This window comes from Clostridia bacterium (genome assembly GCA_024653205.1).
In the GTDB taxonomy this organism is placed as follows: domain Bacteria; phylum Bacillota; class DSM-521; order Neomoorellales; family SLTJ01; genus JANLFO01.
In genome coordinates this window covers 55,799-112,023 of sequence record JANLFO010000007.1, presented here as the reverse complement: position 1 = coordinate 112,023, position 56,225 = coordinate 55,799, and the positions used below count along the sequence as shown (strand labels likewise).

The following is a 56,225-nucleotide window of genomic DNA, read 5'->3' as shown; positions in this document are numbered from 1 at the left end:
CGCCCCCGCGACCGGTACGAGGGGGAACCAGGACTGTCGGCAAGGCAAATTGGGGATCCCTCAGAGTTAGGTTTCTAAGATCCGGGTCCGGGCGCTGCCGAATCTCCTGCGCCGGGAACCAAGACTAGCCGGCTACCTGACGCACCACCTCCTCCAACCGGGCCACCACCGCTTCCAGTTCTTCCCGGACCGGCCCTTCCACCATGATGCGCACCAGGGGCTCGGTACCGGACGGACGCACCAGAATCCGTCCCCGGCCGTCCAACTGCCGGGAAAGCCGCCCTACCGCCTCGCGCAGGCGGGGGTCGGCCACGGCCCGATCCTTATCTTTAACCGGCACGTTTAGCAATACCTGCGGCAGGCGGGGCAGGCGTGCCGCCAGGGCGGACAGGGGTTGGTCCTGCTCCGCCATTACCTCCAGGAGCTGGAGGGCGGTAATCAGGCCGTCTCCGGTAGTGTTGTGCCGGAGAAAAATGACGTGGCCGGACTGTTCTCCGCCCAGGACCGCGCCGCAGCGCAGCATTTCTTCCAGCACGTAGCGGTCGCCCACCGGGGTTTCCCGCACCTCAATGCCCGCCTCCCGCAGGGCCAGGTGCAGGCCGCCGTTGCTCATCACCGTGACCACCACCGTGTTGGCCGCCAGCTCTCCCCGCTCCTTGAGGTGGAGGGCGCAGGAGAGGATGATCCCGTCGCCGTCCACCAGCCGGCCCTTTTCGTCCACGGCTATTACCCGGTCGGCGTCGCCGTCGTGGGCCAGGCCGAGGTGGGCTCCCCACTCCACCACCGCCCTCTGCAGACCCTCGGGGTGGAGGGAACCGCAGCCGGCATTGATGTTGATCCCGTTGGGCTCGTGATTGAGGCACACCACTTCCGCACCCAGCTCGCGCAGCACCCTCGGCGTGGTCTGACTGGCCGCGCCGTTGGCGCAGTCCACCACGATCCGCAGGCCCTCCAGCCGCACCTTCACCGTACGGAGCACGTGTTCCAGGTAGCGGTCGACCTGCGCCTCAAGGTTAAGGCTCCGGCCCACCCCCTCGCCCACCGGGTAGGGTATGCCGTTCATATTCCCCCGTACCAGGGCCTCGATCTCCTCTTCGGCCGCGTCGGGGAGTTTGTAGCCGTCGCCGCCGAAGATCTTGATGCCGTTATCGGCCACGGGATTGTGGGAGGCAGATATAACCACGCCTGCTGCCGCCCCCGAGACCCGGGTAAGATAGGCTACCGCCGGCGTGGGCACCACTCCCACGCGCCACACGTCCGCGCCGGTGGACATTATTCCCGCACAGAGGGCGGCCTCCAGGAGGTCGCCGGACACCCTGGGATCACGCCCTACCAGTATGGGGGGGCGGGATCGGGCGCGGGCAACCACGTGGGCCGCCGCCCGACCCAGCCGGTAAACCAGCTCCGGGCCCAGGTCCCGGTTGGCCACGCCTCTGACGCCGTCGGTGCCGAACAGTGAGCCCATGATCCAGCCGTCACCCCTATTCCTAGGCTATGTGGCTTCCGGCTCCCGGTTACGGTCCGGCAGCACTTCGATTACCGCCGCGACCGCCACCGGATATAAGTATAGTCCTTCCGGGGGGCTGAAGTCGAGCAACACCTGCAGGCTCTCTCGGGCGCCGGAGATATTTACCGGGCGGCTCACCAGTTCTTTTATTCCGGCCAGCACTTCCGGAGCACCGTAAACCCGCACCGTGGAAGGGCTGACCGCTATCCGGCCCAGCTTGTAACCTTCGGCCGGATCGCCTTCAAGCGCCACCTTTACCGGCACTTCCTTGGAAACGCCGGCGACCGCCACGGGTACGAATACTTCCACCGCCGAAGGATCGACTTCCGGTCCCGGCAGGGCCTCTTCCCCGTCGCGCTCGATCAGCCGGACGGGAAGGTACAGGTGAAGGCTCTCAGTCCTCCCCCTTATATTGACCTCTACTACCCCCTTGGCGAGTTCCTCGAGCCAGCTGCGCGGGCCGGAAACCACTACTTCCTGCGGCCGCACCAGGGGCGCCAACACTTCGTATCCCGGGGCCGGTTCACCTGTAAGCTTCACCTCTACCGGCAACTGCGTCTTGGTTACCTGCTCCAGTACTACCGAAGCCTGGGGAGGCAAAACCTCCACCAGTTCCACCCTGGAGGGCAGAACCACCTCGACCGGACGCTGGTTCGCCCCGGCGTGAGCCCCCGACAGGTTCACAAAAGCCTGGAGATCACGGGGCGTCAGGCGCTCTACCGCTTGCCTGGCTCCCTGGACCCGCACCTGAACCGTGGTGGGCTTCTCCGCCACGACCAGATCGCTCGGGACGGCCCGGGTCTCCAAGGGCACGTTCAGGACGTTGTCCGCCACGGGATTGCGCTCCTCGGTGACGTAGAGCCAAAGGGCAAAGGCCAGGGCCAGGGCGATGAGCTTGTAACCCCAATCAGAACGTCTCAGAGCCTCCACGGCCACCAACTCTGTCCCCGCTCGTTTTTGGGCAGGACCAGTTCCTCCAGCATCTGGCGCAGGTTCTTTTCGTCCAGATAACGGGTGAGCCTGCCGCCCTCCGCCACGGAAACGGTCCCCGTTTCCTCCGAGACCACCACCGCCACGGCGTCCGAAAGCTCGGAGATGCCCAACGCCGCCCGGTGGCGGGTTCCCAATTGCCGGCTTAGGTAGGGGCTGTCGCTGAGGGGTAGAAAGCATCCGGCGGCCGCCACCCGGTCGCCGCGAATGATGGCCGCGCCGTCGTGCAGGGGAGTCCGGGGCATGAACAGGTTGATCAAGAACTCGGCCGAAACCACGGCATCCAGCTTGATGCCGGTTTCAGCGTACTCGTTCAGCCGCACTTCCCGCTCCACCACGATCAGGGCTCCGATGCGGCTGCGGGCCAGGACCTGCACGCAGCGCACTATTTCTTCTATCAGCCGGGACACTTCCTCCTCGCCCAGAAAGACGAAGGGACGGGGAAATATGCGCCCCCGTCCCAACTGGGCCAGGGCCCGACGGAGTTCCGGTTGAAAGACCACCGGCAGGCCCACCAGCACTACCAGCCCCAATTTCTCCAGGATCCATTCAATGGTACGCAGCCCCAGACGGTCGCTCAGAAAGGCCACCAGGGCCAGAACGGCCAGGCCCTGCACCAACTGCGCCGCCCGCGTGCCGCGAATGAGTAGTAACAGGCGATAGATCACGTAGGCAACAATGGCTATGTCTACTGCTGCCCGCAGCAGGTCTACCAGGCTGAAATATCGCCACACGCTGAGCCAGGAACCCAATTCTACCTGCTCCTAAGGCCTTGCGGTTGCCCTGCGCCCCAAATAGAGCTAGAATAGTGGCGGAGGGATCTCCGTGCGCCGTTGGTATATTTATCTTACCATAATAGCCGTGGTCTGTGGTACTCTCTTCGCCTGGACCTTCGTCAGCCAGGCCAGGTACCGTGCCCAGACCGCCGAGGCCCGCAACCGCAACCTGGTACAGGTAATCAGGGTCTTGGAGGTGGAAACCCAAAACCTGGAGAACGAGATTGCCGCCCTCCGCCAGCGCCTGGAGGTCGTTACCGCCCAGCAGGCGGAGGGAGAAGACGATGTGAAGGCCCTGAGCCAGGCCTTACAGGCGGCCAAGCTCCAGGGCGGGCTGACGGAAGTGGAGGGACCGGGGGTGGTAATTACCCTGGACGACAACCGCGAGGGCGCCCTGCGGGCGCAGGCTTCCGGCACCGGGCTTTACCGACCGGAGGATTACATCATCCACGACAAGAACCTGCTCTACCTGGTGAACGAACTCAGGCGGGCCGGGGCAGAGGCCATAGCCGTGAACCGGCAGCGTCTGGTGACCGGATCGGACATACGCTGCGTGGGCTCGGCCATCTTGGTGAACACCACGCGCCTGGTGCCGCCCTACGAGATCAGGGCGGTGGGCAATCCGGAAACCCTGGCTTCGGCCATGGAGTTCGGGCAGGAATTCCCGTTCTTGAAGGGCAAGGGTTTTCCGGTTACCCTGGTCAAGGAGGAGAAGATTACCATTCCGGCCTACCGGGGCAGTTGGTCTGCCTCTCACCTGCAAACGGCCGAAGAAACCTCAGCGGAACCGGCCCCCAACCGACCCTAGGCCGGGATGAGGAGGTGTTGTGGTGGCAGTCAAGGTTTGGCGCTGGCAGGCTCTGACGGCAGTCATCCTGTTCTTCCTGGGAATAGTGCTTTCGGTCCAGTTCAAGGCCCAGCAGGCCTTAAGCGGTGCCTTGGAATACCAAAGCACCGAGAGCCTGGTGGCCATGTGGAGGGACCTCAATACCAAGAAGGAACTGCTGCAAAAGGAACTGGGCGAGCTCCGGGCCAAGGAGGCCACCCTGGCCGAGCAAGCCTCCCAGGGCAAGAGCGCCAAGGAGAACCTGCGCCAGGAACTGACCCGGCTGCGGGCGCTTGCCGGATTGGCACCCGTGCGCGGGCCGGGTATTACCATTACGCTGGGCGGAAACAGTCCGCTGCTGGCCCTCGACCTGGTGGACCTGGTCAACGAGCTGTGGGTTAGCGGCGCCGAGGCGGTGGCAGTTAACGGCCAGCGCATCACCGCCCTTTCCGCCCTGGGCGAGGCCAAGGCCGGCGAGGAATACTATCTCACCCTGAACGGGAAAAGGCTTTTCTACCCCATCGTCATCCAGGCCATCGGCGATCCGGACACCCTGGAGAAAGGCCTCACCTTTCCCGGCGGTCTGATAGACAACTTCAACACCCTCTACGCCATCTACCCGGAAATACGAAAGGAGAAGGAATTGGCTCTTCCCGCCGCCGCGCCGATCAACTGGCGTTACGCGCGGCCGGTTGCAGAAGCGGCAAACCGGGATTGACGTTGATAATATCGCTGACCCGCCCGTGGGTTGCCTGCACCGCCTGACTACCGCACGGCCGGAGCGCGTTCTTCAGGTCCGGTTGCCTTCGGTAAGGCCCAGACCGCGCACGCCGACCCCGTTCTTCTGCCGCTTCAGAAGGGCATAGTCCATGCTGTCCACCAGCGCCTGCCAGCTGGCCTCGATGATGTTCTCCGAGACCCCCACCGTGCTCCAGAACCCCTGCGGATCCTGAGATTCGATCAGCACCCGCACCTTGGCGCCGGTGCCGCTCTTCTCGTCCAGGACCCGCACCTTGTAGTCGGTCAGCCGCATTTCTTTCAGCGCCGGGTAGAACGCTTCCAGGGCCTTGCGCAGGGCGTTGTCCAGGGCGTTGACCGGGCCGTTGCCCTCGGCGGCGGTATGCACCACCTGGTTGCCCACCCGCACCTTGACCACGGCCACGGAGGCCGACCAGTCGGGAAGGCGCTTCTCCACCATGACCTGGAGCGATTCCAGCTCGAACGCGGGCTCGTAAAGCCCCAGGGCCCGGCGCATCAAGAGTTCTAGAGAAGCCTCGGCTCCCTCGTACTGGTAGCCGCGGTGCTCCAGCTCCTTGATCAGCTCGATCAGGCGCCGCCCCTCCACCGTGGGCTCTACCTCCAGGCCCAGCTCCCGCGCCTTGTACACCAGGTTGCTGGTCCCGGCCAACTCCGACACCAGCACCCGCCGGCGGTTGCCCACCTTCTCCGGGGGTATGTGCTCGTAGGTCTGGTTATGCTTGAGGAGGGCGTTCACGTGGAATCCGCCCTTGTGGGCAAAGGCGCTCTGGCCCACAAAGGGCTGGTTGGCCTGGGGTACCAGGTTGGCGATCTCGCTCACGTACCGGGACACTTCCGTGAGCCGGGCCAATTGCTCTTCCGTGAGGCAGCCATAGCCCATCTTGAGCTGCAGATTGGGGATGACCGAGCAGAGATTGGCGTTGCCGCAACGCTCTCCCAGGCCGTTGACGGTGCCCTGTACCTGCTCGGCCCCTGCCTGCACCGCCGCCAGGCTGTTGGCCACCGCCACCTCGCTGTCGTTGTGGGCATGCACCCCGATCCGCACCGCCAGGGCCCGCCTTACCTCCCGCACGATCTCCTCTACCTGGTGGGGGAGCGAGCCGCCGTTGGTGTCGCAGAGCACCACCCAGTCCGCCCCGGCCTCAGCCGCCGCCCGCACCGTGGCCAGGGCGTAGTCCGGGCTGGCGCGGTAGCCGTCGAAGAAGTGCTCGGCGTCGTATATGACCTCCAGGCCGTGGCTCTTAAGGTAGGCCACGCTCTCCCGGATCATGCTCAGATTTTCCGCCAGGGAGGTCTCCAGGGCGGTGAGCACGTGAAAGTCCCAGCTCTTGCCCACGATGGTGACCACCGGGGTTTCCGCCTCCACCAGGGCGCGGAGGTTGCGGTCGTTCTCCGGGCGCAGGTCGGCCCGCCGGGTGCTGCCGAAGGCCGCCAGCTTGGCCCGCCAGCTCTGGCGCCGCGCCCGGCGGAAGAACTCCTGATCCTTGGGGTTGGACCCGGGCCAGCCGCCTTCGATGTAGTCAAGGCCCAGCCAGTCCAGCTTGGCCGCCACCTTGAGCTTGTCTTCCAGGGAAAAACTGACTCCTTCGCCCTGGCTTCCGTCCCGGAGGGTGGTGTCGTACAGGTAAACCTTCTTCACCCGCTATCCCGTCCCAGCCGGGCGGCCACATAGTTCATGAGACCACCGGCACGGATGATCTCCTGCATGAAGGCGGGGAAGGGCACGGCCTGGTAGGTTTCACCGCGGGTGATATTGGTGATGCGCCCGCTGTCCGCCTCGATCCTCAGCACGTCTCCTTCCCTGACCCGGGCGGCCTCCGGACATTCCAGAATGGGCAGGCCGATATTGATGGCGTTGCGGAAGAAGATGCGGGCAAACGAATGGGCCACCACGCAGGCCACTCCCGCGGCCTTTATGGCCACCGGGGCGTGCTCCCGGGAGCTGCCGCAGCCGAAGTTCTTGCCCGCCACCAGGATGTCGCCCGCCTGCACCTTCCGGGCAAAATCCGGGTCGGCCGCCTCCAGGCAGTGGGCGGCCAGCACCGCCGGGTCGGTGGTGTTGAGGTAGCGGGCGGGAATAATGAGATCCGTGTCGACGTCGTCGCCGAAGACCCAGGCCCGGCCTTCAAACTCCATTTCCTCTTCCCCCTATACCAGTTCTTCCGGGCTGGCGATCCGCCCCAGTACCGCGCTGGCCGCGGCCACCGCCGGATTGGCCAGGTAGACCTCGCTGCGCACGTGGCCCATCCGGCCCACGAAGTTGCGGTTGGTGGTGGCCACCGCCCTCTCTCCCTCGGCCAGGATGCCCATGTGACCGCCCAGGCAGGGCCCGCAGGTGGGGGTGCTCACCGCCGCTCCCGCCTCCAGGAAGACCTCGATCAAGCCTTCCTTCAGGGCCTGGAGCATGATCTTCGGCGTGCCGGGTATGACGATGCAGCGCACGCTGGGATGCACCTTGTGGCCGTTGAGTACCTGGGCGGCCAGGCGCAGATCTTCCAGCCACCCGTTGGTGCAGGAACCTATTACCACCTGGTCGATTTCGATTCCCAGGGCCTCGCTCACCGGCCGCGCGTTCTGGGGCGAAGACGGGAAGGCCACCTGGGGCTCGAGCTCGCGAACGTCGATCTCGATCACGTCGGCGTACTCGGCATCGTCATCGCTGGTGAAAAGACGGTAGGGCCGCTTGGCCCGCTTTTCCACATAGTTGATGGTGGCGGCATCGGGCACGAAGATACCGTTTTTCGCCCCCGCCTCTATGGCCATGTTGGCCATGGTGAACCGTCCGGCCATGGAGAGGCGGGATACGGCCTCGCCGGTGAACTCCATGGCCATGTAGCGGGCGCCGTCCACGCCGATCTTGCCGATGGTGTAGAGGATTAGGTCCTTACCGCCGACCCAGGGCGGCAGTTCGCCGTAGTATACCAGTTTCAGACTCTCCGGGACCCGGAACCAGCACTCGCCCAGGGCCATGGCCGCAGCCATATCCGTGCTGCCCACGCCGGTGGCAAAGGCACCCACGGCGCCGTAAGTGCAGGTGTGCGAGTCCGCGCCGACTATCAACTCCCCCGGAAGCACCAGGCCTTCCTCCGGCAGCAGGCAGTGCTCGATCCCTACCCGGCCCACCTCAAAGTAGTGGGCAAGGCCGTAGCGCCGGGCGAAGTCCCGCACGATCTTGGCCTGCTCGGCCGAGGCCAGGTCCTTGTTGGGAGTGAAGTGATCCGGTACCAGAACCACCCGCTCGGGGTCGAAAACCCGGTCCAGGCCCAGGCGCTCGAACTCCTTGATGGCCAGGGGAGCGGTAATGTCGTTGCCCAGCACCACGTCCACCCGGGCGTTGATGAGCTGTCCCGGCCTGACTTCTTCCAGGCCGGCGTGCGCGGCCAGGATCTTCTCGGTGATGGTCTGACGCACCTCTACTCACCGCCTCCCTGCCGGGCCCGGTCGGAAGCCTTCCCCAGGATCGCTTCCTCACCGTACTCCAGCACCAGCTTGTTCAAGGCATTGATGTAGGCCCGGGCGCTGGCCTCGATAATGTCCATGCTCAGGCCCCGCCCCAGGAAGCCCCGGCCCTGGTACTCCACCAGCACCGTGACCTCGCCCATGGCATCGGTGCCGCCGCTTACGGCGTTCAGGTTGTAGTTGCGGAGCACCACGCCTACCCCGGTGACCTTGTCGATGGCCTTGAAAGTGGCGTCTACCGGGCCCTCCCCGCAGGCCGCCTCCTGCCGCAGCATCCCGTCCACCTGCACGGCCACGGTGGCCGTGGGCACCACGTTGGTGCCGGAGGAGATGTGCAGGCTCTCCAGCCGGAACTTCTCCGGGATGCTCTTGACCTCGTGCCTGACGATGGCCTCCAGGTCGCGATCGGTAATCTCCCGCTTCTTGTCCGCCAGGTTCTTGAAGCGGAAGAAGGCCTTTTCCAATTCCTCCTCGTCCAGGTGGAAACCGAGTTGTTCCAGCCGGTGCCGGAAGGCGTGCCGGCCGGAATACTTGCCCAAGACGATGTGTTCGGTTATCAGCCCGATGGTTTCCGGGTTCATGATTTCGTAGGTAGTGCGCTCCTTCAGCACCCCGTCCTGGTGGATACCCGAGGCGTGCTGGAAGGCGTTGCGGCCCACCACCGCCTTGTTGTACTGCACCGGCATGCCGCTGAGGCTGGCTACCAGGCGGCTGGTGCGGTAGATTTCCTCGGTCCGGATGGCGGTCTCGGCGTCGTAGATATCCCGCCGGGTGTACAGGGCCATGACGATCTCTTCTAAGGCGGTGTTGCCGGCCCGCTCGCCGATTCCGTTTACCGTGCATTCCACCTGCTGGGCCCCGTTCTGCACCGCGGCCAGGGAGTTGGCCGTGGCCAGGCCCAGGTCGTTGTGACAGTGCACGCTCAGGATCACCCGGTCCCGGTAGGGGAGGCGGGTGTGAATCTCGCGGATGAAGCGGCCGAACTCCTCCGGGGTGGCGTAACCCACGGTGTCGGGTATGTTCAGCACCGTGGCTCCGGCCTCAATGGCCGCGGCGAGCACCTGCAGCAGGAAGTCCAGGTCGCTACGCGACGCGTCTTCGGGAGAGAACTCCACGTCCTGGCAGTAGCTCTTGGCGTGGCGCACTCCCCGGTCCACCGCCTCCAGCACCTGCTCCCGGGTCATGCGCAGCTTGTACTTCATGTGCACGTCCGAGGTGGCGATGAAAGTATGAATGCGCGGCCGGCGCGCGTTCTTGAGCGCCTGCCAGCAGGTATCGATGTCCGAGAGCGCCACCCGGGCCAGCCCGGCGACGATCGGGCCCTGCACCTTCTCCGCCACCAGCCTGACCGCCTCGAATTCTCCCGGAGAGGCGGCCGGGAAGCCGGCCTCGATCACGTCCACGTTCAGACGGGCGAGCTGGCGGGCGATCTCCAGTTTTTCCTGCACGTTCAGGCTCACGCCCGGGGACTGGGCTCCGTCGCGCAGGGTGGTGTCGAATACGTACACCCTCTTAGCCATGCTCTTCCTCCTCGTCCGTATCCCTGGCCCCTCTGACCATGGCCACCCTCCCGGTGCGCACTACCTCGCGGATACCGAAGGGCTCCAGTGCATCCTGAAAGGCGTTGATCTTCTCCTCGCCGCCCGTGCACTCGATGACCAGGCTGTTACGCCCCATATCTACGATATGGGCCCGAAAAATATCCACAATCTGGATGATTTCGCCCCGGGTAGCCGGGTCCGCCTTTACCTTAACCAGGACCAGCTCCCGCTCTACCACCGGCTCGCCGGTTATGTCTCTTACCTGGACCACTTCTATCAGCTTATCCAGTTGATTGTTCACCTGCTGGATGACCCGGTCATCACCCTCGACCACAATGGTCATGCGGGCCAGGGCCGGGTTTTCGCTGCGCCCCACCGCCAGGCTGTCGATGTTGTAACCCCGGCGACTAAAAAGCCCGGCGATGCGGGCCAGCACACCCGGTCGGTTTTCAACCAGTACGCTTAGCGTGTGCTTCAACGCTCTTGCCCCCCAGCATCTGGTCCAGCGAGCCGCCGGGCGGTACCATGGGGAAAACGTTTTCCTCGCGATCCACCACGAAGTCCAGGAGGTAGGGCTTTGGCTCGGACAGGGCCGCCTCCAGGGCCGGTCTTACCTCCTCGGGCCTGGTCACCCGCCGGGCGGTAATGCCGTAGGCCTCGGCCAGCTTCACGTAGTCCGGGCCGCCCTGGCTGATGTCCACCTGGGAGTACCGGTGCTCGTAGAACAGCTCCTGCCACTGCCGCACCATACCCAGGTAGCCGTTGTTCAGAAGGCAGATCTTGATGGGCAGCTGGTACTGGGCCACCGTAGCCAGCTCCTGAACGGTCATTTGCAGGCTGCCGTCCCCGGCGATGTCTATCACCGTCTCCCCCGGCCGGCCGATCTGGGCGCCTATGGCCGCCGGCAGACCGAAACCCATAGTCCCCAGCCCGCCGGAACTCAGGAAGCTGCGCGGCCGACGACAGCGATAGTACTGGGCCGCCCACATCTGGTTTTGTCCCACGTCGGTGGTAATCACTGCCTCGCCCCGGGTCAGTTCGCAGATTTGCTCCACCACGAACTGGGGCTTGATGACCCCCTCGGGGCATTCATACCGGAGCGGATAGGCCTCCCGCCAGTGGGCTATCTGCCTCTGCCAGGCCTGCACCTCCGGTGCCTTCTCCAGGTCGGACAGAAGTGCCTCCAGCACGCTCTTGAGGTCGCCCACCACGCCGATGTCCACCCGGACGTTCTTGCCGATCTCCGCCGCGTCGATGTCCACGTGCACCACCTTGGCGTGGGGGGCGAAGGTTTCAAACCGACCGGTGGAACGGTCGGAAAAGCGGGTCCCCAGAGCCAGCAACAGGTCGCACTCGGAGACCGCCAGGTTGGCGTAAGCGGTGCCGTGCATCCCCAGCATGCCCAGGGCCAGAGGGTGATCCTCCGGAATCACGCCCTTGCCCATGAGACTGGTTACCACCGGCACCCCGGTACGCTCCACCAGGACCAGCAGCTCCGCCGTAGCCTCGGCGGACAGTACCCCGCCTCCGGCGTAGATAACCGGCCGCCGGGCGCGGCTCAAAGCCTCGACCACCCGGGCCACCGCCCCGGCTTCGGGAGTCACCCGGGGATGGTACCCGGGAATATCCACTTCCCGGCAGGAATTGCTGTAGGTAATGACCCGGGCGGTGACGTCCTTGGGCAGGTCGATCAACACCGGCCCCGGCCGACCGGTTCGGGCCAGGTAGAAGGCTTTGTGCACCGTAACCGCCAGATCCTCCGGTCTTTTCACCAAGAAATTGTGCTTGGTAATGGGCATGGTAATGCCCGTGGTGTCTGCCTCCTGAAACGAGTCCCGCCCCAGCAGTTCCAGGCTCACCTGGCCGGTGAAGGCTACCAGAGGAATAGAATCCATGTAGGCGTTGGCCAGACCGGTCACCAGGTTGGTGGCTCCCGGCCCGGAGGTGGCAAAACAGACCCCCACCTTACCGGTGGCCCGGGCGTACCCGTCGGCGGCGTGCGCCGCGCCTTGTTCATGACGCACCAGGATGTGCCGGACTTTGGAGAAATAAAGGGCGTCGTACAGGGGCAGTACCGCTCCCCCGGGGTAGCCGAATACTGTATCCACGCCTTCTTCTTCCAGGGCCCGAATAACAATTTCCGCGCCCGAGGCCTGAAACGAAGGCTGCTCCTCGGTCAGAGGTAAATTACGCGCGGCCAAGGTCATTTCCTGGTGCCACCTCGCTGCGGTCAACTGAGAATTGCTCCCCGGCTGGCGGATCCGACCATCTGCCGGTAACGGGCCAGGTACCCACTACCCACCTTCGGGGACGGGGCCACCCAGGCCGCCCGCCTTCTGGCCAGTTCCTCCTCTCCTACTTCCAGATCCAGCCTGCCCGCCGGAATGTCAATGGAGATCAAGTCGCCGTCCTGCACCAGAGCCAAAGGCCCTCCTACAAAAGCTTCCGGCGCAATATGCCCGATAGACGCGCCCCGAGTGGCGCCGGAAAAGCGGCCGTCGGTGAGCAGGGCCACTTTTTCGTCCAACCCCATTCCCGCCACCGCCGAAGTAGGGGTGAGCATCTCCCGCATTCCCGGGCCACCCTTGGGACCCTCGTAGCGGATTATGATCACTTCTCCCGATCTTATGCGACCGTCCAGGATGGCCCGGGTGGCCTCTTCCTCGCCGTCAAAGACCCGGGCCGGCCCGCGGTGCCGCAGCATACCGGGGGCCACGGCCGATTTCTTGACCACCGCCCCCTCCGGCGCCAGGCTTCCCCACAGGACCGCCAGCCCGCCGTCCGGGGTATAGGGAGACGAGGCCGGCCGGATCACCTCCGGCGAGAGGATCTTGCGGCCCGCCAGGTTCTCCCGGACCGGCTTGCCCGTGACGGTCAGAGCTTCGAGGTACAGTAGGTCACGGCCCGCCAGCTCGGCCATGACCGCGGGTACCCCTCCGGCGGCGTGGAAGTCCTCCACGTGGTGGGGCCCGGCCGGTGCCAGCCGGCAAAGGTTGGGGGTGCGGGCGCTTACCTGGGCGAAAAGCTCCAGCGGCAGCTCAATACCCGCTTCGTGGGCCACGGCCGGCAAATGCAGCACGGTATTGGTGGAGCACCCCAGGGCCATATCTACGGCCAGAGCGTTCAGGAAGGCTTCCCGGGTGAGGATATCCCGCGGACGCAGGTTCCGACGCCACAGCTCCATCACCTGGAGGCCCGCCTGCTTGGCCAGCCGGATGCGGGCGGCCGCCACCGCGGGAATGGTCCCGTTGCCCGGCAAGGCCACGCCCAGAGCCTCAGTAAGGCAGTTCATGGAGTTCGCGGTAAACATGCCGGCACAGGAGCCACAGCCGGGACAGGCTTCTTCCTCCAGCAGGTCCAGTTCCTCCTGACTCATGCGTCCTGCGGCTACCGCCCCTACCGCCTCAAAAACCCTGGAAAGGCTGACCGGCTCTCCCCGAAAGCGGCCGGCCAGCATGGGGCCACCGCTGACAAAAATAGAAGGCAGGTTGAGGCGGACGGCGGCCATAAGCATTCCCGGCACCACTTTATCGCAATTGGGAATGAAGACCAGGGCGTCAAAGGCGTGAGCCTGAACCATGAGTTCGATGCTGTCGGCGATGACCTCCCGGCTGGCCAGGGAATAACGCATGCCGGCATGGTTCATGGCCAGCCCGTCGCAAATGGCAATGGTGGAAAACTCCAGCGGCGTGCCGCCGGCCAGACGCACCCCGGCCTTCACCGCAGCGGCAATGGCATTGAGGTGCAGGTGGCCGGGAACCACCTCGTTGAAAGAGTTCACCACGCCCACCAGGGGCCTCTCCAGCTCCGCCCGGGTAAGGCCCAGGGCGTTCAGAAGGGAACGGTGCGGAGCTTTCTCCAGGCCCTGCTTTATCGCTTCGCTCGGCAAATATACCGCCTCCTCTACTGGGAAGCCGCTGCCGCCTCCAGGTATATGGGCTCGCCTTCCACCTGGGTGAGTTCGTGGAAGGCGCGCATCAGCGTCTTGGTTATCCGCCCCGGGCAGACCTCACCGATGGCCCGTCCGTCCACTTTGGCCACGGGTATGATCTCCGCCGCCGTCCCGGTGAGGAAGCACTCGTCGGCGGTGTAGACCTCGTAGCGGGTGAAAACCGCTTCCCTTACCTGAATGCCCTGCCGGGCGGCCAGCTCCATCACCGCATTGCGGGTGATGCCTTCCAGGATGCCTACGTAGGGAGGGGGGGTGATCAGCACTCCGTCCTTGACCAGGAAAATGTTATCGCCCGTAGCCTCGGTAACATAGCCCTCCTGGTTAAGCATCAGGCCCTCGCCGGCGCCGACGAGATTGGCCTCGATGCGGGCCAGAATGTTATTGAGGTAATTGAGGGATTTGATCCGCGGGTTGATGGCTTCCGGAAGGTTACGGCGGGTGGCAACGGTTACTAATTCCAGGCCTTTGTCGTACAACTCCTTGGGGTAAAGCTGAATATGGGCGGCGATACAGAACACCGTCGGCCGATGACATTTTCGCGGATCCAATCCCAGATCTCCCACTCCTCTGGAGACCACCAGCCTTACATAGGCGTCCCGCAGGCGGTTGCGCCTCACGGTCTCCAGCACCACTTCCGACATCTCGTCCTTGGAAAGGCCGATGTCGAGGGCAATGCTGCGGGCGGAGTCATACAGGCGGTCCAGATGCTCCCGCAGGCGGAAGACCCGGCCGTTGTATGCCCGGATGCCCTCAAACACGCCGTCGCCGTAGAGGAGCCCGTGGTCGAAAACGGAGATCCTGGCCTCTTCTACCGGCAAAAACTCACCATTAAGGTAGACGATTAACCCCATCACCCTCGCCCCCTCGTGGCCTTGCCTGACCAGGCCTCCGCCTTCCCGGGGCGGCGACAACCCGGCCGGTAAAAAGGGAATAAGAAGGACAGGTCGGCTTTTTATTGGTTAAGTATAGCGGAGGGGCTCGGGGGTGTCAAGGAAAATCTGGCCTTTTGCCCTTTGGTCGGCCTTCTCGGCAGTCCCGGTTTGCCGTTTGTCTGCGTCAGTCCGGCCCACTTGCGCCGGCCTGTGCTTGGGCCCACGGCGGTAGCGAAAAACTCGCGCGCCTCGATTTAACGCCATGGGACAGATCTCCTTCCTGAATCTGGTTCGAGATTACTACATCTTACGCCTGAGCCCCCTTGAGGGTACCGGCCAAGGAAATCCATCCCTATGGGCAAGGCAATTTCTAGGCTCGGAGTCTGGTCGCCAGAAGTCTCAGCCGGCGCGAGGTATTGACTCCTAGAACGTAGAGGCTCGCGGTGTCCAGATAGTCTACCGCCGAGGCCTCAAAAAGCAGGTTGGCGTTGGCAGGAAACTCTTCGTCCGCTACCCAGAGAACCAGGGCCAGCGAGAGGCGGGGAAGTACGGGAAGAATTACACCGGCATCGCCCATGTCGGCCACCTTGCCCCCCAGGGCCGCTCCTGCGGCCAGAAAGCGCCGAGGGGAGCGACCGAACTCCTGGGCCAGCGGCTCTACCGCCTCCAGGCGGAAAGGCGCCTGGTGCAAGGGCCCGCCCGGCAGCTCCATGAAGGAAAGCCAGCGGCCCGCCGGGGGTGTACCCAGAGCGGAAGCCAGATAGCGCAACAGAACCACCTGGTCGCTCAGTCCCAGGGCCTCGGCTTCAGTCTCCACCGGGGTGACAACCCCCCCGGGAAAACTTACGTGATAGTGCCAGCGATAGTAATGGAGGGTAAAGTAACCCGCCCGGGAGTCGTATGCGGCTCCTGAGGCCGCCGCCATGGCCAGCGGGTCTCGGGCGGCGAAAGCGCGTACGGCTGCCTGGTGCGCGGGCTGGTAGTTGCCGGGCACCTCCACCTGCACCCGCGTCCACCCCCCGCTCGATCAGCAGCCGGAACATCCGCGACAACTGGTGCGCGAGCAACTGCCGCTACCGTTCCCGCCGTTGGAACGGGTGAATAAGAAACCGGTCAGGAGTTGCTGCACTTCCGGACTGGCGCAGTTGGGGCAGGTTACCGTCTTGCGGCCCTCGATGGTGGTAAAACGGGAGAACTCCTGGCCGCAGCGGCGGCAGCGAAAGTCGTAGGTAGGCATGTATGCTTCACCCCCAGGGCGGTATGCCGCCTCTTCATTTTACCATAAAGACTCGGCCTGTGCCTATAACCTCCGCCCCTGAGTTATCCCCAGTTCGTCCCGGGGCAGTGCTGGTTTCCCCCTCGTACCGGTCGCTTAGCCGACCAAACTAGGGTTCGACCTTCGCGCTTCGGCCGGCTTCCCGGGCGGCCCGGCTTCAGGAGGCGGCAGCCGCCGGGACGCGCACAACCGCTCCCACGGGGCAGGCCTGGAAACAGCGGCCGCATCCACGGCACTTGCCAGAGTCGATGGCGTACACTTCCAGATCCTTTACGTAGACGGCGCCTTCGCGGCACTCCACCTCGCAGGTTCCGCAGGTCATGCACCGATCCGCCTCGATGTAGTAACTCCACTTAGGACCGCGTGAAGTGGCCATAGGTAAACCCCCTCGAAATAGTACCGGCGCGATTAGTTCGCGCTGCCGGGATCCGATTCCTTCTCAACCACTGCTCCCGACCGAATTCGCACCCGCGTCCGGCAATGCGGGTTTTTCCTTGCCCGACCTTGGCAAACTATTCCCAGTTGGGAAGGAAATCCGGCCGGTGGCGTCGAAGCCATGTGACCATTAACCGAGCGGAGGCGACCGATCTTGACCGTTGCCGCTCTAGAAAGCCTGATCGACGTGGCGCGCGGCCGAGCGCCGGCAGACGTGTTGATCACCGGAGCGCGCGTGGTCAACGTGTTTACCGGTGAGATCCTGGAACAGAGTGTGGCCGTGAAAGACGGCCTTATCGCCGGGGTCGGCGACTACCGCACTGCCCGCGCGGTCTACGACTTTTCCGGCCGCTATCTAATCCCCGGTCTCATCGACGCGCACGTACACATCGAGAGCTCACTCCTCACCCCGCCCCAGTTTGCCGCCGCCTACCTGCCCCACGGCGTCACGGCGGTTATTGCCGATCCCCACGAAATCGCCAACGTGGCGGGCGTGGACGGCCTGTACTACATGGTGGAGGCGGCCCGCGGGCTGCCGTTCCGCGTGTTCTATACCGTTCCCTCCTGCGTTCCGGCCACCCACATGGAGACCGCCGGAGCCGAACTGGGCGCCGCCCAAATTGAGCAGGCCTTTGCGCTGTTCCCGGAATCCCCGGGGCTGGCGGAGATGATGAATTTCCCCGGAGTGCTCAACAAGGACCCGGAGGTACTGGCCCGCCTGCAGGCTGCCAGGGAGCGCGGCCTGGCCGTCGACGGCCACGCCCCGCTGCTTGGCGGCCGCGACCTGCAGGCCTACGCGGCGGCAGGTGTACAGACCGATCACGAGTGCACCGGCGCCGAAGAGGCCAGGGAGAAGCTGCGCAGCGGCATGGTGGTGATCGTCCGGCAGGGTTCGGCGGCCAAGAACCTGGAGGACCTCCTGCCGGCAGTGGACGCGTATACCTGCCGTTTCGCCCTCTTCGGCACCGACGACCTCCAGTCCGCCGACCTGCTGGGCGAGGGGGGAGTGGACGCCATCCTGCGCCGCGCGGTGGCCCTCGGTTTGAACCCGATTTGGGCGCTGCAGATGGCGACTCTGAACCCGGCGCGTCACTACCGGTTACCCGGCCTGGGTGCGGTTGCTCCCGGCTACCGGGCCGACCTGGTGGTGGTCAACAACCTGGTCGAGTGGCGGGCGGAAGCCGTCTTCGTAGGCGGGCTACCGGTCTGCCGCCAGGGGCGGCTCCTGGCGGAGCTGCCGGCGGCCGGGGAGGCAGGGCCGCCTGACCTTCGCCGCCAGAGAGTCTTCGATAGCGTGGTCCTGCCGCCGCTCGCCGGACGGCTGGAGTTGAATCCCCCCTATCCCGGCGCCCGTGCCCGGGTTATTGAGGTCCTGCCGGGTCAGATCCTTACCGGGCACAGGATCGTGCCGTACAATGAGGTGCTCTCCGACCCCGGCACCCTGAGGGTGGCCGTGATCGAACGCCACGGCAAGAACGGCAACGTGGCCGTAGGCCTGGTCAGGGGCTTTGGGCCCGTCAGGGGGGCTCTTGCCTCGACCGTGGCCCATGACAGCCACAACCTGGTCCTGGTGGGGAACAATACGGCCGACATGGAGCTGGCCGCCGCTGCGGTGGCCGGGTCGAAGGGGGGGCTGGCGGTAGCCGCGGGCGGCCGGGTCCTGGCCCATCTCCCGCTGCCCGTTGCCGGCCTCATGTCCGATCTGGGGGCACCGGCGGTGGCCGATCAACTGGAAGCACTCCACCGGGCGGCCCAGGAGATCGGCTGCACGCTGCCCTCCCCCTTCATGACCCTGTCTTTCCTGGCCTTGCCGGTTATTCCCGAACTGAAGATTACCGACCGGGGTCTGGTCGACGTACGGCAGTTTGCCCTCGCCGACCTGTGGACCTAGCCGGCCCGACAGGACCCCGGTGCGGCAAGTGCTGGTTTGAGCGTTATCCGTACGTTACCCGGAGAGGAGGTAAAGCCCGGCGGCGAACCCCGGGCGCGAGTATGGCGAAGTCTAGGGCCTTGGTAGGGGTTTTCGGAGGTTCCGGCCTTTACACCTTTCTGCCCGACGTGGAGGAGATCAAGGTCGATACTCCCTACGGTCCGCCCAGCGATAAGCTGGCGCTGGCCACCGTGGCGGGCAGAACCGTGGCCTTTCTGCCCCGGCACGGGCGGGAGCACTCTCTGCCCCCGCACCGCATAAACTATCGGGCCAACCTCTGGGCCATGAAAGAGCTGGGAGTGCAATACGTGCTGGGGCCCTGCGCGGTGGGGAGCCTGCAGCCGCATATCCGGCCGGGCGACTTTGTGGTCTGCGACCAGTTCGTGGACCGGACCTGGGGACGGCCCGATACTTTCTATGACGGTCCGATAACCACCCACATATCCGCCGCCGATCCGTACTGCCCTCAACTGCGGGAAATGATTACCGAGCGGGCGCGGGAGCTGGGACTGCCCCTGCACCCTCAAGGAACCGTGGTGGTGATCCAGGGGCCCCGTTTTTCCACCCGGGCGGAAAGCCGTTGGTTCAGCTCCATGGGGTGGGAGGTCATCAACATGACCCAGTACCCGGAGTGCATCCTGGCCCGCGAATTGGGGATGTGCTATGCCAATATTTCCGTGGTCACCGACTACGACGTGGGGCTGGAAGGCAGACCGGAAATACAGCCCGTGACTCACGAGGAAGTGCTGCGGGTGTTCGCCGAGAACAACGAGAGGCTGCGCCGCCTGCTTCTGGCCGTAATCGAGTCCTTGCCGCCGGAGCGCAACTGCTCCTGCGGCCGCGCCCTGGACGACGCCCGCATGGAACCCTGAGGCCCGGAAGCGCCGCTCCAGGGGTTAGTTTACCGGGTCGGCCGGTTTGCCGCCTATCGGGCCGGCCCCGGCAGCGAGCTACCCGTAAGCTCTTCGAGCTTGCGCTGCCAGTAGCTCAGCTTCTCCTCCATTTCCTTTACCAGGCGCCGGTCCACCTCCAGGTTGTAGCCGGTCTCGGCCTTGGCCCGGGCCTCTTCCAGGGAGTCGGCGTATGCGGCCAGGCAACGCCGGAAGAGGCTGACGGCAAACCGCACCCGCTCCTGCTCGTGCGGCCAGGGAGAGGATTGCCACTGGCGGATGGCGGCCTTCAGAAGATCCAGCAGGCTCTCCCCTTCCTGGCGCAAGTTTATGGTGACCTCCATAACCTTCCGGACCCGGAACCGCCCGGGGCCGGCCGCGCCACCCCTTTCCGTTGGGAATGGTAGCCTCTCAGGGTGTACCTATGATACCATAGGGGGTGGAGGCCGGGCAAGCACCGCATCCGCGGCCGGATCTTGAGTTTGCCCTGGGCGGTATCGGGTGCTCCCCTGAGTACATTGGCACACTCGCCGGATACCGAACTCGGCGAGGGCAAGCCCGGAGGCGGGCCGGAGGCCACGGACGGCCGAAGCGGCGGGGCGCCACGGATGGCGCCTCCGCCGGGAGCCCGCCGGAGAGCAAAGCCCGAGCCCTAGCTCGGTCGGCGAGGGTGACAGTACGAACGGGGAGACCCGGTACCGCCGGGGGAGACGCAGCCGCGTCGGGTCTTGCCCTCCGGTTCCGGTCTGGCAGGAGGCGATTACCCTTGTGGCAGTGGCACCGGCTTGCCTTTGTAAACCCGCGCGGACTGAACCTGAGCGGGCTGGTCTACAGCCCCTCGCTGCGGCCGCAGGAGCCGCAGCCGATAGTGGTCGTCTGTCACGGTTTTACCGGAAGCAAGGAGGGGCAGGGGAGGGCTCTGGCCATGGCCGAGACCCTGGCCCAGGAGACCGGGTGGGCCAGCCTGCTGTTCGACTTTGCCGGCAACGGGGAAAGCGAAGGCGAGTTTCACGACCTCACCCTCTCCGGCCAGATAGCCGACCTCACGGCGGCGGTGGACCAGGCGCTATTGCTGGGGTACGGCCCGGTGGTGACCCTGGGCCGCAGTTTCGGCGGGACTACCGCACTCTGTCAGGCGGCCGCCGATCCTCGGGTGCGGGCGGTTTGCACCTGGTCGGCAGTAGCCTTCCCCCGGCGCAACTTCCCCCGGGAGCGGGCCCGCCCTTATACCGGCGATCTTCTGATCTGGGACAGCATCCTGGGGGTACGGGTGTACCTGAGAGAAGAGTTTTTTGCCGACTTGACCCGTTACGACGTCCTGGACTGCACGCGACGCTTGAGCCCGCGGCCGCTGCTCTTGTGTCACGGCGATCAGGATCAGGTAGTGCCGGTGGACGACGTGTACGCCCTCTGGGAAGCCGCCGGCGAGCCCAAAGAACTGCTGGTGGTGCCGGGCGCGGACCACTCCTACACGCAGCACTACCGGGTGGTATGGGATACCTTTTTCCGCTGGATCAAGCAGCTAGGACTCTGACGGGGAGGTAGAACTGGGTCATCCCCACTTTCCCCCGGCAGTCCTGGTTCCACCGAGTACCTAAAGCCTCGCCGGGCACCGAACTTGGCGAGAGCGAGGGTGGAGGCGGGCCGAAGGCCATGGAAGGCCGAAGCCGCGCCGGCGCCATGGATGGCGCCTAAGCGGTGTGCCCGCCGGAGGCCGAAGCTCGAGCCCTAGTTTGGTCGGCGAAGCGACCGGTACGAGGGGGAACCAGGACTGCCGGGAGGGCAAATTAGGGATTCGTCAGGAGGGGGAAGCCTTGCGCATACTGGTAACCGGGGGGGCGGGCTTTATCGGCTCGCACCTGGTGGACGCCCTAATCGAAAGGGGACACGAGGTGTGCGTGGTGGACGACTTGAGCCGGGGAAAGCGGCAGAACCTCAATCCCCAGGCCAGGTTTTATCAGCTGGATATATCCAGGGAGGACCTGAGCCAGGTATTCCGCCGGGAAGGCATCCAGGTGGTTAACCACCACGCCGCCCAGATCGACGTGCGGCGTTCCGTGGCCGAGCCGGGCGAGGACGCGCGCATCAACCTGCTCGGCCTGCTCAATGTACTGGAAAACTGCCTCCGCTACCGGGCGGAAGGCGTGATTTTCGCCTCCTCCGGAGGGGTGGTCTACGGCGAGCCCGAGACCCTGCCCGTGGACGAGAAGGCCGCCAAGAAGCCGGTTTCTCCTTACGGGGTGAGCAAGCTGGCCTCGGAGTACTATCTCTACAGCTTCCACCAGACCCACGGGCTGCCCTACGTGGCCCTGCGCTACGGCAACGTTTACGGGCCGCGCCAGGACCCCCACGGCGAGGCCGGAGTGGTGGCCATCTTCGGCGAGAAGATGCTCCGCGGCCAGAGGCCTACCATCTACGGTACGGGCGAGCAGGTGCGGGACTACATATTCGTGGAAGACGTGGTCCGGGCCAACCTCCTGGCCCTTGAGCACCTGCAGCGAGGACCCCGGGCCCGGGATGCGGCCGCGCCCGACGACCGGGCCTACAACATCGGTACCGGTTCCGGAACCTCGGTAAACCGGCTCTTTAGCCTCCTGAAAGACCTGACCCGCTACCCGGGAGAGGCCGAGCACGGGCCGGAAAGAGCGGGTGAGCTGCGGAGCATTTTCCTGGATTGTTCCAAGGCGGCCCGGGAGCTGGACTGGAAGCCCCGGGTTGACCTGAGGGAAGGGCTGGCCCGCACGGTGGCCCACCTGGCCGGCTAGCCGGCCAGGCCTAGGGCCGCAGGCGCAGCCCGGACCCCGACGGAAGGTGAAAAAGACTCGGAGGAGAGAAGCATGCGCCTCAAGCCGGCCGGGCCCAACCGGTGGCGACTGGAAAACGGCAAGCACGGTGCCGAGGCGGTGGTCTACCTCAGTCCCCGCCTCCGGGCCGGCCTGGTCGAGGCCGAGGCCCTGCAGCAGCTGGCCCACGCCGCCTCGCTCCCGGGCGTGCTTTCCCCGGTGGTGGGCATGCCCGATCTCCACACCGGCTTCGGGCTACCCATCGGCGGGGTGATGGCGGTAGGCGAGGAAGGTGGAATCGTGTCCGCCGGGGCGGTGGGCATGGACATCAACTGCGGGGTGCGGCTCCTGACCACCTCCCTTCCCGCCTCGGAGGTGCCCCGTGCCGTCCTGCAGGAACTGATAACCGCAATACTGAAGCGGGTGCCTACCGGCATCGGCAAGAAGAGCCGGCACGTGGAGCTGCGGCGCGGCATCCTGGAGGAAGTGGCCCTCAAGGGAGCCCCGGCCCTGGTGGAGAAGGGATTCGGCTACCCCGAGGACATCAGCCGCATCGAAGAGGGGGGCTTTCTTCCCGACGCCGACCTGGCCGCCGTAAGCCGGGAAGCGGTAGAGCGTTCCGATCAGCTGGCCACTCTGGGGGGAGGGAACCACTTCATCGAGCTGGGCTACGTGGAGACGGTATACGAGCCGGAGATCGCCGCCCGCTGGGGGCTGCACCCGGGGAGGCTTGCGGTGCTCATTCACACCGGCAGCCGGGGGTTCGGCCACCAGATCTGCACCGACTACAGCCGGCTCATGCAGGCGGCGGCCCGCCGCCACGGGATCCAGCTTCCCTCCGCGGGTCTGGCCTGCGCCCCCATCGACAGCCGGGAGGGCCGCCGCTACCTGGCGGCCATGGCCTGCGCCACCAACTTTGCCTTTGCCAACCGGCAGCTGATCACCGTAGATGTAAGAGAAGCGTTCCTGGAGGTATTCGCCAGGCATCCGGAGTTCCTGGCCGGGTTGGGACCGCGCCCCCTGCCGCTGCTCTACGACGTGGCCCACAACATCGCCAAATGGGAGGAGCACCGCGGCCGCCGCGTGCTGGTGCACCGCAAGGGTGCCACCCGAGCCCTCCCCGCCGGCCACCCGGCCAATCCGCCCGAGTACCGGGATACCGGCCATCCGGCCATCATCCCCGGCAGTATGGGCACCGCCTCCTACGTGGTGGTGGGCCTGCCGGCCGCGGCGGAAACCTATTATTCGGTGAACCACGGCGCGGGCCGGGTGATGTCCCGCTCGGCGGCCAGGAAGACCATTTCCCGCGAGGAATTCGAGCGCAGTCTGGGCGCCGTCCTGGTTACCTGCCCGGACTACCGCCAGCTTCTGGACGAGGCGCCTTCCGCCTACAAAGACGTGGACGAAGTCGTGGACACCCTGGCCGAAATCGGCATCACCCGGAAGGTAGTCCGGCTGCGGCCGCTGGCGGTCATCAAAGGCGAGGGAAGTGAGGGCTAGAAAAACCAAAAGCCCGGGCTCTGCTTGCGGCCCGGGCTCCCGATCGTCCTTGGGGCTTAGTGCAGGGTTTTCTTATAGTCCTCCAGGTTGATGACCTTGCCGCTCGCGGACTCTGCCTCCTGCTGGGCCTTCATGAGTTCCTCCACCGACAGGGCGTAGGAAGCCACCTTGTCGGTCATGTACAGCTCGGCGCCGCAGCGCAAGGCCAGGGCGATGGCGTCGCTGGGGCGGGAATCCACCACCACTTCTCGACCGTCCGAGCGCACGAAGAAGATCTCGGCGTAGTAGGTCCCGTCGCGCAGGTCGCTCACCACGATGCGTTCCACCTTGGCCTCGAGGTTCTCGCATACGTTGCGCAGGAGGTCATGGGTCATGGGACGGGGGGTCATGATCCCCTCCAGGGCCATGGCGATGGCCTGGGCCTCAAAAGGGCCGATCCAAATGGGGAGCACCCTTTTCTCCTCGCCGTCCACCAAGAGTACCACCGGACTCAGAGACTGGTCCAGCACCACCTGACGCACTTTCAGAGGAATGAGCACTGCCTTTCACCCCCTTGGGTAGCCACCAAACCCTACCTCGATCCTGAGCTAGTGAAGGCAGCCCATGAGACATCATCCTCGCCTTGGCTTTTGCTCTGTTTCACCTGTATTATATGCCGGCAGGCCTGAAAATACAAGCGCTGTCCCCGCGCCGACCAGGGCCGCGGTTGATAAATTTACATATACTGGCTGGTGCCCGGTTGTTCTCCGCCTGAAAGTGCAGTAGAATTAATTAGACCTCTTTTCAAGGCTGGCCGTGTCTACTGGGCCCTTCCTCCGGGAGCCTCGGCCGTCCGGGAAAACGAGGTTAATAGTCCCAAGGAGGGTCCGGTAGATGTTTGAAGACCGTAACCTGGTGTGCAAGGACTGCGGCCGCACCTTCGTTTTCACCGCGGGCGAGCAGGAATTCTACGCCGCCAAGGGCTTCCAGAACGAGCCCTCGCGCTGCCCCAGCTGTCGGGCCGCCCGCCGGCAGGCGCGACCCCCGCGCGGCAACGCCGCCCCCGGCGTGAAATACCGCGCGGTATGCGCCGATTGCGGCCGGGAAGCCGAACTCCCCTTCCAGCCGGCGCCGGGGCGCCCGGTTTACTGCCCCCAGTGCTTCAGCCGCCGCCGGGGAGCCGCGCGGCGCTAGGAAACTGCCTGCCGGCCTAGCCCGCCCGCCCGAAGCTCACGGTTATGTCGTCGGCAGCGACCTGGGAAAAGGCCTTTGCCGCTCTGGCGCGCGGCTGGGAAGAATTTGAACCCCGTCCGGGGCAGGAGGAACTGGCCTCGGCGGTAGCGGCGGTCCTCGACCGCGGGGGCTACCTCCTGGCCGAGGCGGGCACCGGCATCGGCAAGTCCCTGGCCTACCTGGTTCCCTTGCTCTGCCACCTGTCCGGCTCCACCCGGAAGGCGGTGGTGAGCACCGGCACCATTGCCCTGCAGGAGCAGATCCTGAGGCTGGATCTGCCGCGACTGGAAGGGCTGCTGCCCCGCCCGGTAGAGGTGGCGCTGGTCAAGGGTAAGAGGAACTATCTGTGCCGCTGGCGTCTGGGCCGAGAAGAAGAAGCGCTGCCCTCTCTTTTCCGCAAAGCCGGCTGGGAGGAGTTGGCGGCCTGGGCCCGAGAAACGCACACCGGGGATGTAGAGGAAATAGAAGGAAGGGTAGATCCGGACCTGTGGGCGCGGGTGGCCGCAGACGAGACCTGCCTGCGCCCTTACTGTCCCTATCAAGGCGAATGCTTCTTGCTCCGCGCCCGGGAACAGGCCTACCGGGCGCAGTTGCTGGTGGTCAATCACCACCTTTATCTCAGCGACCTGCGGCTGCGGGTGGCCAGCGACGAGGAAGCGGCGGTCCTGCCCGAGCACGAGATAGCGGTCTTCGACGAAGCCCACCACCTGCCGGAGGTGGCTGCAGCCGCGCTTTCGGTGGAGGTAGGGGCAGGACGGGTTGCCGCCCTGGTGCGCAACCTCTTCCTCCTGCGCCTGCCCGGCTGGCAGGCGCCGTGGGGAAGGGAACTGGAGGAGACCGCCGCCGCCTTCCTTGCCGCCCTGGGTCCCCCGCCGGGGGAAGAAGAAGACGCCTGGCCGCTTTCCGGATACCCCTCCGATCTCGCGCAAAGACTGCTCGAACTCCTGCGCCGGCTGTCCGGGCGCATCCGGGAACTGCCCCTGGAGGGTGTAGACCCGGCCCGGCGCGAGGCGGCGGGCAAGCTGGCCGCAGAGGCAGAGAGGCTGGCCTCGGACCTGAGTTTTATCCTGCGGGGAGAGGAGGGCTACGTGTCCTGGGGCCAGACCACCGGACACGCGCCCTACCGGAATCGCCTCTTGGCCACCCCGCTGGCCGTGGGGGAGCTTCTGGCCGAACACCTTTTCTCCGCCCTTCGGACGGCGGTCCTCACCAGCGCCACCTTGAGCGTGGCGGGGGATTTCCGCTTTTTCCGCCGGGAGGTGGGTCTCCCTCCGGGCCCGGAACTCTGCGTGGCCTCGCCTTTTTCTTATCGGGAACAGTGCCTGCTGTACCTCCCCGACGACCTGCCCGATCCCAACCAACCGGACTACTACCGGCTTCTGGCGCCCCGGGTGGGGGAATTGATCGAGGTGAGCCGGGGCAGGGCGCTGGTGCTGTTCACCAGCTTCCGCGGTCTGAACCTGGTCTACCACTACCTGCGTCCCCGCATTCGCTATCCGCTGTACCGCCAGGGCGAACTGCCCCGCCACTCGTTACTGCGCACCTTCCGGGAAGAGGTCAGTTCGGTGCTCCTGGCCACCGCTTCCTTCTGGGAGGGTATCGACGTGCCCGGAGAGGCGCTGTCCTGCCTGATCATCGACCGCCTCCCCTTCGAGGTGCCTACCCATCCCGTGACCCGGGCCCGCCTGGAGGCCTTGCGGGCGGCCGGCGGCAATGCCTTTAACCAGTACAGCCTGCCCCGGGCGGTGCTGCGGCTGAAGCAGGGCTTCGGCCGCCTGATCCGGCAACGCCAGGACCGCGGGGTGGTGGCCATCCTGGATCCCCGGCTTACCACCCGCGCCTACGGTCGACGTTTCTTGGCGGCGCTGCCTCCCTGCCCGCGCACGCGGAGCCTGGAGGAAGTGCGGCGCTTTTTCCGCGCCGGGTAATAATCGGGCCCGGCCTTATGCAGACTAGTCCATGGAGATGCTCTGATCTATGGATGGGGCCCAACCGGAAATTCGTCTCCAAACCGCCGACCCGGAAAACCTTCTGGAACAACTGAAGAGCCTTTATAAGCGAGCCTATCGCGACCTCCCCCTTTACTCCTACAACACCGACCAGGAAATAGAAGCCTATTTGCGTTGGCTTAAGCGCAGGGGGGAGGGCCGCCTCTTGGTAGCCTTTGCCGGAGAACGCCCGGTGGGCTTCGTGGCCGTGGACCACCGCTGGGAAACCCTCAACGGGCAGAGGGTGGGGGAGATCCACGAAATCGTGGTGGATCCGGAATACCAGGGGCGCGCCCTGGGCAAGCGACTGCTGGAGGCCGGCCTGGAGCTCTTGCGGGCAAAAGGCCTGAACCGGTTCGAGCTCTGGGTGGGAGACCGGAACCAAAAGGCCCAGGCCTTCTACCTGAAGGCGGGCTTTGAGCCCCGCGGCTCCTGGGGAAAGTGGCTGCGCATGTGGCGGGAGGAAGAGACTAACCCCACTCCTCAAAAAGAGCGACCAGCACCTTAACCGCGGCCACCAACTCGGAAACCCGGATATGCTCCCGGGGGCTATGGGCCACGGCCAGCCTGCCCGGTCCCCAGATTATCGCCGGCACGCCGGCGGCATGGTAGTTTTCCGCGTTGGTCCAGCTCTTGATGCCGCCGATTACGGCTTCCTGGCCCAAAGCCCGCCGCAAGGCAGAGCCCAGGAGGCGCACCACCGGTTGCCCGGGCTCAATTTCGTAGGGGGGTGCAACCTCTACCACCTCTCCTTCCAGGCCCTCGCCTTCCCAGAAGGCCTGCACCTCCCGCTGCACCGCGTCCGGTTCCTGGGAAGGCAAGAAGCGGAAGTCCACCACCGCCTCGCAACGGCCGGGCACTACCAGCTCCGGAGTGCCGCCGTGCAGGTAGCGAAGGTTGTAGGTGGCCCGTCCCAGAAGAGCGTGCTCCCGGCCCAGGAAGGAAAGGGAAGAAAGGGCGGAAAGGGACCGGAGCAGCCGCTCGCAGGCGTTCCGACCCTGCTCGATCTCGCTTCCGTGCGCCGCCAGACCCTGGGCCTTGAGCCGCACCACCAGTGAGCCGGCCTGAGCCACGCAAACCACCATTTCTGTGGGCTCCATCACCAGGGCCGCCTGCGGCCGGATGGCCGCCGCCAGCACTTCCGACCCCAGTCCGGCGCCTTCCTCGTCCACGGTAAAGGCTACGGTCACCGGCAGGGTGGAGAAGGAAGCCCGCTCCAGCCACCAGCGGACGGCAGCCAGGATCGCCGCCAGGCTGCCCTTGGCATCGCAGGCTCCCCGGCCGTAGAGCAGATCGTCCTCCTCCCGCAAGGGGCAGCCCACTCCTTCCAGGCCGATAGGTACCGTATCCACATGCACGTCTATGAGCAGGGCGGGCTCCGGCAGGGGGTTGAGAAGTAAGTTGTAACGGTCGCCGCTGACCGGCTGCCGGGCCAGAGGAACGGCGAAGCCCGCCAGGTCGTCCTCCAGGTGCCTCAGCAGGGCGGTCTCATGGCCGGTCTCACTGGGGATGGCGATCAGCTCCCGCAGCTTGGCCCGCACCCAACCTTCCAGCTCCAAACCTTCCACCTCCGGTCTTTGTCAGATTACTGGGCAAGTTTCTTCACCAGCCAGGCCAGATTAGAAGCGAAGTTGCGTACCGTAGCCAGACCTTCGGCGTCTGCGCCTACCTCCCCCGGCTCCCGGCCGAAGGCCACGTTCCAGTAGCTCGAACCGGGTACGATCATGCCCTGGTGGAGGAAAAAATTATTCAGCTCGCTGAAGGCGAAAATGTGGCCGGCCCGCCTGCCAACCACCAGGGCACCGCCTACCTTGCGCTCGAAAACCCGTCCCTCCGAACCGCTCAACCACCCTACGCGGTCCACCAAAGCCTTGACCCGGCCGGTAACGGAACTGAAATACACCGGCGAGGCCAGGATGAAGGCGTCCGCAGTCTTCAGCTCCCGGTAGATGGCCCCAAGATCATCCTCCTGGGCGCACTGGCCCGGGTGCCGGCGGCAGTAAAGACAAACCCGGCAGTCCTCGATTTGCTTGTCTGCCAGGTCGATCAGGTGGGTTTCCAGGCCTTCCCGGCGGCATACCGCCAGCGCCTCTTCCACCACCCGGCGGGTATTTCCCTCCCTGCGGGTGCTTCCGGCAATACCTACTACCTTCACGCCACTCCCCCCATATGACCAGTGGTTAGAGTTCCAAGGAAAACTCCATACCGTCGCGGGCGGCCACTACCCGCACTCCGGTTTCCTCCGTCAGTCTGGCTGCCAGTTCCCACGGCCGGGCCTGCCAGACGGTGGTGCCGAAATGGGTGAGCAGAGCCACCTTGGGCCTTAGGTCCAGCAGCAACTGCCGGGCCTCGGGAACGGAAAGATGGGGAATCCCCGGCCGCGGCTCTGCCAGCAGCACGGCCATAATCAGTATATCTCCCCGGTAAAAATCGGCCAGTTCGGGGAAGTAACGGGTATCGGGCAGGTAGCAAACCACCGGCCCGGCGGTAAAAAAGCGGAATCCCAGGGTCTGGACCGCGCCATGCCGGTGGGGCATGGAGGTCTCAAAGGCGGTTTCGCCCACCCGGTAGCGCTGCAGGGGCCTGAGAACCACCACTTCCTCCACAAAGGGGCGCAGATAGCGCAGTACCACCGGATCGTCTTCCAGGGCGTCTTCGGGCGCGAAAACCGCGCCCCGGCGCCGGGTGCCGCCCTCGGTCATGGCCTCGATCATGACGTTTACGTCCCCGCAGTGATCCAGGTGCCGGTGGGAGATGAGTATTCCCGCCAGCCTGGTGGGATCCAGTTTCTTCTTCTTGGCGTGGACTATGGCCCCGGGGCCGGGGTCCAGGGAGATTTCGGTACCGTTAAGCACCAGCCACAGCCCCCCGGTGGCCAGTATCTGCCTGGCCATCACAAACCTGGCTCCGCCCGTCCCCAGGAATACTATCCGATCCATGGCCTCCGTCTCCTACCTCCTCAGAGAACTTTCCCGCCTGCCGCCACGCCCTCCGGCAGGACTTCCTCCCGTTCCCGCCGAAGAAGTACGCGAAAGCGAGGGGACGAGCCTTGGCCTGCAGACAAAGATCCCGGAGCCCGGGAAACCTGGTCCTGACCCTCATGCTGTTGGCCGGACTGATGCTTCTCGGCGCCGCCTTTCCTACCGCTCCGGAAGGCCGTTCCCCGGCTTCGCCGGCCTTAGATCCCGCCTTGCCCTCCACCGAAGACCCCACGCCTCACGATCCCCCCTCGTCGCCCTCCGAGCCTGCGGTTCCCCGGCCTCCTTCCTCCGGCCCGGCCGAAAAGGAGCAACCCGCAGAAGAGGACGACCAGACGAAGACACCCGATTACCGGGTGGAAGTAAGCATTGAAGAACAGCGCGTGCGGGTGTACCGGGCCGGGGAACTGGTACGGGAGATGGTAGCCTCTACCGGCACTCCGGACCAGCCCACCCCCACCGGACAGTTCCGCATCCAAAACCGCGGGGAATGGTTTTACAGCAACAAGTACCGTCAGGGCGCCCGCTGGTGGGTATCCTTCAAGGGCTGGGGAAAGTACCTGTTCCACTCCGTGCCTATGGATGCCCAACAACGCATAATTCCCGAAGAGGCGGCCAAGCTGGGCCAGCCTGCCTCGCACGGGTGCGTGCGCCTGAGCCTGGAGGATGCCCGCTGGTTCTACGAAACCATCCCGGCCGGGACTCCGGTGCACATCTACTGAGGTGGTTAGCGGGCCTGCACCGCCCAGGCCTGACCCTCCAGATAGGCGACCTTCTTCAGAACCCGTATGGTCTTGAATTCCGGGTCCTGAAGCCCCTGCAGTTCGGCATTTTCCCGTTTCAGGACGCTGACGTAATCTATGATCTCCTGGGTTATCAACTCGCCCGGGCAGACCAGGGGTATGCCCGGGGGGTAGGCGGTTATGGCTTCGGCGCTGATCTCCCCGGACGCCTCTTCCAGAGGAACCTCGCGAGTATCGCTGTAGAAAGCCTCCCGGGGAAGCGCGGCCACCGGGGGTAGCGCGGGGAGCGGGGGGGTAAACTTGCGCAGCTTGTGCCGCGCCCGGCCCGCAGCCAGGTCCCGCAGCGCGGCCACCAGAGCACGCACGGTCTCGGGGGTGTCGCCCAGGGTTATGAGAAAGAGCAGGTTGTAGAGATCCGATAGCTCCGCCTGCAGGCGATACTCCCGGCGCAGGATGACCTCGGCTTCATATCCGGAGAGGCCCAGACTGGTAACGTTGACCACGATCTTGGTGGGGTCCAGGGCCCAGCACCCCGGCCGGCCCGCCGCCTCTCGATCCAGGATCCGCAGGCCCCTGACCCGGCGCAGCTCCGCCCGACACCGCTCCGCCAGGGCCAGTACCCGAGTAAAGATCTCACGACCGCAGGTGGCCGCCTGCTTTCGGGCCAAATCCAGGGAGCATAGCAGCAGATAGGAGGGACTGGTAGTCTGGGCCAGGTTGAGAACCGCCTTTACCTGACGGTGGTCCAGCAGGCCTTCCCGGAGCAACAGCATGCTGCTTTGGGTAAGCGACCCCAGGAGCTTGTGGGTGCTCACCGCCGTCAGGTCCGCCCCGGCCTGCAGGGCCGAAGGCGGGAAGCCGGGGTGAAAGGCAAAATGAGCTCCGTGGGCCTCGTCTACCAGCACCGGGACGCCGTACCGGTGGGCTACCTCAACGATACCCGGCAGGTCGGAAGCGGTACCGTAGTAGTTGGGGTAGACCACGAACACCGCCTTGGCATCCGGATGCTCCGAGAGGGCCTCCTCTACCTGTTCGGGGCGAATGCCGGTAGAAATCCCGAACTCGGGGTTGACCTCGGGCCGCAGGTAAACGGGCCGGGCGCCGCTCATTATCAGTCCACCCAGGGCCGACTTATGGGCGTTGCGGGGGATGATTATCTTGTCGCCCGGCCGGCACACGGCCATGATCATGGCCTGAATGCCGCTGGTGGTACCGTTCACCAGGAAGTAGGCGTGGTCCGCGCCGTAGGCTTCGGCGGCCAATTCCTGAGCCTCCGCCAGGGCCTCATGCGGGTTAAAGATGTTGTCCAGCCCGGGGAGACAGGTCAAATCCATGGCCAGGACCTGGGAGCCCAGGCAGGCGGTCAGCTCCGGAAGACCCCGCCCCTGCTTGTGCCCCGGCACGTGAAAGGGGATTATGCCTTCGGCCAGATACCTTTGCACCGCCTCGAAGAGCGGGGCCCGATGCTGCCCAAATCCCACCGGTTCATCGTCCTCCCTACCCTGGGCTGCGTACACTTTATTATGGTAGCGGGGGTGGGAGAGGCTGTCAAGAAGAAAATACCCTAACGGATCTCCACTTTTCCCTGCCGCCAGGTCCTGGTTCCCCCTCGTACCGGTCGCTTTGCCGACCGAACAGCTTTGCGCTTCGCGCTCCGGCGGGCTCCCCTCGGAAGCGCCGTCCATGGCGCTCCTCGGCTTCGGCCGTCCGGAGGCCTGGCGCCCGCCTCCACGCCCGCTCTCACCGAGTTCGGTACCCGGCACGCTTTAGGTACTCGGAGAAACCAGGACTGCCGGCAGAAAGCGGGATAACCGAGGAAAATGCCCTTCTTAGAAGAATGCCCGGGAGCCGGCGCTCGGCACCCGGGCGGACGCTCGGCGATCATCTAGGACCCGGCCGCGCGCTGGGACACACCGGCCTCGGCATCTACAAAGCGGGCGCTGAGGCGCTTGCGAACCTCGGGCATGGTGGTGTACTCCATTTCGTCCAGCGGCAGCCGGTGCGGCTCGAAGGGTCCAAGCCGGCGCAGGTAATCCGCCAGCTCGTTGGCCGTCTGGCGGGCCCGGTCGAAGGCCGGATCGGCGAAGAAGTCCTGGGGCTCGCCCAGCTTGCCCTGGCAGAGCTGGAAGCCCAGGGCCACGACCCGCGGCGGCCCGTCGAAGCGGGTAGGGGTGGCCTGCGCCACCGGGACGGGCATGAGCGGGCCGTGGTGACTTCCCCGCATCCATCCCGCCACCAGGTGGGGGTTGGCAAAGGGCTCCAGCACTTCTCCCAGGGCCGGGAAGCCGCTCTGGCTGCGGACGATCAGTACCGGGTCGTCCTTGCCTATGTAGCGGCCGGCCATCAGATTGAGGCGCTGGGTGCTGGATACGGCCGCGATCTCGCCGCTTTCCTTGCTGTAGACCGCCCGAACGCAGTAGTGGCCGGGGGCACCTATGAATACCAGTAGATCGTAGAGCTCCTCGGGAAGGGAGAAGGTTATGGTCTTGTGCCCTACCAGATCGAGTACCTCAAAGCGAAAGCCCTGATGCATCTTGGGATCAATGACCAGTCCGATGGTGTTGAAGGGGTCGGCAAACATCTTGTAGAGGGGCAGGTTCCAGGCCCCCGGTTCCGTCTTGTCGGCCATGAAAACGACTACGGGCTCGCTGGGCCGCTCTACCATCTCCATCTCCGCTATTCCCGGGCCCAGGCCCCGGATGTTGCCCGAAAAGGCGTCGGCCAGGAGGTCCTGCCCGGCCCCGTAAAGCTTCAGAGACTTCGCCAGTTCGGTGCAGCTGGCGAAGGTGTCCCAGGCCAGCCGGTGAATATCCGGGCAGTTTTCCCCCCGATTGTGGGTCATGATCAGGTTGATGTCGTCGCCCACGTGGGTGACGTGGAAGTCTATCAGCAGATTACTGGCGGCAAGCATTTCTCTGGCCCGGGCCAGGAGTTGTTCGTGGACTCCGGAATGGCCTACCCAGCCTCCTACGTCCGCCTTGATGACGGAAACGGTAACCTTGGATGCCGACATGGCGGCGCCCTCCCTCCCGGATCGAAATGTGTTATACTATATGTTTGTTTTCTTCGATATAGGATAGCAGAATTCCTACCGGGGTGAGAGATTTTTCCCTTCCTGCCAGCGCTCCAGACGACTCCGGGCCCGGCCCAGAGCCTCCCGGATCTGCCGGGGTGCGGTGGCCCCGTAGGCGCTGCGCTTATTCAGCGCCTGGGCGACGTCCAGCACCCGGTAGACGTCCTCGGCAAAGAAGGGGCTGAAGCGGCGGTATTCTTCCAGCCCCAGATCCCGCAGGGCCCGTTTCTGCTCCAGGCAGTGGGCCACCAGGCTGCCCACCACCTGGTGGGCGGTCCGAAAGGGCACTCCCTTGGCCACCAGGTAATCCGCCAGGTCGGTGGCCAGGCAGAGGTCGTACTTTCCCGCCGCGTTCCGGGCCAGTTTTTCCCGGTCTACCTTCATGGAGGCAAGAAGGGGAGGGAATACGGTCAGGCAGGCCTTGAGGGTATCTACGGCGTCAAAAAGGGGTTCCTTATCTTCCTGGAGGTCCTTGTTGTAGGCCAGGGGCAGACTCTTGAGCACGGTCAGAACCGATATCAACGCCCCGTACACCCGCCCGGTCTTTCCCCGGATAAGCTCGGGTACGTCCGGGTTTTTCTTCTGGGGCATCATGCTGCTGCCGGTGGTAAATGGGTCGGCCAGTTCCACATAGCCGAACTCTTCGCTCGACCACAGTACCAGTTCCTCGCAGAAGCGGCTCAGGTGCATCATGATCAGCGCCGCCGCGGCCAGAAACTCCGCCACGAAGTCACGATCGCTGACCGCATCCAGGCTGTTTTCGCTCAGAGCCTCAAATCCCAGTTCCTCGGCCACCATCTGCCGGTCCACCGGATAGGCCGGTCCGGCCAGGGCGCCGGCGCCCAGGGGCAGGACGTTCAGCCGCCGCCGGCAGTCCGAAAGCCTCTCCAGGTCCCGGGAGAACATCTCGAAGTAGGCCAGGAGGTGGTGGCCGAGGCTGACCGGCTGGGCCCGCTGCAGGTGGGTGTACCCGGGCATGACCGTCTCCACGTGCTCCTCGGCCAGCGCGACGAGAACCTCTTGTAGTTTACATAACATCCCAACCAAGGAATCGATCTCTTCGCGGAGGTACAGCCGCAGGTCCAGGGCCACCTGATCGTTGCGGCTGCGGCCGGTGTGCAGCTTCCTGGCCACTTCGCCCAGGCGCTCACCCAGCAGGGCCTCCACGTTAAGGTGGATGTCCTCGTGCTCCGGCCTAAGTTCCACCTTGCCCGCCTCGATGTCGGCCAGGAGCTCTTCCAGACCGCGGATCAGGGCTTCCGCCTCCTCGGCGGAGATGATGCCGCAGCGGCCCAGCATGCGGGCGTGGGCTATGGAACCCATTATGTCCGCCCGGTAGAGGCGCCGGTCGAAACCAATGGAGGCCAGGAACTCCTCCGCCCGGCGGTCGGTGGCCTCCCGGAAGCGTCCCCCCCAGAGCTTCACGGCCCTACCTCCCGCGCCGCAAGAGGCTGGCGCGCACCTTCAGCGGCAGTCCCAGGAGATTGATGAACCCGCCGGCATCCCGGTGATCGTAGCCGACGCCGGCGCCGAAGGTGGCCAGATCGGCCGAGTAGAGGGAGTAGGGCGAGTACGCGCCGGCAGGGGTGCAGCTCCCCTTGTAGAGTTTAAGCCGCGTCCACCCGGTGACCGTTTCCTGAGTCTGGTTCACGAAGGCATCCAGCGCCTCGCGCAGGGGGGTAAACCAGAAGCCGTCGTAGACCAGTTCGGCGTAGCGCTGGGCCACCATCTCCTTGAAGTGCAGCGTCTGTCGGTCTAGGGTGAGATACTCCAGCTCCCGGTGGCCCAGGTAGAGCACCGTGCCCGCCGGCGTTTCGTAAACCCCCCGCGACTTCATACCTACGAGGCGGTTCTCGACCATGTCGGCCACGCCGACCCCGCAGGCGCCGGCCAGGCGGTTGAGTTCCGTCACCAGGGTGACCGGATCCAGGCGGCGGCCGTTCATACCCACCGGTATCCCCTGCTCCCAATCGATGTTTACATAAGTCGGAGCCTCAGGGGCCTTCTCCGGCGGGGTGATCAGCACGTATACGTCCTCCGGCGGTTCCTGGGCCGGATCCTCCAGGGGCCCCCCTTCGTGGCTGAGATGCCACAGGTTGCGGTCCAGGCTGTAGGGCCGCTCCTTGGTTACCGGAACCGGTATGCCGTGGGCCTGCGCGTAGTCTATGGCCTCCTCCCGGGAGCGGATGGACCAGAGCCGCCAGGGGGCAAGGATCTCCAGGTCGGGGTTGAGGGCCTTTACCGAGAGTTCGAACCGCACCTGGTCGTTTCCCTTGCCGGTGGCACCGTGGGCCACGGCCCGGGCGCCTTCCTTTTCCGCCACCTCTACCAGCCGCTTGGCGATCAGCGGCCTGGCCATGGAAGTCCCCAGAAGGTACTTGCCCTCGTATATGGCACCGGCCTTCAGCACCGGGAAGACGTAGCCTTCCAGGAACTCCCTGCGCAGGTCCTCCACGTAAACCTTGCTCGCCCCGCTCTTGAGAGCCTTCTCCTCCAGCCCCTCCAGCTCTTTTTCCTGGCCCAGGTCCGCGCAGTAGGCAATGACCTCGTAGCCGTAGGTCTCCTTCAGCCAGGGAATGATGATCGAGGTATCCAATCCGCCGGAGTAGGCTAACACGACCTTATCTGCCAAGGCAATCCCCTCCTGGTTTTGGCAGCCTACCAGGCTGCCTTTGCTGGCGGCAGGGCTCCGACCAAACCCCAAAAGGGACGGCGCTCGGGCCGCCTCCTTGCCACGGTCTCGTTTGCCGTATGGCCGGGCTAGCGGAGCAAGAGCAGCAGCAAGGCCTTCTGCACGTGCAGGCGGTTCTCCGCCTGGTCCCACACCACCGAGTGGGGGCCATCCAGAACTTCGTCGGTTATTTCCTCTCCCCGGTGGGCGGGCAGGCAGTGCATAACCAGTACCTCCTGGGCCGCCCCGGCCACCAGCTCCCGGTTGAGCTGGTAAGGGAAGAACAGCCGGCGCCGCTCCTCGGCCTCGGCCTCCTGCCCCATGCTGGCCCAGACGTCGGTATACAGCACGTCCGCCCCTTGGGCGGCGGCCCGCGGATCTTCGGTTATAAGGATGCGGCCGCCCGTTGCCTCGGCCAATCGCCCGGCCTCGGCCACCAGGTCGGCCCGGGGGGCATAGCCGGGTGGAGAGGCCACCCGCACCTCCATGCCGAACTTGGCCCCCGCCAGCAGCAGGGAATGGGCCACGTTGTTGCCGTCGCCTACATAGGCGAGCTTAAGGCCGGCCAGTTCCCCCCGCCGCTCGCGGACGGTGAACAGATCGGCCAGGGCCTGACAGGGGTGAAGCAGATCGGTCAGACCGTTGATCACCGGTACGGAAGCGTAGCGCGCCAGTTCCTCTACTTCCTCCTGGGCGTAGGTGCGGATCATGATTCCGTCCAGATAGCGGGAAAGCACCCGTGCCGTATCGGCTATGGTTTCGCCTCGGCCCAGCTGCAGGTCCCGGGCGCCGAGGAAGAGGGACTGGCCGCCCAGCTGGTACATGCCCACTTCGAAGGAGACCCGAGTCCGGGTGGAAGCCTTCTGAAAGACCAGGCCCAGGCTCTTGCCCGCCAGCCAGGGGTGGGGGTGACCGGCCTTCTGACGGGCCTTCAGATCTTCGGCCACCCTGAAGACCAGCCGGAGTTCGGCCTCGGTGAGGTCGCGCACACAGAGGAAGTCCCGCCCCCGCAGGGCTTGGGCCTCGGGAAGATCGAGGTATTCGGGCAGATTCAGCCCCCGGCGCGACTGCATGGCTTATCCTCTCCTTGCCGCCCGTCCCCGGGCAGCTTCCCCGCTTCCACCTCGGAGAACACCTCCCGCAGGATTTCTACCGCCCGGTCGATTTCCCCACGGCTCACCACCAGCGGCGGCACCAGGCGCAGTACCGAGCCCGCAGCACAGTTTATCAGAAGCCCCCGGCTTTCGCAAGCCCGCACGACGGGCTGCCCGGGCAGGCTGAGCTCCACACCCAGCAGAAGACCCAGACCGCGAACCTGGCGAACAAAGGGGAACTCGGCCGCCAGTTCCTCCAGCCGGCGCCGGAGGTAGGCGCCCTGAAGGGCGGCGTTTTCCACCAGGCCTTCTTCCCGAATGGTCTGCACCGTGGCCAGGGCGGCGGCGCAGGCCAGAGGATTGCCCCCGAAGGTGGAACCGTGGTCGCCGGGCCGAAAGGCCTCGGCCACCTCCTGCCGGGCCAGCATGGCGCCGATGGGCATTCCCCCGCCCAGGGCCTTGGCCAGGGTCAGGATGTCCGGCCGCACCCCGTAGTGCTGGTAGGCGAACCAGGCGCCGGTACGGCCCATGCCGCACTGCACCTCGTCGAAGATTACCAGCACGTCCCGCTCCCGGCACAGGCCAACCACGGCTTTCAGGTATTCCGGCTCCGCCACGTACACGCCTCCCTCGCCCTGAAGGGGCTCCAGGATTACGGCGCAGGTCTCGGGGCTGAGGGCCTCGCGCAGGGCGGACAGATCATTGAAGGGCACGTACCTGAACCCGGGCACCAGGGGCTCGAAGCCGCCCTTGAACCGGTCCTGGGCGGTGGCCGCCAGCGAACCCATGGTGCGGCCGTGAAAGGAATGCTCCATGGCGATGATTTCGTAGCGATTAGGTTGGCCCTTTTCGTAGGCGTACTTGCGGGCGAGCTTCAGGGCCGCCTCGTTGGCCTCCGTGCCGCTGTTACAGAAAAAGGCGCGGCCCAGGCCGGTGAGTTCCACCAGGGCCTGACCCAGGAGTACCTGGGGCTCGATCCAGTACAGATTAGAGCAGTGAATGAGCTTTCCCGCCTGCTCGGCAATGGCGGCCACCAGCCGCGGATGGCAGTGCCCCAAGGCGTTAACCGCTATGCCGGCCACAAAGTCCAGATACTCCCTGCCGTCCGCATCCCATACCCGCACTCCGCGTCCCTGCACCAGGGCGATGTCCGCCCGCGCGTAGGAGTTGAACAGATAGCGCTCCCCCCGGCTTTTGATTTCGCTGTTGCCCATTCTCACCCACCCTTCCCTCAGGGCACCACCATGGTGCCGATCCCCTCGCGGGTAAAGATTTCCAGAAGAATGGAGTGGGGCAGACGGCCGTCGATGATGTGGGCGCGGCCTACTCCGCCCGCCAGGGCCGCCAGGCAGCATTCCACCTTGGGAATCATGCCGCCGGCGATGGCCCCCCGGTCTATCAGCTGCTGAACCTCGCCGGCAGTAACCGTGGAAAGCAGGGTGCTGCGGTCGTCGGCGCTGGCAAATACCCCTTCCACGTCGGTCAGCAATACCAGTTTGTCCGCGCGCAGGGCCGCGGCCAGGCTTCCGGCCACGTAATCGGCATTGATGTTGAGCGTCTCCCCTTCCGGACCTACCCCGATGGGAGCCACTACCGGCAGGTAACCGTGCTCGATCATGGTGTTGAGTATGCCGGGGTTGACGCTCTCCACCTCGCCCACGAAGCCCAAATCCACGGTGGTCTCCCGGCCGTCGGTGTCCGTCCGGCGCAGGAGTTTGCGCCGGGCCCGGATGAGGGCCCCGTCCTTTCCGGAGAGGCCCACCGCCTTTGCGCCCAGCTGGTTGATCTGGGCCACCAGATCCTTGTTCACCTTGCCCAGCACCATTTCTACCACTTCCATGGTCTCCCTGTCGGTGACCCGCTGGCCCTGAACGAACTCCGATTTCTTGCCCAGGCGCTGCAGCAACTGCGTTATTTCCGGACCCCCGCCGTGGACCAGGACCGGGTTCATGCCCACGAAGCGCATAAGCACCAGATCCTGCATGACCGCCCGCTTGAGGTCGCCGTTAAGCATGGCGTGGCCCCCGTACTTCACCACCACGGTCTTGCCGTAGAACTCCTTTATGTACGGCAGGGCCTCGATAAGAATGGCGGCCTTCTCTATCGCGCTTAAGCCCATCTCTGTCCTCCTCTGCGCTCTTACCTCTCGGTGCAACTATGGATCAGGTGCGGTAGGCGGCGTTAATACGCACGTAGTCGTAGGTGAGATCGCAACCCCAGGCTACGGCCGAGGCCGCACCCGCTCCGAGGTCGGCAATGATGCGCACCTCCGGTTCTTGCAGGATGCGCTGCACCCGAGCCTCGTCGAAGGCCAGTCCCCTGCCCCCGGCGCATACCGTCTCCCGTTCGCCCTCTCCTTCCAGGCAAATGCTTGCCCGGGCCGGGTCGAAGACGGCCCCCGAGTACCCCAGGGCGGCAAGGATGCGGCCCCAATTGGCATCGGCGCCGAACACCGCCGCCTTCACCAGGTTAGAGCCGGCCACCGCCCGCGCGGCGCGCCGGGCCTGCGCCTCGTCCCCTGCCCCCCGCACTTCCACCGTAATCACCTTGGTGGCTCCTTCGGCGTCGGCTACCAGGGCGCGGGCCAGCCGCAGGCATACCCTCTCCACCGCCGCGGCCAGGGCGCCCAGTTGCCGCTCTTCGCCAACACCGGAAAGACCGGCGGTGCCGCTGGCCAGAATCAGTGCCATATCGTTGGTGCTGGTATCGCCGTCCACGGTGATCTGGTTGAAGGTGCGGTCCACGGCGCGGGTAAAAAGGCGTCTCAACGCCTCGGGGCCAACGAGGGCATCGGTCACCAGGAAGGCCAGAAGGGTAGCCATCTGCGGGTGGATCATTCCCGCCCCCTTGGCCATTCCCGCCACGGTTACTACCTTGCCGCCCAGGTCCAACCGCACCGCAGCCTCCTTGGGTCGGGTATCGGTGGTGAGAATGGCCTCGGCCGCGTCCCGGCCGGCCTGGCGGCTGTCGGAGAGCGCGGCGGCAGCCTTCCTTATCCCCGCCTCTACTGCCGGCATGGGCAGGGGAACCCCGATTACGCCGGTCGAAGCCACCGCCACCCTTTCCGGCGGCAGGCCCAATACTTCGCCGGTCACCTCGGCCATCCGCCGGGCCTGGGCCATGCCTTCTTCTCCGGTGCAGGCGTTGGCCGCCCCGCTGTTGGCCACTACGGCCTGTGCCCGGCCGGAACGCAGGTGTTCCCGGGTCAGCACCACGGGTGCAGCCTGTACCAGATTGGTAGTATATACCCCTGCGGCTGCGCACTCAACGCGAGAGTAGACCAGCGCCAGATCCTTGCCGCCCCGCTTCTTGATCCCCGCCTCTATCCCGGCGGCGGAAAACCCCGGAACCGAGGTAATACCGCCGTCGAACTCCTCCAGGTGCCAATCCTCTCCGCAGGCCACGCTCATCCGTCCTCTCTAGGGATATAGCGGAGGTGTTTCCAGCCCCGTGCCTTCCTCCCAGCCGAACATCAGGTTTAGGTTCTGTATCGCCTGACCGGCCGCGCCCTTCACCAGGTTATCGATGGCGCTGGCCAGAATCAACCGGCCGGTGCGGGAGTCTTCTCCCAGGGCCAGAAAGCAGTGGTTGCTGCCGTACACCCACCTGGTGTGGGGCCAGGTGCCGGGAGGTAACAGGTGCACAAAGGGCTCGTCCCGGTAGGTCTCCGCGTACAGGGCGCGCACCTGGTCCAGACTTATCCCGGGCTTGAGGCGGGCGTAGACGGTACTGAGGATACCCCGGCTCATGGGCACCAGGTGCGGCACGAAGGTCACCTTTATCTCTTCGCCGGCCAGCCGGGCCAGTTCCTGCTCGATTTCCGGCGTATGCCGGTGGTTGCCCACCTGGTAGGGGTGCAGGCCCTCGTTCACCTCGCAGTAAAGCGTGGCCAGGTTCAGGCTCCTTCCCGCGCCCGTCACCCCGGATTTGGCGTCGATAACGATGCTGTCCGGTTCTATCCACCCTTCCCGGACCACCGGTGCCAGGGCCAAGAGGGCGCCGGTGGGATAACAGCCCGGATTGGCCACCACCGAGGCCGAGGCTATCTGCTCCCGGTTGATCTCGGGCAGGCCGTAGACCGCCTGCACCAGCACTTCGGCCGCGGGCGGTTCCAGGCCGTACCACCTCCGGTAGGCCTCCGCTTCTTTCAAACGCAGGTCCGCTCCCAGGTCGATTACTTTCCGCCCCGCCGCCACCGCCGCCTGGGCGACCGCTCCGGCGTGCCCGGCAGGAAGGGCGAGAAAAATCGCCTCTGCCTCCAAGAGACACTCTATCTCCTGCTCGCGGCACACCTGATCGGTGTAAGGTAGCAGGTGCGGATAAACCTCGGATAGAGGCCGGCCGACGTAACTCTGCGAACTGACCACACCTACCCGGACCTTCGGGTGCTGCTGCAGCCACCGTACCAGCTCTATGCCGGCGTAACCCGTGGCCCCGGCAACGGCGACGCTGATCCTGTTGCTCATGCCCGTCCTCCCTGCTGCCGTTTAGCATAATTATACACTTCGGAGCATAGCCATGCAACCAATTAATCCTCGGGTTCTTGAGCGGTGTGCCCGCCGGAGCCCGAAGCGCAAGGCTGTTCGGTCGGCGAAGCGACCGGTACGAGGGGGGACCGGGCCGGGACGAAAGGGAGATCCGTCACCGGTAACCCGGTTAAGGGGAATACCCCGCCGCAAAGGGCGGAATAATTGATATCGTGAGTACCGGAAACAGGAGGAGACGTAGGCGTGACCTCCGTAACTGCGGAGAACAGCCTGCTGCATCGGGAGCGCGAAACCCTGGTAGATCGCTACCTGGGCGCTCCCGCCGAAGAGCGCGGCCGCATCCTCAGCGCCATACTGGATATAGACCGGCAGTTGGGATACCTCTAGGCTGAACGGGATGCGGCCCTCCGTGATTGCCCGGGCGGGAAGGCGGTTGCCCCGAGGCGACAGGACGCTCGGCCTTGCCGGGTCAGTACTGGCCTCCGGAAACGGCATGGTTGGCCCGGAGGACGCCCAGCATGGTCAGGGCCTTTCCCGCCCCCAGGGCCACGGAGGAGATGGGGTCATCGGCCAGGTGTACCGGCAGCCCGGTTTCCTCCTGCAGCAACAGGTCCAAACCGTGCAACAGCGAGCCGCCGCCGGTCATAACGATCCCCCGGTCCACGATGTCCGCCGCCAGCTCCGGAGGGGTCTGCTCCAGCACTTCCTTGATGGCGGAAATCACCGCCTCCGTGGGCTCGCGCATGGCCTCCCGCAACTCGGCGGAGGTTATCTCCACCGTCTTGGGCAGCCCGGTTACCAGGTCCCGACCTCTTATGGTAGCGGCGGCATCCCGCACGCCCGGGTATACCGTGCCCACCTCAATCTTTACCTCTTCGGCCGTCTGCTCCCCGATCAGGAGATTGTGGCGCCGGCGTATGTACTGGACGATGGCAGCGTCGAACTTGTCCCCACCCACGCGCAGGGAACGGCTGTAGACGATGCCGCCCAGGGAGAGCACCGCTATGTCGGTGGTGCCTCCCCCGATATCCACCACCATGCTTCCTTCCGGTCGGGAAATGTCCAGACCCACTCCCAGGGCGGCGGCCAGGGGTTCCTCGATCAGGTAGGCCTCCTTGGCACCCGCCTGGAGCGCGGCCTGCTTCACCGCGCGTTCCTCCACATTGGTAATTCCCGAAGGGACGCAGACCATCAGGCGAGGTCGGAAAAAAAGGTGAAAGCCCCCAACCTTCTTCAGCAGGTGACGCAGCATCCTCTGCGTAATCTCGTAGTCGGCTATCACCCCTTCTCGAAGCGGCCGCACCGTGGCAATGTAGTCCGGCGTGCGACCGAGCATCCGCCGGGCCTCTTCACCTACGGCTATCAGCCGTTGAGTATCGCGCTCCAGGGCCACCACCGAAGGCTCGCGCAGCACAATTCCCTTTCCCCGAAGGTAAATCAGGATACTCGCCGTACCCAGGTCCACTCCGATGTCGGTCCCCCAACCCCACACGGCACCCACCTCCCGGGCGGCAGAAGACTTAGAGGTTGAATACTGATTCGGGAAAAATTACCGCAAATCCTGCGCCGGATTCAGGGTGCCCCGATATTTCTTGCGGGTAGCCTCGCCTCCGCGAATATGCCGCTCGGCCTTGTTCAGGTCCAGGATGCGCCGGACCTGTCCGGCCAACTCCTCGTCGATCTGGGGCAGCCTTTCGGTCATGTCCTTGTGCACCGTGCTCTTGCTCACCCCGTACACCCCGGCCGCCTGTCGCACCGTCGCCGTGGAGGCTACCACATAATTGGCTATTTGCAGCACCCGATGGCGGATGTGCTCCTGCATTGGGGGGCCTCCTTCAAGTCATTTCGCTACTCACTTATATGAGGAGGCCCCGGGAAAAAGACCAGCCGCCCTCGCCGCAGCCGGCAAGGGCGGCCGGGTCCCGGCCGATACGAATCGATGACCTACCGCAGGAACTCCAGGGGATTCCGTGCCTCTCCCCGATAGCGGACCTCGAAATGCAGGTGTGGTTCGGTAGTCTCGGCTCCGGTTCCGGGCTCGCCCAGGTAGCCCAGGACCGATCCCGGCGGCACCGGCTGCCCGGCCGACAAGTCCTCGACCCGGTCGAGTTCGAGGTAAACGGTCTCCCACCCGTTGCCGTGGCTCAGCACTACCTGCCAGCGGTGCTCGGCGTCGTATGCTACCTCCTTCACCTCGCCCCGGGCCACCGCCCTCACCGGGCTCCCGGACGGGGCGGCGAGGTCGACGCCGGGATGGAACCGGTAGTCCCGGTAGGCGTCCGCCAGCCCGTACCCGTAACCGCGGGCCACCTCTCCTTCCACCGGCCGTATCACCCGGGAGAGGTCCGCCGGGGCAGCCCTTCCCGGCGCCGCGGATTTTTCCTCCGGCGAAGAAGCGGCAGCACCGGCACCGGTGGGTGCCGAGGAGGAAGCGGGCGGCTCCTGGACCGCCTCCTCCGGTGTCGGCGCGGTAGCGGATCCGGCCAGGACCTCGGAGGGCTGCGGCTCGGGCAGATGGCCTACCCGAGCCGGTGATTGTACCGTCACCCGGGGACCGAATTGATACCCGGCCACCAGCATCCACGTAATTCCGGTGCCGACGGCGGCCAGGAGGGCGGCGGCGGCGATCCGCTGCCAGGACCACTGTTTGAACGTCCGCAGCCAGACCGCGGTCATCGCTCTCGGGTTAATGACTCCCCGCAACATATCATCACCCCGGTATTATTCTTACCAATTATTGGCTTGAATAACCGGGTAGGGTTAACGTACGGGCACATCGTTCAAAGAAACCAACTCGGTTCCCGGATAATAATAGGAGAGGATTTCTCGGTAGGATTTCCCCCGACGGGCCAGACCCTGGGCGCCGTACTGGGACATGCCCACACCGTGGCCGTATCCCCGGGTACGGAATACCAGATTCGCTTCTTTCTTTTCCCAGCGCACGTAGGTAGAGTTGAGGCCGAGCAACTGCCGGAACTGCCCCCCGGTAAGGATTCGCCCTCCTGCCAGCACCGACTTGACCCTCCCGCTGGCGGTATAGGCTACCACCCGCAGGCCGAGATCGTTGCCCGAGCCTTCCAGGCCCAGGCGGTCCATCACGTCGGAGATCGACAGCACGGTAACGCTGTCATTGTAAGGCGATTCTTCTTCCCAGGGCGAAGGCCGGCTGCGCAGGTAGGGAACGGAACGGCCCCAGACCTCCTTTGCGTCCTCGGTACGCCCGCCGCTGGCGGAATGGTAAAGCGGGTCGATAAGCTCGCCCTGATAGGTGAGGACCAGTCCCCGGGTGGCGGCCACCGCCGCCTGCACCTTGCGCCGGAAAAACCAGTATCCCAACAGGCCCCAGCGGCGCCGCATCTCCGCTTCGCTTAACCACCCCTGGCAGTGCTGGGGGTCGTTACAGACGTCGGCCTGGGGGTGGCTCCCTTTCCCCAGGCGCCCGAGCACCAGGCGCCGGGCGGCGTAGGTCCGGGCCGCCACCGCCTGGGCCTTCAGGGCTTCGGGCGCGAAACGGGCGGGCATTTCCGCCGCCACCGCACCTACCAGATAGGCCTCCAGGGGTAAGACCTCAACCGAGCCGGTGGCAGGAATGTAGACCCGAACGGCCCGGTCGGTGGTAATACGCGGCCCTCCCACGCCGGACAGCAGCGATATTACGGCCAGGGGAAGCAAAACCACGGCAGCCAGTAGCAGGGCCAGCCACCAAATAAGATACCTGGGCATCCTTGTCCCTCCGCTAGAGTCTATGCCCGGAGGACAAGGACTAGACCAGAGCCTCGCTCTTGAGCCGGCCCCGGAAGACCTGCGCCCCCAGGGCCGCCAGTTTGTCTACCAATTCCTCGTAGCCGCGGTCCAGGTGCTCCGTGCCGGTTATCTCGGTTTCGCCGCTGGCGGCCAGCCCGGCGATGACCAGGGCGGCGCCGGCCCGCAGGTCGTGGGCTCTGACCTGAGCCCCGGTCAGGGCAGTGGGGCCCTCGATCACGGCGCTGCGGCCTTCGGTGCGAATGTTGGCTCCCAACCGCTGAAGCTCCTCTACATAGGTGAACCGGCTGTCGAATACCAGGTCGGTTACCAGGCTCATACCGCGGGCTTGGGTGAGCACGGCGGCCATCTGGGGCTGAAGATCGGTGGGAAACCCGGGATAAGGCAGGGCGCGAACGTCCGTAGCCCTCAGAGCCGCCTGCGGGTCTCGCTCTATCCATAGCGAACCCTCCTGGTCGGCAATGGTCGCTCCCACTTCCCCGAACTTGGCCAGCACCGCACTCAGGTGCCCGCTGATTACGTTCTCCAGCTTTACCCTGCCTCCGACCGCCAGGACTGCAGCCAGGAAAGTCCCGGCCTCAATGCGATCCGGTATTACCGTGTGCCGGGCCCCGTGCAGTTCCGTTACCCCTTCTATTCGTACCGTCCGGGTGCCGGCACCGCTTACCCGGGCCCCCATGGCATTGAGAAAGTTGGCCAGATCCACCACTTCGGGCTCGCAGGCGGCATTTTCGATGATCGTGGTGCCACGGGCCAGGGTGGCGGCCATCATCAGGTTTTCGGTGGCTCCAACGCTGGGTACGTCGAGATAAATGCGGGCTCCTTGCAGCCGCCGGGCCCTGGCCCTCACCAGTCCGTGCGACATCTCAATGCCGGCACCCAATGCGGCAAATCCCTTGAGGTGCTGGTCCACCGGACGGCTGCCGATGGCACAGCCGCCGGGAAGGGATACCTCCGCCCGGCCGACCCGGGCCAACAGAGGGCCGAACACCAGAAACGAAGCCCGCATACGACGGACGAACTCGTAAGGTGCCTCCACGGCCGTCAGGCGCGGAGTACGCAGGGTCATCTCCCGACCCGACCAGGTTGCCTCGGTACCCAGGCTTCGCAGCAGGTAGAAGCAGGTAGCTACATCTAAGAGGCGAGGCACCTCCTGCAGGTGGCAGGTGTCGCCCGTGAGCAGGCTGGCGGCCATAATGGGCAGAACGGCGTTCTTCGCCCCACTGATACGCACCGAACCGAACAGAGGCCTGCCTCCGCGTAGCCGTAAGTCCTCCAAGGCCCCACCCCTCTCCAGAACCTGTCCAGAGCATCCTTTCGCTGGTGCCGGGCGATTTTCCTTCCCATCCCGCCCGGCAAATGATAGCAGCAGGCCTAAAAACTGCCAACGAGGAGCGGCACCCCCACGAAAACCAGGGTACGGCCCTCGGTTCGGTTCACCCGGAGGGCCACCTGGAAGTTCAGTTCTCTGCCCGTAGCCTCCCTGCGACCGGGGCCCAGGAAGGGACTGTAACCGCTGATAACTACCAGGCCGGGCTGCGAGAGACTCTCCACGCCCCGCCCTCCCAGCAGCCTCACCAACCGTCGCGCCCTCCATCCCAGGGACGCTCCCTCCAGAGGGGTCCCAATCTGAGCCCTGTACAGACGGTAAATACGCCCCTGTGCCGACCAGGCGGCCAGCAGCCGCTCCTGCTCCTGCGGCCGGGCCCGTCCCTCCTCCGACCATCGCAGGACGAGAAGCCCCTGTTCCCCACCCTGCTCCGGAGAAGGCCCCGGGGGTTCCCCTAACACCAAAGGGCGGCGCCATATCTGCCATCCGGTCGCCCTGTCGTCGGCTCCGGCCGACTCTCCCGCGCCGGAAGCGCCAAGCGCTCTTACCAGGGCTTCAAAACTCTGGCCGGCCCCGCGCCTAAACAGGAACTGGGCTTCCAATTCTGCCCTGAGCGGCACGGCCCCGGCCTGCTCCAGCGCCCACCATACCAGCTCGTCTCCGGTCCTGCGAATTCCCTCCCCGGCCGGAGAGAGGGCCAAAAGAACGAAGGCGCCGGCTAGGAAGGCCGACGCCGCCAGGGCTTTTGAGTATTGCCCAAGCACCATCGCCTGGCACTAATATTTGCCAGAACCGGGCTTGGCTATACCTGCTGGTTCCCATTGGTTACTTTTAGTGGACCTCTTGGGCGGCCTTCAACCGGGCCAGGGCCCGGCGCAGGGCCATTTCCGCCCGGGCCACGTCCAGTCCCGCGGGCCTTTCTTTGAGCCGCTTCATCGCCCTTTCCTTGGCCCGCTGGGCGCGGGCCACGTCGATCTCCTCCGGTCGCTCGGCGGCATCCGCCAGGACGATGGCTCGGTTATCAGCCACTTCCATGAACCCTCCGCTCACCGCCAGGCGGAAGGTCTCCCCGGCCTGCCGGTAGCGCATTACCCCCGGAACCAGTCCGGTTACCAGCGGGGTGTGGCCAGGGAGGACTCCCAGGTAGCCCTCGGTACCCGGTACCATTAGCGCCTCTACCGGCTCCCGAAGGACTACCCGCTCGGGGGTGATGATTTCTAATTGTATCTGCTTGTCCACCGCCGCCGCCTCCCCGGCCTAGGCCGCCGCTTCGAGCAGCTTGCGGCCCTTCTCGACGGCCTCATCTATGGTGCCCACCATGTAGAAGGCTTCTTCCGGCAGGTCGTCGTGCCTGCCCTCCAGGATTTCCTTGAAGCCGCGGATGGTTTCCTTAAGGGGCACGTAAACCCCCTTGGTGCCGGTAAAGGCCTCGGCCACGTGGAAGGGCTGCGACAGGAACCGCTGGATCTTGCGGGCCCGGGCTACCAGGAGCTTGTCTTCCTCCGAGAGTTCCTCCATGCCCAGGATGGCGATAATGTCCTGCAACTCCTTGTAGCGCTGCAGCACCTGCTGCACGCCCCGGGCCACCTGGTAATGCTCCTCTCCTACCACCCGCGGGTCCAGGATCCGGGAGGTGGAGTCCAGCGGGTCCACCGCCGGATAAATACCCAGCTCGACAATCTGGCGGGAAAGCACCGTGGTGGCATCCAGGTGGGCAAAGGTGGTGGCCGGGGCGGGGTCGGTGAGGTCGTCGGCGGGGACGTAAATGGCCTGTACCGAGGTAACCGATCCCTGCCGGGTGGAGGTGATGCGCTCCTGCAACTCGCCCATCTCGGTGGCCAGGGTAGGCTGGTATCCTACCGCCGAGGGCATGCGGCCGAGAAGGGCGGACACCTCCGAGCCCGCCTGCACGAAACGGAAGATGTTATCAATGAAGAGCAACACGTCCTGGCCCTCGGTATCCCGGAAGTACTCCGCCAGGGTCAGGCCGGTCAGTCCCACCCTGAGCCGCGCCCCCGGGGGCTCGTTCATCTGCCCGAACACCAGGGCCGTGCGCTCGATAACCCCCGACTCCTTCATCTCCAGCCACAGGTCGTTGCCCTCGCGGGTGCGCTCCCCTACGCCGGCGAAGACCGAGAAGCCCCCGTGCTCGTACCCCACGTTGCGGATCAGCTCCATCAGCAGTACCGTTTTCCCCACGCCGGCGCCGCCGAAGAGCCCGACCTTTCCGCCCTTCGGATAGGGGGCCAAGAGGTCTACCACCTTAATCCCCGTTTCCAGCACCTCCGGCACCGGCCGCTGCTCCTCCAGGGCGGGCGCCGGCCGGTGAATGGGCAAATACTCCGTGGCCTCAATGGGACCCTGCTCGTCGATGGGCTCTCCCAGCACGTTCAGGAGCCGGCCCAGGGTGCCGCGGCCCACCGGCACCCTGATGGGCGCGCCGGTATCCTCGGCGATCATGCCCCGGATCAGCCCGTCGGTGGAGTCCAGGGCCACGCAGCGCACAGTGTCGTTGCCCAGGTGCTGCATGGCCTCCATGACCACCCGCTTGAAGATGGGGCTCCTTACCTCAGGCGGCTGCTGCTCGTTATCGATCACCACGGCGTTGTATATGTCGGGCAGTTGCCCCTTGGGAAACTGCACGTCCACTACCGGGCCGATTATTTGCACTACCCTTCCCTTTCCCACCGTCCCTCTTCCCTCCTCTGCCGCTTTACTCAAAGGCGCGAGCCGTGCCGACAATATCCGCGAGTTCCTTGGTAATGGCCGCCTGGCGGGCCTTGTTGAAGGAAAGCGTCAGGCGCTTGATCATATCCTCCGCGTTATCGGTCGCCGCCTCCATGGCGGTCATGCGGGCGCCGAACTCCCCGGCCTTGGCCTCCAGGAGCATCTGGTAAACCTGTATCTCCAGATAGCGGGGCAGGAGGTCGGCGAAAAGCCTCGCCGGAGGCGGTTCGAACAGGTACTCCCGGCCCCGCCCTTCCTTTCCCGGACGCAGTACCGGAAGCAAGGGCACCACCTGCGGCACCTGCCGAATCGGGGAGATGAACTGGCTGTAGACCACGTAGAGCCGGTCAAAAGCCCCGGAAAGAAAGAGATCGATAAGGTCCCGGGCCAGTTCCCGTCCCTGGGGAAATACCGGATCATCGCCTATATCCAGGTATTCCTTCAGTATGGTGTAGTGGCGCCGCCGCAGGTAATCCCGCCCCTTGCGACCTACCGGCAGCCACAATATCTCCTCGGCCGGCGCCACCCGGGCGGTGTGCTCCGCCAGACGGAGCAGGTTGGCGTTGTAGCCGCCGCACAGCCCCCGGTCCCCGGTGACCACCAGATAGGCCCAGCGCCGCTGGGGCCTTTCCTCCAGGAGAGGATGCTGCACCTCCGGAGGCAGATTGGCCACCAGCCGCTCCAGAACCTCGCGCAGCTTGGCCGCAAACGGGCGGGAGGCCACTACCCGGTCCTGCACCTTACGCAGCTTGGCCGCGGCCACCATCTGCATGGCCCGGGTGATCTGCTGGGTGTTACGGATACTGCGGATCCGGCGGCGGATTTCCCGCATGGTAGGCATAGCCTCTACCTCCCCGGGCCCCTAGGCAGCTTGTTTAAAGGCTTCTTTGAACTGCCCGATGGCCTGCTCCAGCCGCTGGGCCACTTCCGGCTTGATCTCCTTCTCCTCCTTGATGCGGCGCAGAACGTCCGGGTAGTTGGCCCGCAGGAAGGAGAGGAACTCCTTCTCGAACCGGCCCACGGCCTCCACGGGCAGGTCGTCCAGGAAGCCGTTTACCCCGGCATATATGACCGCCACCTGCTCCTCCACGGGCATGGGCTCATACTGACCCTGCTTCAGCAACTCGGTCATGCGCTCCCCACGGGCCAGGCGGGCCTGGGTTACCTTGTCCAGCTCGGACCCGAACTGGGCGAATGCCGCCAATTCCCGGTATTGGGCCAGGTCCAGGCGCAGCCGGCCGGCCACCTGGCGCATGGCCCTGATCTGGGCGTTTCCGCCCACCCGGGAAACCGATATGCCCACGTTGATGGCCGGACGAATGCCCGCGTAGAAGAGATCGGGCTCCAGATAAATCTGCCCGTCGGTGATGGAAATCACGTTGGTAGGAATGTAGGCGGAAACGTCGCCGGCCTGAGTCTCGATGATGGGGATGGCGGTCAGGGTGCCTCCGCCCAATTGCTCACTCAGACAGACGGCCCGCTCCAGAAGCCGGGAGTGGAGGTAAAAGATGTCTCCCGGGAAGGCCTCGCGACCGGGCGGACGCCGGAGCAACAGCGACAGCTCGCGGTAGGCAGCGGCGTGCTTGGACAGGTCGTCGTACACCACCAGAACGTCCTGGTGTTTTTCGTACATCAAGTACTCGCCCATGGCGCAGCCGGCGTAGGGAGCCAGGTACAACAGCGGCGCCGGGTCGCTGGCGGTGGCCGAAACGATGATGGTGTAGTCCATAGCCCCGGTTTCTTCGAGTTTGTTGATAATGCCCGCCACGGTCGAGGCTTTCTGGCCGATGGCTACGTAGATGCAGATTACATCTTGGTCCTTCTGGTTTATGATGGTGTCCACCACCAGGGCGGTCTTTCCGGTCTGGCGGTCTCCGATGATCAGCTCCCGCTGGCCCCGGCCGATGGGAATCATGGAATCTACCGCCTTTATCCCGGTTTGCAGGGGCCGGTTGACCGGCCGGCGGTAGATTACCCCCGGAGCCTTAAACTCTACCGGACGGAACCGGTCGGTGAGGATTTTGCCCTTTCCGTCTAGGGGCTCTCCTACTGGGCTGACCACCCGGCCGATCAGGGCCTCACCCACCGGCACCTCGGCGATGCGGCCGGTGCTGCGGACCTCGTCCCCTTCTTTGATGTGGCTGTAGGGGCCCAGAAGCACGCAGCCGATATTGTCCTCCTCCAGGTTCAGAACCATGCCGAAGACGCCGCCCGGGAACTCCAGCAGCTCTCCCTGCATGGCCCGCTCCAGGCCGTACACCCGGGCGATGCCGTCGCCCACCTGGAGGACGATTCCCACCTCGCTGGTGGTGGTCTGTGCTTGGTAGCTTTCGATCTGCTGCTTGAGCAGAGCGCTTATTTCGTCAGGACGCAGGCTCATCCGGCCTTATCCCCCCTTAACTGCTCAAGACTCGTCCCAGCCAAATGCTCCTTGAGGCTGCGCAGGCGCTGGGCCAGGCTGCCGTCCCAGACCCGGTCGCCGATCTTAACCACCAGGCCGCCGATTAGCTGAGGCTCGGCTTTGGCCTTCAGGCGTACTCTGCGCCCGGTGATCTCGGAAAACCGTTCCTCCAGAGCCTTAACCTGCTCCGGTCCCAGGGGAAGCGCGGAACGCACCTCTCCTTCCACCAGCCCGGCGTCCTCCAGGGCCAGGGACCGGAATTGCTCGCAGATCGACTCGAGGCACCCCTCCCGCTTGCGGTCGCACAGCAGGAGGACGAAGTTCAGGGTTATAGGACTGACGCGATCGGCGAGTATCCGCCGGAACAGGGACTTCTTTTCCTCGGCCGGTATTCCTTGGTGCTTAAGCCACGCGGCCAGTTCCCGGACCTCGCGGAACAAGCCCGCAACGCCTTCGAGGTCCCGGGCCACTTCTTCGACCCGATTTTTTTCCTTGACCAGCTCAAAAAGAGCCTGGGCGTAGCGCTTGGCGACTCTGGTCTCGCTCACTGCAGCTCTCCCACTTCCTGAATGAACTCACGCACCAGGCGCTCGTGGTCTTCCCGCCGGAGCTCCCGCTCCAGGACCCGACCGGCGGCCAGGACCGCCAGGGTGGCCGCCTGCTCGCGAAGCTCCGCCACCGCCCGCGCGGTTTCCGCCTGTATCTCTTCCCTGGCCCGGGTCAGTATCTTCTCCGCCTCCAGCCGGGCGTTGCGTACCGCTTCTTCGCGCATCTCCTCGGCCGTCTTGGCCGCCCGGCTCACCATTTCCTGAGCTTCCTGGCGCGCGCTCTCCAATTGGGCCCGGTACTCGGCCAGGGTGGTCTCGGCTTCGGCCTGCGCCTTGGCCGCACCCTCCAAGGCATTCTGGATGCGCTGCTCCCGGGTCTCCACCATCTTAGTTACCGGCTTATAGACTATAAGGTAGAGTACGGCTATAACCAGCAAGAGGTTGATTACCTGAAACATGAAGGTCCAGGGGCTAAAGTTGAGCGCCCCCATGATGGCTTCCACCACTGGAACCCCCTTTGGGTAAAGCCCGTCCCCCGTGGCCGTCCACCGGCCTGCCCTTGGGCTCCGGGCCGGTGGACGGCCTCCCGGAAAGCACTTACCTTACACGATCTTAGTCCACAGCAGGATGGCAATAACGAAGGAAAACAGGGTCAAGGCCTCCATAAACGCCAAGGCGATTAGGAGAGTAGTGCGGATCTCGCCGGCCACCTCAGGCTGCCGGGCTATACCCTCCATGGCTCCCCGGGTAGCTACGCCCTGGCCAATACCCGAACCCATGGCCGCCAGGCCGATAGCGAGGCCTGCACCAATGCCCACCAGAGCTAAACCTTCCATGCTAATCGTTTCCCTCCTTTCGGCCCGCGTTGACCTCGGCAAAACCTTACTTCCGGTGGGAAGCAAAGGTTCAACCTGCCTTGTTGGGCTCCCGGCCCCCTAGTGCTCGGAAGAAGTACGGGTGGCCAGGTAACTCATGGTGAGAACGGCAAAGATAAAGGCCTGGATAAAGCCGAACAGCACACCCAGGAGTTGCATTACCGCCGGCACCACCAGCGGCACCAGTATGAACAGGATCAGCACAATGGTATCTTCGGCGAACATATTGCCGAAAAGACGCAAGGACAGGGATATGACCTTAACCAGTTCCTCGAGGAGGTTTAAGGGGGCTAGTAATATGCCGTGGGATACGTAGGTGTGCAAGTAGCGCCTGATCCCTATTTCCTTAATGCCCAGCAGCTGCACGGCGATAATGGTGGTAACCGCGAAGGCCAGCGTGGTGCTCAGATCCATGGTGGGGGGCTTTACCCCGGGAATAAGCCAGGAGAGATTCAGGAAGAGGATCAGGATAAAGAGGGTGCCTACGAAGGGTAGATACTTGCGGCCCCGCCTTCCCATAAAGCTTTCCAGATAACCGTTTATGAACTCTACGGCCACCTCCGGTAGGTGCTGCCACCCGCGGGGAAGCAGCTGCATCCTCCGGGTGGTAAGCAGGGCAATCAGCACCAGCAGGACCATGATGACCCACGTCGTAACCACCGTGGTGGTTACCGGCACCGGACCCAGATAGAATACCACATGTGGTTTCAGGTGCTCCATGATCGTTGCCAGCTGTTCCATTCTGCCGCCCATGGTATCACCTCCCCCTGCAGGAATGTTACCTCCGCCACCGCGGTCGCGACAAGAGTGCCCTTGCTTCCCCCAACTGTGCCAGCATCTGTACCTCCACTCCCACGGCAACTCCCAGCAAGTACCACACACCGGCTCGTAGGGCCAGGACCAGGGCGATCAGGACCAGCGCCCAGCGCACCAGCATGATGGCCCCGAAACGCCGGGCTCCCTTTTCCGCACCCAGATAGCCTACCGCCCGGCAGGCCAGATAATAATTAAACAGGCCCAGAGGCAAGCCCGACAGGATACCGGAACCGATCTCCCGGTATCCCAAAAACCAGGCCCCCACCCCCAGGCCCAAACCTATGACCAGCATCCACACAAACCTGTTCCAGGAAAACAACCGCCGCCAGCTCTCCGAGACCGGCTCCGAACTAGCCGGGGTTTTGGTCGGTTCCATTCTTCTTCTTGCCTTCTTTGGCCGCAAGGGTGCTGAGTTCGTCGATCAGGTTCTTGAACGCCAGGGCTGCCCCCAGCAGCATACCTACGATCATGAACACCGGCTCGGTTCCCACATGCCGGTCAAGCCACCGGCCGCCGAAGAAGCCCAAAAAGACCGTGACGGTCATGGTTATGCCGAACGAGAAGCCCAAACTGGCGTACCTGCCGAACGCGACCCACGGATTCTTGTCCTGCCGCTCCTGCATCCTTCACCTGCGTGCGGGGCCCTTGATGTCCCCGGTCAAACACCCCTCCTATTATTCTTCGCCGACCCGCAATATCCTTCCCAGCCTCCGGATTTTTTTCTGGCCCTCCCCGGCCACAAAGGGCAAAGGAGGTTGTTGGCGCAGTCCGAAGAAGAACTCCAGGGCCTGGCGAACCCGCACCGCCGCCCGCCCGTCGCCGTAGGGGTTAACCGCATTGGCCATCTTTCGGTAAGCCGCCCAGTCTTCCAGCAGCCGGGCAAGTTCCGCGGCAACCCGATCCTCGTCCGTGCCTACCAGCACCGCCGTTCCCGCAGCCAGGGCTTCCGGCCGCTCGGTAGCCTCACGCAAGACCAGCACCGGCTTGCCCAGCGAAGGGGCTTCTTCCTGCAGTCCGCCGGAGTCGGTTAACACCAGGTAGGCGCGGGCCATAAGGTTGACCAAGGCAGCATAGTCCAGGGGCTCGCAGGTGACGATACGGGGCTGTCCCGCCAGCTCCTCGCTCACCAGCCGCCGGATCTCCGGATTCCGGTGCACCGGAAAGACTACGGTTGCTTCCGGATGACGCTGCAGGACCGCCTTGAGGGCCCGGAATATGCGGCGCATAGGCTGGCCCCAGTTCTCCCGGCGGTGGGTGGTGAGCAGTATTACCGGATGCCGGAAGTCAACCCCGGCCAACGCCGGGTCGGAAAAACGAAAATCCGGCCGCACCGTGCTCAACAGGGCATCGATCACCGTATTGCCGGTTACGAAAATGCGTTCTTCCGGCACTCCTTCCCGCCGGAGATTGTCCGCCGCAGTGGCGGTGGGTGCAAAATGAAGATCGGAGAGCACGGCCGTAAGATGACGGTTCATTTCCTCCGGAAAGGGGGCATACTTCCGGTAGGTGCGCAGGCCCGCCTCCACGTGCCCCACCGGGACCTGGCAGTAAAAGGCCGCCAGCGCCCCGGCGAAGGTGGTGGTGGTGTCCCCGTGCACCAGCACCAGGTCGGGCCGGACGGCAGCATACACCTCTATCAGGCCCTGCAATACCCTTACCGTAATGTCGGCGAGGGTCTGACCTTCTTCCATGAGGTTCAGATCGAAGTCCGGACGGATGGCGAACAGCTCCAGCACCTGGTCCAGCATTTCCCGGTGCTGGGCGCTGACCGCCACCCGGCACTCGAAGGGAGAGTGCTCGCCGGTAAGCTCGCGTACCACCGGGGCCATCTTTATCGCCTCCGGCCGCGTACCGAAAACGCAGAGTATGACCGGCCGCCGGTCCTTGCCCCTCACCTTCCCCGGTTCTGCCCGCTTCGGGTCCGGCCTTCCTTCGCCATTACCTTCAGGTGCCATTGTCAAGGCGGAACACCTCAATACCCGCTTCCTTAAGAATCTGCGCGGCGAGCGGGTCGGGGTAACCCT

58 protein-coding genes (1 of these 58 cut by a window edge) are annotated in these 56,225 nt (G+C 64.9%); 12 read left to right on the top strand and 46 right to left on the bottom strand.

What is annotated here, in order from left to right; all coding sequences use genetic code 11:
* Window positions 1-124 precede the first annotated feature (124 nt).
* Genes glmM through cdaA form a run of 3 tightly spaced genes read right to left on the bottom strand, consistent with a single transcriptional unit; the run spans window position 125 to window position 3,249 of the window.
* Window positions 125-1,465: a phosphoglucosamine mutase gene (gene glmM / locus NUV99_05565; protein ID MCR4419590.1), complete on the bottom strand. Its 1,341-nt coding sequence runs from the start codon at window positions 1,463-1,465 to the stop codon at window positions 125-127.
* Window positions 1,466-1,492: 27 nt separating this feature from the next.
* Window positions 1,493-2,443 carry a CdaR family protein gene (locus tag NUV99_05560; protein MCR4419589.1) on the bottom strand — a complete coding sequence of 317 codons (951 nt, stop codon included), beginning with the start codon at window positions 2,441-2,443 and terminating at the stop codon, window positions 1,493-1,495.
* Window positions 2,425-3,249, bottom strand: a complete 825-nt coding sequence (gene cdaA, locus NUV99_05555; protein MCR4419588.1) for a diadenylate cyclase CdaA — start codon at window positions 3,247-3,249, stop codon at window positions 2,425-2,427. The genes NUV99_05560 and cdaA overlap by 19 nt, the downstream gene beginning before the upstream one ends.
* A 73-nt stretch (window positions 3,250-3,322) precedes the next feature.
* On the opposite strand from cdaA, the gene NUV99_05550 reads away from it, so the two are divergent.
* Both NUV99_05550 and NUV99_05545 read left to right on the top strand, forming a co-directional pair.
* On the top strand, window positions 3,323-4,081 hold the full coding sequence (locus NUV99_05550) for a DUF881 domain-containing protein (GenBank protein MCR4419587.1): 759 nt from the start codon (window positions 3,323-3,325) through the stop codon (window positions 4,079-4,081).
* A gap of 22 nt (window positions 4,082-4,103) precedes the next feature.
* Window positions 4,104-4,817 (top strand): DUF881 domain-containing protein, encoded by a 714-nt coding sequence (locus NUV99_05545; GenBank protein ID MCR4419586.1) that lies wholly within the window; start codon window positions 4,104-4,106, stop codon window positions 4,815-4,817.
* A 72-nt stretch (window positions 4,818-4,889) separates the two neighbouring features.
* On the opposite strand, the gene cimA is transcribed toward NUV99_05545, so the two are convergent.
* The 11 genes from cimA to NUV99_05490 form a co-directional block, all read right to left on the bottom strand.
* Window positions 4,890-6,497: a citramalate synthase gene (gene cimA, locus NUV99_05540; GenBank protein ID MCR4419585.1), complete on the bottom strand. Its 1,608-nt coding sequence runs from the start codon at window positions 6,495-6,497 to the stop codon at window positions 4,890-4,892.
* Complete coding sequence (locus tag NUV99_05535) at window positions 6,494-6,994, bottom strand: 3-isopropylmalate dehydratase small subunit (GenBank protein ID MCR4419584.1); 501 nt, start codon at window positions 6,992-6,994, stop codon at window positions 6,494-6,496. Before NUV99_05535 ends, cimA begins: the two co-directional genes overlap by 4 nt.
* A 12-nt stretch (window positions 6,995-7,006) precedes the next feature.
* The gene (leuC, locus tag NUV99_05530; protein ID MCR4419583.1) at window positions 7,007-8,269 is read right to left on the bottom strand and encodes a 3-isopropylmalate dehydratase large subunit; all 1,263 of its coding nucleotides are present in this window, start codon (window positions 8,267-8,269) and stop codon (window positions 7,007-7,009) included.
* A 2-nt stretch (window positions 8,270-8,271) separates the two neighbouring features.
* Window positions 8,272-9,837 (bottom strand): 2-isopropylmalate synthase, encoded by a 1,566-nt coding sequence (locus tag NUV99_05525; protein ID MCR4419582.1) that lies wholly within the window; start codon window positions 9,835-9,837, stop codon window positions 8,272-8,274.
* A complete protein-coding gene (gene ilvN, locus NUV99_05520) occupies window positions 9,830-10,336 on the bottom strand; it encodes an acetolactate synthase small subunit (protein MCR4419581.1) in 507 nt (168 codons plus the stop codon). Before ilvN ends, NUV99_05525 begins: the two co-directional genes overlap by 8 nt.
* On the bottom strand, window positions 10,308-12,065 hold the full coding sequence (ilvB, locus tag NUV99_05515) for a biosynthetic-type acetolactate synthase large subunit (GenBank protein ID MCR4419580.1): 1,758 nt from the start codon (window positions 12,063-12,065) through the stop codon (window positions 10,308-10,310). The genes ilvN and ilvB overlap by 29 nt, the downstream gene beginning before the upstream one ends.
* Window positions 12,066-12,088: 23 nt before the next feature.
* Window positions 12,089-13,747: a dihydroxy-acid dehydratase gene (gene ilvD / locus NUV99_05510; GenBank protein MCR4419579.1), complete on the bottom strand. Its 1,659-nt coding sequence runs from the start codon at window positions 13,745-13,747 to the stop codon at window positions 12,089-12,091.
* A 14-nt stretch (window positions 13,748-13,761) separates the two neighbouring features.
* Window positions 13,762-14,661: a branched-chain-amino-acid transaminase gene (gene ilvE / locus NUV99_05505; protein MCR4419578.1), complete on the bottom strand. Its 900-nt coding sequence runs from the start codon at window positions 14,659-14,661 to the stop codon at window positions 13,762-13,764.
* Between the two features lie 391 nt (window positions 14,662-15,052).
* Complete coding sequence (locus NUV99_05500; protein MCR4419577.1) at window positions 15,053-15,688, bottom strand: DUF3786 domain-containing protein; 636 nt, start codon at window positions 15,686-15,688, stop codon at window positions 15,053-15,055.
* Window positions 15,689-15,709: 21 nt separating this feature from the next.
* Window positions 15,710-15,919 (bottom strand): zinc ribbon domain-containing protein, encoded by a 210-nt coding sequence (locus tag NUV99_05495; protein MCR4419576.1) that lies wholly within the window; start codon window positions 15,917-15,919, stop codon window positions 15,710-15,712.
* 196 nt (window positions 15,920-16,115) lie between these two features.
* On the bottom strand, window positions 16,116-16,334 hold the full coding sequence (locus NUV99_05490) for a 4Fe-4S binding protein (GenBank protein MCR4419575.1): 219 nt from the start codon (window positions 16,332-16,334) through the stop codon (window positions 16,116-16,118).
* Window positions 16,335-16,547: 213 nt separating this feature from the next.
* Here NUV99_05490 and ade point away from each other — a divergent pair, with 213 nt between their 5' ends.
* Together ade and NUV99_05480 are read left to right on the top strand one after the other, a co-directional pair.
* Window positions 16,548-18,284: an adenine deaminase gene (gene ade, locus NUV99_05485; protein ID MCR4419574.1), complete on the top strand. Its 1,737-nt coding sequence runs from the start codon at window positions 16,548-16,550 to the stop codon at window positions 18,282-18,284.
* 101 nt (window positions 18,285-18,385) lie between these two features.
* Window positions 18,386-19,195 carry an S-methyl-5'-thioadenosine phosphorylase gene (locus NUV99_05480; protein ID MCR4419573.1) on the top strand — a complete coding sequence of 270 codons (810 nt, stop codon included), beginning with the start codon at window positions 18,386-18,388 and terminating at the stop codon, window positions 19,193-19,195.
* A gap of 53 nt (window positions 19,196-19,248) precedes the next feature.
* Here the strand turns inward: NUV99_05480 and NUV99_05475 are convergent, their stop codons facing one another.
* Window positions 19,249-19,557 carry a hypothetical protein gene (locus NUV99_05475; GenBank protein ID MCR4419572.1) on the bottom strand — a complete coding sequence of 103 codons (309 nt, stop codon included), beginning with the start codon at window positions 19,555-19,557 and terminating at the stop codon, window positions 19,249-19,251.
* A gap of 422 nt (window positions 19,558-19,979) precedes the next feature.
* Here NUV99_05475 and NUV99_05470 point away from each other — a divergent pair, with 422 nt between their 5' ends.
* The 3 genes from NUV99_05470 to NUV99_05460 all read left to right on the top strand — a co-directional run bounded on the left by NUV99_05470 (window position 19,980) and on the right by NUV99_05460 (window position 23,496).
* Complete coding sequence (locus NUV99_05470; GenBank protein ID MCR4419571.1) at window positions 19,980-20,747, top strand: alpha/beta hydrolase; 768 nt, start codon at window positions 19,980-19,982, stop codon at window positions 20,745-20,747.
* 280 nt (window positions 20,748-21,027) lie between these two features.
* Window positions 21,028-21,978 (top strand): NAD-dependent epimerase/dehydratase family protein, encoded by a 951-nt coding sequence (locus tag NUV99_05465; GenBank protein ID MCR4419570.1) that lies wholly within the window; start codon window positions 21,028-21,030, stop codon window positions 21,976-21,978.
* Between the two features lie 72 nt (window positions 21,979-22,050).
* Window positions 22,051-23,496 (top strand): RtcB family protein, encoded by a 1,446-nt coding sequence (locus tag NUV99_05460; protein ID MCR4419569.1) that lies wholly within the window; start codon window positions 22,051-22,053, stop codon window positions 23,494-23,496.
* A 56-nt stretch (window positions 23,497-23,552) separates the two neighbouring features.
* Here NUV99_05460 and NUV99_05455 read toward each other — a convergent pair whose 3' ends face one another.
* Window positions 23,553-24,035, bottom strand: coding sequence for a bifunctional nuclease family protein (locus NUV99_05455; protein ID MCR4419568.1), 483 nt, complete (start codon window positions 24,033-24,035; stop codon window positions 23,553-23,555).
* A gap of 334 nt (window positions 24,036-24,369) precedes the next feature.
* Here NUV99_05455 and NUV99_05450 point away from each other — a divergent pair, with 334 nt between their 5' ends.
* Genes NUV99_05450 through NUV99_05440 form a run of 3 tightly spaced genes read left to right on the top strand, consistent with a single transcriptional unit; the run spans window position 24,370 to window position 27,204 of the window.
* Complete coding sequence (locus tag NUV99_05450; GenBank protein MCR4419567.1) at window positions 24,370-24,669, top strand: zinc-ribbon domain containing protein; 300 nt, start codon at window positions 24,370-24,372, stop codon at window positions 24,667-24,669.
* Window positions 24,670-24,713: 44 nt separating this feature from the next.
* Window positions 24,714-26,636: an ATP-dependent DNA helicase gene (locus NUV99_05445; GenBank protein MCR4419566.1), complete on the top strand. Its 1,923-nt coding sequence runs from the start codon at window positions 24,714-24,716 to the stop codon at window positions 26,634-26,636.
* A 49-nt stretch (window positions 26,637-26,685) separates the two neighbouring features.
* Window positions 26,686-27,204, top strand: coding sequence for a GNAT family N-acetyltransferase (locus NUV99_05440; GenBank protein ID MCR4419565.1), 519 nt, complete (start codon window positions 26,686-26,688; stop codon window positions 27,202-27,204).
* On the opposite strand, the gene NUV99_05435 is transcribed toward NUV99_05440, so the two are convergent.
* Genes NUV99_05435 through NUV99_05425 form a run of 3 tightly spaced genes read right to left on the bottom strand, consistent with a single transcriptional unit; the run spans window position 27,167 to window position 29,635 of the window.
* Entirely contained in the window at window positions 27,167-28,255 is a 1,089-nt protein-coding gene (locus NUV99_05435) for a M20/M25/M40 family metallo-hydrolase (GenBank protein MCR4419564.1), read from the bottom strand. The genes NUV99_05440 and NUV99_05435 overlap by 38 nt on opposite strands.
* A 26-nt stretch (window positions 28,256-28,281) precedes the next feature.
* A complete protein-coding gene (locus NUV99_05430) occupies window positions 28,282-28,851 on the bottom strand; it encodes a flavodoxin family protein (protein ID MCR4419563.1) in 570 nt (189 codons plus the stop codon).
* 25 nt (window positions 28,852-28,876) lie between these two features.
* Window positions 28,877-29,635: an MBL fold metallo-hydrolase gene (locus NUV99_05425; protein MCR4419562.1), complete on the bottom strand. Its 759-nt coding sequence runs from the start codon at window positions 29,633-29,635 to the stop codon at window positions 28,877-28,879.
* Between the two features lie 110 nt (window positions 29,636-29,745).
* Here NUV99_05425 and NUV99_05420 point away from each other — a divergent pair, with 110 nt between their 5' ends.
* Window positions 29,746-30,396: a L,D-transpeptidase family protein gene (locus NUV99_05420; protein ID MCR4419561.1), complete on the top strand. Its 651-nt coding sequence runs from the start codon at window positions 29,746-29,748 to the stop codon at window positions 30,394-30,396.
* 5 nt (window positions 30,397-30,401) lie between these two features.
* Here the strand turns inward: NUV99_05420 and NUV99_05415 are convergent, their stop codons facing one another.
* The 9 genes from NUV99_05415 to argC all read right to left on the bottom strand — a co-directional run bounded on the left by NUV99_05415 (window position 30,402) and on the right by argC (window position 41,721).
* Window positions 30,402-31,898 (bottom strand): aminotransferase class I/II-fold pyridoxal phosphate-dependent enzyme, encoded by a 1,497-nt coding sequence (locus NUV99_05415; GenBank protein MCR4419560.1) that lies wholly within the window; start codon window positions 31,896-31,898, stop codon window positions 30,402-30,404.
* Window positions 31,899-32,302: 404 nt separating this feature from the next.
* Window positions 32,303-33,430 carry a fructose-1,6-bisphosphatase gene (locus NUV99_05410; protein MCR4419559.1) on the bottom strand — a complete coding sequence of 376 codons (1,128 nt, stop codon included), beginning with the start codon at window positions 33,428-33,430 and terminating at the stop codon, window positions 32,303-32,305.
* A 75-nt stretch (window positions 33,431-33,505) separates the two neighbouring features.
* Window positions 33,506-34,915, bottom strand: coding sequence for an argininosuccinate lyase (gene argH, locus NUV99_05405; protein MCR4419558.1), 1,410 nt, complete (start codon window positions 34,913-34,915; stop codon window positions 33,506-33,508).
* Window positions 34,916-34,919: 4 nt separating this feature from the next.
* The gene (locus NUV99_05400) at window positions 34,920-36,122 is read right to left on the bottom strand and encodes an argininosuccinate synthase (GenBank protein ID MCR4419557.1); all 1,203 of its coding nucleotides are present in this window, start codon (window positions 36,120-36,122) and stop codon (window positions 34,920-34,922) included.
* 128 nt (window positions 36,123-36,250) lie between these two features.
* Entirely contained in the window at window positions 36,251-37,234 is a 984-nt protein-coding gene (gene argF, locus NUV99_05395; GenBank protein ID MCR4419556.1) for an ornithine carbamoyltransferase, read from the bottom strand.
* Window positions 37,213-38,469: an acetylornithine transaminase gene (locus NUV99_05390; protein MCR4419555.1), complete on the bottom strand. Its 1,257-nt coding sequence runs from the start codon at window positions 38,467-38,469 to the stop codon at window positions 37,213-37,215. The genes argF and NUV99_05390 overlap by 22 nt, the downstream gene beginning before the upstream one ends.
* Before the next feature lie 17 nt (window positions 38,470-38,486).
* Window positions 38,487-39,374 carry an acetylglutamate kinase gene (gene argB, locus NUV99_05385; GenBank protein MCR4419554.1) on the bottom strand — a complete coding sequence of 296 codons (888 nt, stop codon included), beginning with the start codon at window positions 39,372-39,374 and terminating at the stop codon, window positions 38,487-38,489.
* A 43-nt stretch (window positions 39,375-39,417) separates the two neighbouring features.
* Window positions 39,418-40,659, bottom strand: a complete 1,242-nt coding sequence (gene argJ, locus NUV99_05380; protein ID MCR4419553.1) for a bifunctional glutamate N-acetyltransferase/amino-acid acetyltransferase ArgJ — start codon at window positions 40,657-40,659, stop codon at window positions 39,418-39,420.
* 15 nt (window positions 40,660-40,674) lie between these two features.
* The gene (argC, locus tag NUV99_05375; protein ID MCR4419552.1) at window positions 40,675-41,721 is read right to left on the bottom strand and encodes an N-acetyl-gamma-glutamyl-phosphate reductase; all 1,047 of its coding nucleotides are present in this window, start codon (window positions 41,719-41,721) and stop codon (window positions 40,675-40,677) included.
* A gap of 264 nt (window positions 41,722-41,985) precedes the next feature.
* On the opposite strand from argC, the gene NUV99_05370 reads away from it, so the two are divergent.
* On the top strand, window positions 41,986-42,129 hold the full coding sequence (locus tag NUV99_05370; protein ID MCR4419551.1) for a hypothetical protein: 144 nt from the start codon (window positions 41,986-41,988) through the stop codon (window positions 42,127-42,129).
* An 82-nt stretch (window positions 42,130-42,211) separates the two neighbouring features.
* On the opposite strand, the gene mreB is transcribed toward NUV99_05370, so the two are convergent.
* The 18 genes from mreB to NUV99_05280 form a co-directional block, all read right to left on the bottom strand.
* Entirely contained in the window at window positions 42,212-43,234 is a 1,023-nt protein-coding gene (gene mreB, locus NUV99_05365; protein ID MCR4419550.1) for a rod shape-determining protein MreB, read from the bottom strand.
* Window positions 43,235-43,291: 57 nt separating this feature from the next.
* Window positions 43,292-43,564, bottom strand: coding sequence for a sporulation transcriptional regulator SpoIIID (spoIIID, locus tag NUV99_05360; protein ID MCR4419549.1), 273 nt, complete (start codon window positions 43,562-43,564; stop codon window positions 43,292-43,294).
* Between the two features lie 122 nt (window positions 43,565-43,686).
* A complete protein-coding gene (locus NUV99_05355) occupies window positions 43,687-44,448 on the bottom strand; it encodes a peptidoglycan DD-metalloendopeptidase family protein (GenBank protein ID MCR4419548.1) in 762 nt (253 codons plus the stop codon).
* A gap of 54 nt (window positions 44,449-44,502) precedes the next feature.
* Window positions 44,503-45,465, bottom strand: a complete 963-nt coding sequence (gene spoIID / locus NUV99_05350) for a stage II sporulation protein D (GenBank protein MCR4419547.1) — start codon at window positions 45,463-45,465, stop codon at window positions 44,503-44,505.
* A gap of 40 nt (window positions 45,466-45,505) precedes the next feature.
* Window positions 45,506-46,783: a UDP-N-acetylglucosamine 1-carboxyvinyltransferase gene (murA, locus tag NUV99_05345; GenBank protein ID MCR4419546.1), complete on the bottom strand. Its 1,278-nt coding sequence runs from the start codon at window positions 46,781-46,783 to the stop codon at window positions 45,506-45,508.
* A gap of 95 nt (window positions 46,784-46,878) precedes the next feature.
* Entirely contained in the window at window positions 46,879-47,601 is a 723-nt protein-coding gene (locus tag NUV99_05340; GenBank protein ID MCR4419545.1) for a YwmB family TATA-box binding protein, read from the bottom strand.
* Between the two features lie 64 nt (window positions 47,602-47,665).
* On the bottom strand, window positions 47,666-48,073 hold the full coding sequence (locus NUV99_05335; GenBank protein ID MCR4419544.1) for a F0F1 ATP synthase subunit epsilon: 408 nt from the start codon (window positions 48,071-48,073) through the stop codon (window positions 47,666-47,668).
* An 18-nt stretch (window positions 48,074-48,091) separates the two neighbouring features.
* A complete protein-coding gene (atpD, locus tag NUV99_05330) occupies window positions 48,092-49,522 on the bottom strand; it encodes a F0F1 ATP synthase subunit beta (GenBank protein MCR4419543.1) in 1,431 nt (476 codons plus the stop codon).
* 25 nt (window positions 49,523-49,547) lie between these two features.
* Window positions 49,548-50,402 carry an ATP synthase F1 subunit gamma gene (atpG, locus tag NUV99_05325; protein MCR4419542.1) on the bottom strand — a complete coding sequence of 285 codons (855 nt, stop codon included), beginning with the start codon at window positions 50,400-50,402 and terminating at the stop codon, window positions 49,548-49,550.
* Between the two features lie 21 nt (window positions 50,403-50,423).
* A complete protein-coding gene (atpA, locus tag NUV99_05320; GenBank protein ID MCR4419541.1) occupies window positions 50,424-51,941 on the bottom strand; it encodes a F0F1 ATP synthase subunit alpha in 1,518 nt (505 codons plus the stop codon).
* Entirely contained in the window at window positions 51,938-52,510 is a 573-nt protein-coding gene (gene atpH, locus NUV99_05315; protein ID MCR4419540.1) for an ATP synthase F1 subunit delta, read from the bottom strand. Before atpH ends, atpA begins: the two co-directional genes overlap by 4 nt.
* Window positions 52,507-53,013, bottom strand: coding sequence for a F0F1 ATP synthase subunit B (gene atpF / locus NUV99_05310; protein MCR4419539.1), 507 nt, complete (start codon window positions 53,011-53,013; stop codon window positions 52,507-52,509). Before atpF ends, atpH begins: the two co-directional genes overlap by 4 nt.
* 99 nt (window positions 53,014-53,112) lie before the next feature.
* On the bottom strand, window positions 53,113-53,346 hold the full coding sequence (gene atpE, locus NUV99_05305; GenBank protein ID MCR4419538.1) for an ATP synthase F0 subunit C: 234 nt from the start codon (window positions 53,344-53,346) through the stop codon (window positions 53,113-53,115).
* A 99-nt stretch (window positions 53,347-53,445) separates the two neighbouring features.
* A complete protein-coding gene (atpB, locus tag NUV99_05300; GenBank protein MCR4419537.1) occupies window positions 53,446-54,138 on the bottom strand; it encodes a F0F1 ATP synthase subunit A in 693 nt (230 codons plus the stop codon).
* Between the two features lie 25 nt (window positions 54,139-54,163).
* Window positions 54,164-54,577, bottom strand: coding sequence for a hypothetical protein (locus NUV99_05295; protein MCR4419536.1), 414 nt, complete (start codon window positions 54,575-54,577; stop codon window positions 54,164-54,166).
* Window positions 54,552-54,824 carry an AtpZ/AtpI family protein gene (locus NUV99_05290; protein ID MCR4419535.1) on the bottom strand — a complete coding sequence of 91 codons (273 nt, stop codon included), beginning with the start codon at window positions 54,822-54,824 and terminating at the stop codon, window positions 54,552-54,554. The genes NUV99_05295 and NUV99_05290 overlap by 26 nt, the downstream gene beginning before the upstream one ends.
* Before the next feature lie 51 nt (window positions 54,825-54,875).
* The gene (gene wecB / locus NUV99_05285; protein ID MCR4419534.1) at window positions 54,876-56,030 is read right to left on the bottom strand and encodes a UDP-N-acetylglucosamine 2-epimerase (non-hydrolyzing); all 1,155 of its coding nucleotides are present in this window, start codon (window positions 56,028-56,030) and stop codon (window positions 54,876-54,878) included.
* Between the two features lie 115 nt (window positions 56,031-56,145).
* A protein-coding gene (locus NUV99_05280) for a cytidine/deoxycytidylate deaminase family protein (GenBank protein MCR4419533.1) crosses the window boundary here: on the bottom strand, window positions 56,146-56,225 show its 3' end. It continues 370 nt past the right edge of the window; only the last 80 of its 450 coding nucleotides appear in the window; its start codon lies off the right edge, out of view; it ends in the stop codon at window positions 56,146-56,148.

Excerpts from the sequence above, each read along its gene's own strand:
- ilvE (MCR4419578.1), bottom strand. The coding sequence starts at position 14,661 with ATGGGGTTAATCGTCTACCTTAATGGTGAGTTTTTGCCGGTAGAAGAG.
- NUV99_05340 (MCR4419545.1), bottom strand. The coding sequence starts at position 47,601 with ATGGTGCTTGGGCAATACTCAAAAGCCCTGGCGGCGTCGGCCTTCCTA.
- glmM (MCR4419590.1), bottom strand. The coding sequence starts at position 1,465 with ATGGGCTCACTGTTCGGCACCGACGGCGTCAGAGGCGTGGCCAACCGG.
- atpE (MCR4419538.1), bottom strand. The coding sequence starts at position 53,346 with ATGGAAGGTTTAGCTCTGGTGGGCATTGGTGCAGGCCTCGCTATCGGC.
- spoIIID (MCR4419549.1), bottom strand. The coding sequence starts at position 43,564 with ATGCAGGAGCACATCCGCCATCGGGTGCTGCAAATAGCCAATTATGTG.
- NUV99_05290 (MCR4419535.1), bottom strand. The coding sequence starts at position 54,824 with ATGCAGGAGCGGCAGGACAAGAATCCGTGGGTCGCGTTCGGCAGGTAC.
- NUV99_05490 (MCR4419575.1), bottom strand. The coding sequence starts at position 16,334 with ATGGCCACTTCACGCGGTCCTAAGTGGAGTTACTACATCGAGGCGGAT.
- ilvB (MCR4419580.1), bottom strand. The coding sequence starts at position 12,065 with ATGACCTTGGCCGCGCGTAATTTACCTCTGACCGAGGAGCAGCCTTCG.
- wecB (MCR4419534.1), bottom strand. The coding sequence starts at position 56,030 with ATGGCCCCGGTGGTACGCGAGCTTACCGGCGAGCACTCTCCCTTCGAG.
- NUV99_05450 (MCR4419567.1), top strand. The coding sequence starts at position 24,370 with ATGTTTGAAGACCGTAACCTGGTGTGCAAGGACTGCGGCCGCACCTTC.
- NUV99_05425 (MCR4419562.1), bottom strand. The coding sequence starts at position 29,635 with ATGGATCGGATAGTATTCCTGGGGACGGGCGGAGCCAGGTTTGTGATG.
- NUV99_05475 (MCR4419572.1), bottom strand. The coding sequence starts at position 19,557 with ATGGAGGTCACCATAAACTTGCGCCAGGAAGGGGAGAGCCTGCTGGAT.
- NUV99_05355 (MCR4419548.1), bottom strand. The coding sequence starts at position 44,448 with ATGTTGCGGGGAGTCATTAACCCGAGAGCGATGACCGCGGTCTGGCTG.
- NUV99_05495 (MCR4419576.1), bottom strand. The coding sequence starts at position 15,919 with ATGCCTACCTACGACTTTCGCTGCCGCCGCTGCGGCCAGGAGTTCTCC.
- NUV99_05410 (MCR4419559.1), bottom strand. The coding sequence starts at position 33,430 with ATGTCGGCATCCAAGGTTACCGTTTCCGTCATCAAGGCGGACGTAGGA.
- spoIID (MCR4419547.1), bottom strand. The coding sequence starts at position 45,465 with ATGCCCAGGTATCTTATTTGGTGGCTGGCCCTGCTACTGGCTGCCGTG.
- NUV99_05460 (MCR4419569.1), top strand. The coding sequence starts at position 22,051 with ATGCGCCTCAAGCCGGCCGGGCCCAACCGGTGGCGACTGGAAAACGGC.
- atpB (MCR4419537.1), bottom strand. The coding sequence starts at position 54,138 with ATGGGCGGCAGAATGGAACAGCTGGCAACGATCATGGAGCACCTGAAA.
- NUV99_05525 (MCR4419582.1), bottom strand. The coding sequence starts at position 9,837 with ATGGCTAAGAGGGTGTACGTATTCGACACCACCCTGCGCGACGGAGCC.
- argC (MCR4419552.1), bottom strand. The coding sequence starts at position 41,721 with ATGAGCAACAGGATCAGCGTCGCCGTTGCCGGGGCCACGGGTTACGCC.
- argB (MCR4419554.1), bottom strand. The coding sequence starts at position 39,374 with ATGGGCTTAAGCGCGATAGAGAAGGCCGCCATTCTTATCGAGGCCCTG.
- atpG (MCR4419542.1), bottom strand. The coding sequence starts at position 50,402 with ATGCCTACCATGCGGGAAATCCGCCGCCGGATCCGCAGTATCCGTAAC.
- NUV99_05390 (MCR4419555.1), bottom strand. The coding sequence starts at position 38,469 with ATGGGCAACAGCGAAATCAAAAGCCGGGGGGAGCGCTATCTGTTCAAC.
- NUV99_05535 (MCR4419584.1), bottom strand. The coding sequence starts at position 6,994 with ATGGAGTTTGAAGGCCGGGCCTGGGTCTTCGGCGACGACGTCGACACG.
- NUV99_05295 (MCR4419536.1), bottom strand. The coding sequence starts at position 54,577 with ATGGAACCGACCAAAACCCCGGCTAGTTCGGAGCCGGTCTCGGAGAGC.
- NUV99_05440 (MCR4419565.1), top strand. The coding sequence starts at position 26,686 with ATGGATGGGGCCCAACCGGAAATTCGTCTCCAAACCGCCGACCCGGAA.
- NUV99_05480 (MCR4419573.1), top strand. The coding sequence starts at position 18,386 with ATGGCGAAGTCTAGGGCCTTGGTAGGGGTTTTCGGAGGTTCCGGCCTT.
- argF (MCR4419556.1), bottom strand. The coding sequence starts at position 37,234 with ATGCAGTCGCGCCGGGGGCTGAATCTGCCCGAATACCTCGATCTTCCC.
- NUV99_05445 (MCR4419566.1), top strand. The coding sequence starts at position 24,714 with ATGTCGTCGGCAGCGACCTGGGAAAAGGCCTTTGCCGCTCTGGCGCGC.
- atpA (MCR4419541.1), bottom strand. The coding sequence starts at position 51,941 with ATGAGCCTGCGTCCTGACGAAATAAGCGCTCTGCTCAAGCAGCAGATC.